The 57671-nt window shown below is 36.1% G+C and carries 57 protein-coding genes (2 of these 57 running past the window's edge); 18 read left to right on the top strand and 39 right to left on the bottom strand.

Going from position 1 to position 57671, the window contains the following annotated elements:
* Positions 1–244 carry the 3' portion of a HopJ type III effector protein gene (locus ACORJQ_RS07350; RefSeq protein ID WP_321323291.1) on the top strand. The gene continues 107 nt to the left of window position 1, outside the view, so the window shows 244 of its 351 coding nt (coding positions 108–351); its start codon lies beyond the left edge, outside the window; its stop codon occupies positions 242–244.
* A gap of 154 nt (positions 245–398) precedes the next feature.
* On the opposite strand, the gene ACORJQ_RS07345 is transcribed toward ACORJQ_RS07350, so the two are convergent.
* Positions 399–1163 (bottom strand): HAD family hydrolase, encoded by a 765-nt coding sequence (locus tag ACORJQ_RS07345; protein ID WP_321323289.1) that lies wholly within the window; start codon positions 1161–1163, stop codon positions 399–401.
* Between the two features lie 385 nt (positions 1164–1548).
* Here ACORJQ_RS07345 and dksA point away from each other — a divergent pair, with 385 nt between their 5' ends.
* The 4 genes from dksA to ACORJQ_RS07325 all read left to right on the top strand — a co-directional run bounded on the left by dksA (position 1549) and on the right by ACORJQ_RS07325 (position 4841).
* Positions 1549–1974, top strand: a complete 426-nt coding sequence (gene dksA, locus ACORJQ_RS07340; protein WP_321323287.1) for an RNA polymerase-binding protein DksA — start codon at positions 1549–1551, stop codon at positions 1972–1974.
* A gap of 162 nt (positions 1975–2136) precedes the next feature.
* Positions 2137–3750, top strand: a complete 1614-nt coding sequence (locus ACORJQ_RS07335; protein WP_321323285.1) for a bifunctional aminoglycoside phosphotransferase/ATP-binding protein — start codon at positions 2137–2139, stop codon at positions 3748–3750.
* Between the two features lie 82 nt (positions 3751–3832).
* A complete protein-coding gene (locus ACORJQ_RS07330) occupies positions 3833–4486 on the top strand; it encodes a hypothetical protein (RefSeq protein WP_321323283.1) in 654 nt (217 codons plus the stop codon).
* A gap of 40 nt (positions 4487–4526) precedes the next feature.
* Positions 4527–4841, top strand: a complete 315-nt coding sequence (locus tag ACORJQ_RS07325; protein ID WP_321323282.1) for a hypothetical protein — start codon at positions 4527–4529, stop codon at positions 4839–4841.
* Positions 4842–4900: 59 nt separating this feature from the next.
* Here the strand turns inward: ACORJQ_RS07325 and ACORJQ_RS07320 are convergent, their stop codons facing one another.
* A complete protein-coding gene (locus ACORJQ_RS07320; protein ID WP_321323280.1) occupies positions 4901–5536 on the bottom strand; it encodes a YqiA/YcfP family alpha/beta fold hydrolase in 636 nt (211 codons plus the stop codon).
* A 17-nt stretch (positions 5537–5553) separates the two neighbouring features.
* On the opposite strand from ACORJQ_RS07320, the gene ACORJQ_RS07315 reads away from it, so the two are divergent.
* Positions 5554–7308: a single-stranded-DNA-specific exonuclease RecJ gene (locus ACORJQ_RS07315; RefSeq protein ID WP_321323278.1), complete on the top strand. Its 1755-nt coding sequence runs from the start codon at positions 5554–5556 to the stop codon at positions 7306–7308.
* Between the two features lie 127 nt (positions 7309–7435).
* Here the strand turns inward: ACORJQ_RS07315 and thrC are convergent, their stop codons facing one another.
* From thrC to alaC, 4 genes are all read right to left on the bottom strand, one after another.
* Positions 7436–8911, bottom strand: coding sequence for a threonine synthase (gene thrC / locus ACORJQ_RS07310; RefSeq protein WP_321323276.1), 1476 nt, complete (start codon positions 8909–8911; stop codon positions 7436–7438).
* Between the two features lie 218 nt (positions 8912–9129).
* Complete coding sequence (locus ACORJQ_RS07305) at positions 9130–10173, bottom strand: hypothetical protein (protein WP_321323274.1); 1044 nt, start codon at positions 10171–10173, stop codon at positions 9130–9132.
* Positions 10174–10265: 92 nt separating this feature from the next.
* Positions 10266–11576: a homoserine dehydrogenase gene (locus ACORJQ_RS07300; RefSeq protein ID WP_321323272.1), complete on the bottom strand. Its 1311-nt coding sequence runs from the start codon at positions 11574–11576 to the stop codon at positions 10266–10268.
* A gap of 96 nt (positions 11577–11672) precedes the next feature.
* Positions 11673–12869, bottom strand: a complete 1197-nt coding sequence (alaC, locus tag ACORJQ_RS07295; RefSeq protein WP_321323270.1) for an alanine transaminase — start codon at positions 12867–12869, stop codon at positions 11673–11675.
* Positions 12870–13239: 370 nt separating this feature from the next.
* On the opposite strand from alaC, the gene ACORJQ_RS07290 reads away from it, so the two are divergent.
* The gene (locus tag ACORJQ_RS07290; protein ID WP_321323268.1) at positions 13240–13611 is read left to right on the top strand and encodes an Mth938-like domain-containing protein; all 372 of its coding nucleotides are present in this window, start codon (positions 13240–13242) and stop codon (positions 13609–13611) included.
* Positions 13612–13645: 34 nt separating this feature from the next.
* On the opposite strand, the gene ACORJQ_RS07285 is transcribed toward ACORJQ_RS07290, so the two are convergent.
* The 4 genes from ACORJQ_RS07285 to surE all read right to left on the bottom strand — a co-directional run bounded on the left by ACORJQ_RS07285 (position 13646) and on the right by surE (position 16736).
* On the bottom strand, positions 13646–14569 hold the full coding sequence (locus tag ACORJQ_RS07285; protein ID WP_321323266.1) for a peptidoglycan DD-metalloendopeptidase family protein: 924 nt from the start codon (positions 14567–14569) through the stop codon (positions 13646–13648).
* 74 nt (positions 14570–14643) lie between these two features.
* Complete coding sequence (locus ACORJQ_RS07280; RefSeq protein ID WP_321323264.1) at positions 14644–15231, bottom strand: YqaA family protein; 588 nt, start codon at positions 15229–15231, stop codon at positions 14644–14646.
* Positions 15228–15863 carry a protein-L-isoaspartate(D-aspartate) O-methyltransferase gene (locus tag ACORJQ_RS07275; protein ID WP_321323261.1) on the bottom strand — a complete coding sequence of 212 codons (636 nt, stop codon included), beginning with the start codon at positions 15861–15863 and terminating at the stop codon, positions 15228–15230. The genes ACORJQ_RS07280 and ACORJQ_RS07275 overlap by 4 nt, the downstream gene beginning before the upstream one ends.
* 93 nt (positions 15864–15956) lie before the next feature.
* Positions 15957–16736 carry a 5'/3'-nucleotidase SurE gene (gene surE / locus ACORJQ_RS07270; protein WP_321323259.1) on the bottom strand — a complete coding sequence of 260 codons (780 nt, stop codon included), beginning with the start codon at positions 16734–16736 and terminating at the stop codon, positions 15957–15959.
* Positions 16737–16839: 103 nt separating this feature from the next.
* On the opposite strand from surE, the gene ACORJQ_RS07265 reads away from it, so the two are divergent.
* A complete protein-coding gene (locus tag ACORJQ_RS07265; RefSeq protein ID WP_321323257.1) occupies positions 16840–17406 on the top strand; it encodes a Smr/MutS family protein in 567 nt (188 codons plus the stop codon).
* Positions 17407–17466: 60 nt separating this feature from the next.
* Here ACORJQ_RS07265 and ACORJQ_RS07260 read toward each other — a convergent pair whose 3' ends face one another.
* The 6 genes from ACORJQ_RS07260 to ACORJQ_RS07235 all read right to left on the bottom strand — a co-directional run bounded on the left by ACORJQ_RS07260 (position 17467) and on the right by ACORJQ_RS07235 (position 24266).
* A complete protein-coding gene (locus tag ACORJQ_RS07260; RefSeq protein WP_321323255.1) occupies positions 17467–17820 on the bottom strand; it encodes an FtsB family cell division protein in 354 nt (117 codons plus the stop codon).
* 24 nt (positions 17821–17844) lie between these two features.
* Complete coding sequence (gene eno, locus ACORJQ_RS07255) at positions 17845–19125, bottom strand: phosphopyruvate hydratase (protein ID WP_321323254.1); 1281 nt, start codon at positions 19123–19125, stop codon at positions 17845–17847.
* A gap of 87 nt (positions 19126–19212) precedes the next feature.
* Complete coding sequence (kdsA, locus tag ACORJQ_RS07250; RefSeq protein WP_321323252.1) at positions 19213–20055, bottom strand: 3-deoxy-8-phosphooctulonate synthase; 843 nt, start codon at positions 20053–20055, stop codon at positions 19213–19215.
* A gap of 5 nt (positions 20056–20060) precedes the next feature.
* The gene (locus tag ACORJQ_RS07245) at positions 20061–21689 is read right to left on the bottom strand and encodes a CTP synthase (protein WP_321323250.1); all 1629 of its coding nucleotides are present in this window, start codon (positions 21687–21689) and stop codon (positions 20061–20063) included.
* Positions 21690–21856: 167 nt separating this feature from the next.
* Positions 21857–23254 (bottom strand): tRNA lysidine(34) synthetase TilS, encoded by a 1398-nt coding sequence (gene tilS / locus ACORJQ_RS07240; protein ID WP_321323248.1) that lies wholly within the window; start codon positions 23252–23254, stop codon positions 21857–21859.
* Between the two features lie 55 nt (positions 23255–23309).
* Positions 23310–24266, bottom strand: coding sequence for an acetyl-CoA carboxylase carboxyltransferase subunit alpha (locus ACORJQ_RS07235; RefSeq protein WP_321323246.1), 957 nt, complete (start codon positions 24264–24266; stop codon positions 23310–23312).
* A 261-nt stretch (positions 24267–24527) separates the two neighbouring features.
* Here ACORJQ_RS07235 and ACORJQ_RS07230 point away from each other — a divergent pair, with 261 nt between their 5' ends.
* Positions 24528–25262 (top strand): DUF481 domain-containing protein, encoded by a 735-nt coding sequence (locus ACORJQ_RS07230; RefSeq protein WP_321323244.1) that lies wholly within the window; start codon positions 24528–24530, stop codon positions 25260–25262.
* 157 nt (positions 25263–25419) lie between these two features.
* On the opposite strand, the gene ycaO is transcribed toward ACORJQ_RS07230, so the two are convergent.
* Entirely contained in the window at positions 25420–27138 is a 1719-nt protein-coding gene (ycaO, locus tag ACORJQ_RS07225; protein WP_321323243.1) for a 30S ribosomal protein S12 methylthiotransferase accessory factor YcaO, read from the bottom strand.
* Between the two features lie 198 nt (positions 27139–27336).
* On the opposite strand from ycaO, the gene ACORJQ_RS07220 reads away from it, so the two are divergent.
* On the top strand, positions 27337–27645 hold the full coding sequence (locus ACORJQ_RS07220; RefSeq protein WP_321323241.1) for a hypothetical protein: 309 nt from the start codon (positions 27337–27339) through the stop codon (positions 27643–27645).
* A gap of 75 nt (positions 27646–27720) precedes the next feature.
* Here the strand turns inward: ACORJQ_RS07220 and ACORJQ_RS07215 are convergent, their stop codons facing one another.
* The 4 genes from ACORJQ_RS07215 to ACORJQ_RS07200 form a co-directional block, all read right to left on the bottom strand.
* Positions 27721–28566: a hypothetical protein gene (locus ACORJQ_RS07215; protein WP_321323239.1), complete on the bottom strand. Its 846-nt coding sequence runs from the start codon at positions 28564–28566 to the stop codon at positions 27721–27723.
* Positions 28567–28618: 52 nt separating this feature from the next.
* Complete coding sequence (locus ACORJQ_RS07210; RefSeq protein WP_321323237.1) at positions 28619–29065, bottom strand: universal stress protein; 447 nt, start codon at positions 29063–29065, stop codon at positions 28619–28621.
* 195 nt (positions 29066–29260) lie between these two features.
* Positions 29261–29977, bottom strand: a complete 717-nt coding sequence (gene tsaB / locus ACORJQ_RS07205) for a tRNA (adenosine(37)-N6)-threonylcarbamoyltransferase complex dimerization subunit type 1 TsaB (protein ID WP_321323235.1) — start codon at positions 29975–29977, stop codon at positions 29261–29263.
* 65 nt (positions 29978–30042) lie between these two features.
* Complete coding sequence (locus tag ACORJQ_RS07200) at positions 30043–31986, bottom strand: DNA repair helicase YoaA (RefSeq protein ID WP_321323233.1); 1944 nt, start codon at positions 31984–31986, stop codon at positions 30043–30045.
* A 286-nt stretch (positions 31987–32272) separates the two neighbouring features.
* Here ACORJQ_RS07200 and ykgO point away from each other — a divergent pair, with 286 nt between their 5' ends.
* Positions 32273–32398 carry a type B 50S ribosomal protein L36 gene (ykgO, locus tag ACORJQ_RS07195; protein ID WP_029407609.1) on the top strand — a complete coding sequence of 42 codons (126 nt, stop codon included), beginning with the start codon at positions 32273–32275 and terminating at the stop codon, positions 32396–32398.
* A 141-nt stretch (positions 32399–32539) separates the two neighbouring features.
* On the opposite strand, the gene ACORJQ_RS07190 is transcribed toward ykgO, so the two are convergent.
* The 15 genes from ACORJQ_RS07190 to rpsB all read right to left on the bottom strand — a co-directional run bounded on the left by ACORJQ_RS07190 (position 32540) and on the right by rpsB (position 47026).
* On the bottom strand, positions 32540–33523 hold the full coding sequence (locus tag ACORJQ_RS07190; RefSeq protein ID WP_321323230.1) for a chemotaxis protein CheV: 984 nt from the start codon (positions 33521–33523) through the stop codon (positions 32540–32542).
* 120 nt (positions 33524–33643) lie between these two features.
* A complete protein-coding gene (gene rnhB, locus ACORJQ_RS07185; protein ID WP_420719553.1) occupies positions 33644–34279 on the bottom strand; it encodes a ribonuclease HII in 636 nt (211 codons plus the stop codon).
* A 22-nt stretch (positions 34280–34301) separates the two neighbouring features.
* Entirely contained in the window at positions 34302–35471 is a 1170-nt protein-coding gene (gene lpxB, locus ACORJQ_RS07180) for a lipid-A-disaccharide synthase (protein WP_321323228.1), read from the bottom strand.
* Positions 35455–36222 carry an acyl-ACP--UDP-N-acetylglucosamine O-acyltransferase gene (gene lpxA / locus ACORJQ_RS07175; protein ID WP_321323226.1) on the bottom strand — a complete coding sequence of 256 codons (768 nt, stop codon included), beginning with the start codon at positions 36220–36222 and terminating at the stop codon, positions 35455–35457. Before lpxA ends, lpxB begins: the two co-directional genes overlap by 17 nt.
* Before the next feature lie 2 nt (positions 36223–36224).
* A complete protein-coding gene (gene fabZ, locus ACORJQ_RS07170; RefSeq protein WP_321323224.1) occupies positions 36225–36659 on the bottom strand; it encodes a 3-hydroxyacyl-ACP dehydratase FabZ in 435 nt (144 codons plus the stop codon).
* 33 nt (positions 36660–36692) lie between these two features.
* Positions 36693–37724, bottom strand: a complete 1032-nt coding sequence (lpxD, locus tag ACORJQ_RS07165; protein WP_321323223.1) for a UDP-3-O-(3-hydroxymyristoyl)glucosamine N-acyltransferase — start codon at positions 37722–37724, stop codon at positions 36693–36695.
* Between the two features lie 14 nt (positions 37725–37738).
* A complete protein-coding gene (locus ACORJQ_RS07160; RefSeq protein ID WP_321323221.1) occupies positions 37739–38275 on the bottom strand; it encodes an OmpH/Skp family outer membrane protein in 537 nt (178 codons plus the stop codon).
* A 113-nt stretch (positions 38276–38388) separates the two neighbouring features.
* Entirely contained in the window at positions 38389–40692 is a 2304-nt protein-coding gene (gene bamA / locus ACORJQ_RS07155; RefSeq protein WP_321323219.1) for an outer membrane protein assembly factor BamA, read from the bottom strand.
* Positions 40685–42079 (bottom strand): RIP metalloprotease RseP, encoded by a 1395-nt coding sequence (gene rseP, locus ACORJQ_RS07150; protein WP_321323217.1) that lies wholly within the window; start codon positions 42077–42079, stop codon positions 40685–40687. Before rseP ends, bamA begins: the two co-directional genes overlap by 8 nt.
* Before the next feature lie 51 nt (positions 42080–42130).
* Complete coding sequence (locus ACORJQ_RS07145; protein WP_321323215.1) at positions 42131–42943, bottom strand: phosphatidate cytidylyltransferase; 813 nt, start codon at positions 42941–42943, stop codon at positions 42131–42133.
* On the bottom strand, positions 42937–43620 hold the full coding sequence (gene uppS, locus ACORJQ_RS07140; RefSeq protein WP_321326856.1) for a polyprenyl diphosphate synthase: 684 nt from the start codon (positions 43618–43620) through the stop codon (positions 42937–42939). Before uppS ends, ACORJQ_RS07145 begins: the two co-directional genes overlap by 7 nt.
* A 211-nt stretch (positions 43621–43831) precedes the next feature.
* Entirely contained in the window at positions 43832–44389 is a 558-nt protein-coding gene (frr, locus tag ACORJQ_RS07135; protein ID WP_321323213.1) for a ribosome recycling factor, read from the bottom strand.
* A 3-nt stretch (positions 44390–44392) separates the two neighbouring features.
* Positions 44393–45112, bottom strand: a complete 720-nt coding sequence (gene pyrH / locus ACORJQ_RS07130) for a UMP kinase (protein WP_321323212.1) — start codon at positions 45110–45112, stop codon at positions 44393–44395.
* Between the two features lie 210 nt (positions 45113–45322).
* Complete coding sequence (tsf, locus tag ACORJQ_RS07125; protein ID WP_321323210.1) at positions 45323–46207, bottom strand: translation elongation factor Ts; 885 nt, start codon at positions 46205–46207, stop codon at positions 45323–45325.
* 75 nt (positions 46208–46282) lie between these two features.
* On the bottom strand, positions 46283–47026 hold the full coding sequence (rpsB, locus tag ACORJQ_RS07120) for a 30S ribosomal protein S2 (RefSeq protein ID WP_321323208.1): 744 nt from the start codon (positions 47024–47026) through the stop codon (positions 46283–46285).
* 271 nt (positions 47027–47297) lie between these two features.
* Between rpsB and map the strand changes: the two genes are divergently transcribed.
* Both map and glnD read left to right on the top strand, forming a co-directional pair.
* Positions 47298–48080, top strand: a complete 783-nt coding sequence (gene map / locus ACORJQ_RS07115) for a type I methionyl aminopeptidase (protein ID WP_321323207.1) — start codon at positions 47298–47300, stop codon at positions 48078–48080.
* Positions 48081–48238: 158 nt separating this feature from the next.
* Positions 48239–50878: a [protein-PII] uridylyltransferase gene (gene glnD / locus ACORJQ_RS07110; RefSeq protein WP_321323205.1), complete on the top strand. Its 2640-nt coding sequence runs from the start codon at positions 48239–48241 to the stop codon at positions 50876–50878.
* Positions 50879–50945: 67 nt separating this feature from the next.
* On the opposite strand, the gene ACORJQ_RS07105 is transcribed toward glnD, so the two are convergent.
* Together ACORJQ_RS07105 and ACORJQ_RS07100 are read right to left on the bottom strand one after the other, a co-directional pair.
* On the bottom strand, positions 50946–51317 hold the full coding sequence (locus ACORJQ_RS07105) for a VOC family protein (RefSeq protein WP_321323203.1): 372 nt from the start codon (positions 51315–51317) through the stop codon (positions 50946–50948).
* A gap of 246 nt (positions 51318–51563) precedes the next feature.
* On the bottom strand, positions 51564–52463 hold the full coding sequence (locus tag ACORJQ_RS07100; RefSeq protein ID WP_321323201.1) for a DapH/DapD/GlmU-related protein: 900 nt from the start codon (positions 52461–52463) through the stop codon (positions 51564–51566).
* A 379-nt stretch (positions 52464–52842) separates the two neighbouring features.
* Here ACORJQ_RS07100 and ACORJQ_RS07095 point away from each other — a divergent pair, with 379 nt between their 5' ends.
* The 4 genes from ACORJQ_RS07095 (at position 52843) to ACORJQ_RS07080 (ending at position 55362) form a co-directional block, all read left to right on the top strand.
* Complete coding sequence (locus ACORJQ_RS07095) at positions 52843–53184, top strand: arsenate reductase (RefSeq protein ID WP_321323199.1); 342 nt, start codon at positions 52843–52845, stop codon at positions 53182–53184.
* A gap of 68 nt (positions 53185–53252) precedes the next feature.
* Positions 53253–54383, top strand: coding sequence for a succinyl-diaminopimelate desuccinylase (gene dapE / locus ACORJQ_RS07090; protein ID WP_321323197.1), 1131 nt, complete (start codon positions 53253–53255; stop codon positions 54381–54383).
* Positions 54384–54461: 78 nt separating this feature from the next.
* Positions 54462–54701 (top strand): hypothetical protein, encoded by a 240-nt coding sequence (locus ACORJQ_RS07085; protein WP_321323195.1) that lies wholly within the window; start codon positions 54462–54464, stop codon positions 54699–54701.
* Positions 54702–54882: 181 nt separating this feature from the next.
* Positions 54883–55362: a Crp/Fnr family transcriptional regulator gene (locus ACORJQ_RS07080; protein WP_321323193.1), complete on the top strand. Its 480-nt coding sequence runs from the start codon at positions 54883–54885 to the stop codon at positions 55360–55362.
* 69 nt (positions 55363–55431) lie between these two features.
* Here ACORJQ_RS07080 and ACORJQ_RS07075 read toward each other — a convergent pair whose 3' ends face one another.
* Positions 55432–56865 carry a sodium-dependent transporter gene (locus tag ACORJQ_RS07075; RefSeq protein WP_321323191.1) on the bottom strand — a complete coding sequence of 478 codons (1434 nt, stop codon included), beginning with the start codon at positions 56863–56865 and terminating at the stop codon, positions 55432–55434.
* A 53-nt stretch (positions 56866–56918) separates the two neighbouring features.
* Here ACORJQ_RS07075 and murB point away from each other — a divergent pair, with 53 nt between their 5' ends.
* Positions 56919–57671, top strand: partial view of a UDP-N-acetylmuramate dehydrogenase gene (gene murB, locus ACORJQ_RS07070; protein ID WP_321323189.1) — the 5' portion only. It continues 270 nt past the right edge of the window; 753 of the gene's 1023 nt are visible here — the first part of the coding sequence; the start codon lies at positions 56919–56921; its stop codon lies beyond the right edge, outside the window.

Genomic DNA, 57671 nt, shown 5'->3' with positions numbered 1-57671 from the left:
TCAGTTTACAAACGGTAACTTATTAAATGAGGCTAATAGCAATAATGGCTCATGCAAAGTGTTCTCTTTTGCAATTGAACACAGCCTATCAAAACAAGCAACGTTAAATGCTTTTGGTGATTACTATATGATTGATGTTTTGCAACATCCTGAAAACGACGACCATCAAAATATTAGAAACTTTATTGAGTTTGGTTGGGAAAAAATTAAATTTGAAGGGCGTGCTTTAACTTTAAAAAAATAAAATTAAATTAAATCAAACACTTTTTAAATAGTTTTACCAGGCCTGGTAAAATAAAAAAACCGTATTTTAAATTACATAAAATACGGTTTTTTTATTAAAAATTTTAATTGAATAATGCTAAACAGCTCTAAATATGGACTATTTATCTAGACCATTAATTTGCAGCATGGATTTTTTTAACCAATTCTAAGTCTAAATAGTCTTTACCATGAGCATCACCACTTAGAACGGTAAAAGGATTCGTATTATCTCCCATTTGGTCTAAGACTAATACCGCATCACTAAAATCATCTTCTTTGGTGTAATCATTAATCGTTACGATAGTTTTTAAATCTGCAGCAACAGATGACAAAATACCATTGCGAGAATCTTCAAATGCAATTGCTTGGTCTGGCGTTAAGCTCATCTGCTCTAAAGCCCAAATATAGATATCTGGAGCAGGCTTTTTAGCTGGCACGATATCTCCTGCGGCAATTACTTCAAACCAACTTTCAGAACCTTTGCCCAAAGTATTATCTAAAAGAGCAGTAACGTTTTCTGGTGTTGTTGTTGTAACAACAGCCATACGCATACCCGACTCTTTAGCTTCATTAATAAGAGCTTCAACGCCTGGGCGCAAAGGAATCTTACCTTCCGCCATTAATTGCGTATAAAACTTAGTTTTAGCTGCATGTAGCCCTTTAACAAAGTCATCAAAATTATCTGGCTTAACAAAATCCGTATTGAATTTTTCTAAGTAAAAACGAATACGCTCTTTACCACCAGTTACCGCTAAAAGCTTTCCATATAGATCAACATCCCAATTCCAATCCAAGCCAGCTTCTTCAAAAGCCATGTTAAATGCAGGACGATGCCCGTCTTTTTCTGTATCAGCAAGTGTACCGTCAACATCAAATAAAAGTGCTTGTAATTCAGCCATGGAAAACTCTCTTTTAATAATTTACAAATTGATTTATCTCTAAGGGTACTAAGTTTCTTTGCTAATTATTCTTTTGATTTCACTTTTATAAAAAAGATACAAAAACAAAAATTTAATTAAAAATCTTGTACAACTTATTCAATAATTTAATAACTGAAAAAGATTTTGCTTGAATCACGTGATAATATCAAGTGAAAAGGTTTTTAAACTGTTTATGATTAACCTAACTAACTTTTATACATGCTTAAGCATCATTTCCTATCAATTCATTAACAAAATTTGCTTGTTGAAAGGAAACAAAACTGATATAAAACACGGTTAAATGAAACCGTATCTTGCTACAAAGCTCAAACAACATAAAAAATACGGTGTTTTGGAGAGAAAAATGGAAAATATCGACTTTATTGAAAACTACCCAATGTATAAGCCAAAAAAAGGCGAAGAATACATGAGCCCTGAAATGCTTCAGCACTTTAAAGGCAAGCTATTAGCATGGAAAATGCAACTTATTGAAGAAGCTAATAGTACCGTTTCTCATCTAAAAAAAGATTCTGATACACCAGCAGATCCAAATGATCGTGCCTCTCAAGAAGAAGAGTTTGCTCTTGAACTGCGTACTCGTGATCGTGAAAGAAAGTTAATTTCCAAAATTGATAAATCATTACGTGATATTGAATCTGGCGAATACGGTTATTGCAAAATGAGTGGTGAAGAGATTGGACTAGCAAGAATGGAAGCTCGCCCTACTGCTGATTTAACGGTTGAAATGAAACGCAAGCAAGAAATTCGTGAAAAACAAGGTGTTGCCTAGTTTTCTTAAGATTGATTTAGTTTGTTAAATTCTTAAAAATTTAACTACAAAATCAACAAGACGCTTGAAATAAAGCCAATACAAATACAGTTTATGTTGTTTTATTGGCTTTTTTACATTGTATTCCCCTGCTTTTCTCCAACCGAAACAGAGTTCATTATATTGAATACTGCTGAACTAATAGACGCACTTCTCACCCCGGATACCTATCCTCACCCAGTTGAAGTCATCACGACGATAGAAACCCATATCTCAATCGTGTTTTTAACGGGACAATTCGCGTATAAACTCAAAAAACCTGTAGATTTTGGTTTTTTGGATTTCTCTACTCTGCAAAAAAGAAAGCAATATTGCTTTTTAGAAGTTGAATTAAACCAGAGAACGGCTCCTGATTTATATATTGGCGTAAATCAAATCAGTTTAAAAAACCATAAACTGCAAATATGTGATGCTGGACAAGATACAACGATATCTACAAAAACAGATAATGATGTTATTGATTACTTAGTCAAAATGCGTCAGTTTGATCCCAATATGGTTCTAGGACGATTACTTAAACAAGGTGTTTTAAATGCCAAAATGATAGAAGACCTAACAAACCAAATTGTTGAGTTTCATTGCAATGCAAAAAGTGTCAATCAGACCGAACCATACGGCAACCCTAAGATTCAATTGCAACCCATGTTGGATAATTTTCCGACATTACAAAAGCATTTTACAGATTCGCAAACTCAAACTGATTTAACAGATTTGTTAGATTGGACTCATCATAAATACAATCAAGTCAAAGAACAGCTTAGCCAGAGAAAAGCAGATGGATTTGTTAAGGCCTGCCATGGTGATTTGCATCTGGATAACATCACTTTAATAGATGACCATCCTGTACTTTTTGATGGCATTGAATTTAATGAGGCATTTCGTTGGATTGATACAATAAGTGATTTAGCATTCCTGCTAATTGACTTAGAATTTAAACAACAAAAGACAGCAAGCTACACTATTTTATCTTTATATTTAAGTAAAACTTTAGACTACAATGGGTTGAATTTATTAAACTTTTACCGAGTTTACCGCACTCTGGTTAGAGCTAAAATCACAACCTTAAGAGCACAGCAGCTACCCAGTAAAAGTATTCAACAAAACCAGGTAGAACTCACTGCAAAAAACTATATTCAGCAAGCATTAAATTACTCACAAACACCTAATCAGCCAAAATGCATTTTAATTAATGGAGTATCAGGTTCTGGCAAGAGCCATTTTGCTTATCAACTTCAGCAAGAGTTAAATGACTTTAATGCGATTGTGATTAATTCAGACCGCATACGTAAAACGTTATTTGGTTTAGCCGCTCATGATCGCCCTAATGAATTGCAAAAACAAAGTTTATATTCAACAGAAATGAATAAAAAAACCTATCAAGCGATGGCTGAAAATACAGCAATCTGTTTAAAAAATGGTTTTAATGTTATTTTAGATGCTACGTTCTTAAAACAAGAACACCGCCAAAGATTTTATGATTTAGCTCTAGACAATAATGCACAGAGCTATTTATTCTCAATCACAACCGAACTACAAACCTCTATAAATGCAATTCAATCTCGTCAACAATTAAACGATAACCCTTCTGATGCTGACATTGCCGTTATGCAAAAGCAAAGAGAAAACTATCAGCCAATTCATGCCAGTGAAAATGCCCTAATTCTCAAAAATGAAGACTTAAGAAAAGTTTTTCCTCTTCAAACTATTCAGAAATTCCTTAATCTGCCGATAACTTAGTTATAAATTATTATTCGTTTAAACTCAGCTTTCTTCATTAATTAAGTTGTTTTTACTAGCGATTTATTTGGATTTGCAGATAATGAAAAACCATTACACCCTAATTTTAAAAAAACAATTTTTGTTAAATCAAATTATCTTGTTTTTAAGTTTATGTTTTGTTTTGAGTGCTTCTCTACTCTTCTCCGTAAAAAGCTATGCCGAAACCGAACCTAATGGTTTAAATATAGAAAAGACTAAACCTCTTAAAGATACAAAGTTTTTAGGATTAAAACTCATTGATGCTGATCTTAATAAAGTAAGGGAGCAACTATGGGATATAGGTGGATTTTTACAGGCCCAAACGACTGTAAGACAGCGTAACATTGATAAATTCTATCCTTGGACGATTTTACGAGACAGTTACTATATTACTTTTAGATATAACCATGCAGGGAAAGTCACTTCAGTAAAAAGACTCTATCGCCCTTATTCTTTAGAAGTGAATAACAAGACAAGTGCCATTCAAACTCAGGATATCGCAATGAGTTTGATAACAGAATTAGGTAAGCCAACTTATATCAAACGCAAAAACTCTGGCGGTGGGCTCTCATATTTAAGTTATACCTGGCAAGATGAGGATATGAGCATTGTCATTGATCGCGAAGGCAGTGAAAGATTGGGGAATATTTTTATAAAATACACCATAAAAACCAATGATCCTTATGAAGTAAATAAAGATAATAAGTCAGTTTAATATTGTCGTATCAGGTTAATAATTTTTAGGAATGTTAGAAATGCAAATTTCCCCATTAAATACATCGCTAATTGCTAGCAATGCCCTGACACAAGGGGCAAACAAAATTAATACTATTAGCCAATCAATAAACCATTCACTTGTTGAACAAAATCAAACAATTAAAAGCACAACCAGTTACCCAGAACCCAATTACAGTGCCTTAAACAACAGTCATTTAAACAATAATTCTCTTGAAACGAATTTAATTGGATTAACGGGAACTAAAAATCAAATGCTGGCCTTAATGAAAGTACTTGAAGTGCAAAATAACGTTGATCAATCACTAGGTAAAGTTTTTGATAGCTGGAGTTAGAGGATTAAATCTGAATCATTTAACCATCACAACATAACAACCACAATATAACTACCGCATTAAGGTAAACTCTTCACAAATTCTTTTATCTTTAACCAAGCATCATCCATATGAATAAAGCGATGATCTCCGCCAGAATATACGACAATCTTAGATAAACTTCCTTGATTTTGTTCTATTTTTTTATAGCGTTGAATTGCAAAATCTACATCAATTACTTCGTCATCAATATCAATTAATAACAGGCCTGGTAAATTTGGATTTAATGATTCAATATCATATTTTTGTATATCCTGAATATAAGCGTTATCAATACAAACATGCTCACCTGTTGAAGGATTAATATGCTCACCTTGGTTTTGTATAAACAACGGTACAGGATTAAGAGCAGGGTTAATCATGACATAAGGCAGCTGATATTTATCAGCAAAATATTGGGCGTAATAACCTCCCATAGATGAACCCAGGAGTATGATTTTGGCTAGCTTATCTTTATGCTGAATAATGATTTTCTCAATGGCATTAATGCTTTCTGCTACCGATTTTATTGGGTAAGTCACGGTAATGAATTTTGAAAAAACAACTTCTGAGCTTTGTTGTTGCTCTAAACGTACTTGATTCACTAACCATTGCCCTTTTTCACTCTTTCCGCTACTTAAAAAACCGTGTAGATAGACACCAATACAATTGTGCATTCTGTTAAAATCCTTTTATGATTAAACACCCAAAAATTGTCCAACGAACCCCTTCTGATCCAGTCTTCTCTGTTGCTAAATCTTTAGGGTTATCTGACTTTCAAGCCAAATTGGTCGCAAATAGAACTGACCAAACTGAACAGTTAGATGAAATTATTTTTCCAAAATTAAAACACATACAACACCCTTCTGCTCTAAAAAATATTGATCTTGCAGCTGAGATTATTGTTAAAGCGATTCAATCCGATGGCTTAATTGTATTAGCAACAGATTACGACACTGATGGAGTAACTTCTGCTTGGGTTGCCACTACCGCGCTCTGTGACTACTTTGGATTACCAAAATCACGCATAAAGCATGTAATTGGTGATCGTAAAACAGGCTACGGCATAACTGAAGATGTGGTTAAACGAATCTTAGCAATTAAAGAACCTGTTGCCTTGGTCATCTCCGCTGACCAAGGATCAAGTGACGAAGCCAGAATTGCCACACTTAAATCACATGGTATTGAAGTTTGTGTAACAGATCATCATCAAATTCCACAAGACGGTGTGCCTAAAAGTGCCATCTGCACGGTAAATCCTCAACAAGAAGGCTGTAATTACGATAAAACGGTTGCTGGCTGTTTTGTAATTTTTTTAGTGATGACTCAGGTCAGACAGGCACTTATTCAAAAAAATCTAATTGATAAAAACAGCCCGTCTTTAAAGTACCTGGCTTTAAATATTGCATTAGGTACTGTAGCCGATAGCGTAAGCCTTAAAAGCCCTAATAATCGTGCTATTGTGCATGCGGGACTGCAGCTTATTAACCTTTTCCAATCACCTGCCTGGCAGGCTCTAAAAGAATTAAATGACAATCAAGGCTTACCATTTGATGCAGAATTTTTAGGTTTTCAGGTTGCTACCAGAATTAATGCCGCTAGCCGAGTGAGCGATGTTACAACGGCATTTAACTTTTTAACGGCTCCAAATGTTGAACTAGCTAGCCATTTTTTACAGCAATTGGATACAGACAATCAAAACCGACGAGCCCAGCAAGAAGTTATGCTGCAACAAGCTCAGCAACAAGCCAAAAATAAGTACCGTGATGATACCTACTCTATGACACTTAAATTGTCTGGAAATGCCGGAATACAAGGCATTATTGCCTCTCGTATCGGTGAACTTTATGGTGTACCAACCGTGGCAATGACAGATCTTGAAGATGGAACTTTAGCAGGCAGTGCACGTGGCGTTGTTCCCGATATTGATTTACGTAAAGCATTTCAATGGATGGCTGATCAAAAAGAGGGATTATTTCTCTCAATGGGTGGGCATAAAGGTGCCGCTGGCTGCATGATTGAAATAGATAGCTACCCAGAATTTAGTGAGTTATTTGAACAAGCGGTAAAAATTCAATTGGGTGATAATGCACCTGTACCCATTATTGAAACCGATGGTGAACTAGAAGATTGGCAACTTACTCCAACACTTATTGAAGAAATAAATGCACTTGAACCATTTGGAAGAGAATGGCCTAAGCCTATGTTTTTTGGAGAATTTACGATTGTACAAGTGCGTGAGGTTGGGCAAACCAAAACCCATTTATCTTGTAAGTTAAAAACGAAAACAGGAGCTATGTTTCAGGCTATTTATTTTAATGCTAAACAGTCTTCAGAAGAACCTACTCCATTTATTGTCGGCGATAAAGTGCAGTGCAGTTATCAACCAAGCTTAAATAATTTTGCAGGCAGAACATCTCTTCAATTACGCATTCAATCAATGCAGTAATAATTAGTTATCAATAACTTCAATTACAAATAATATATTAATTTCAAGATGTTAATATCAATTTACCAGGCCTGGTAAATTGATATTTAAAGAGACAAGACAGTTTAGACAGAGGTTACTAACGAGATTAACTCAAAAAACTTAAAATCTCAGACTCAATAGCGGTTTTATCAATAACCGTAGGTTGAGCGATCGGTTTATCAAAAAGCTCAGCAATCTGTGCTGGCATTTTAACATTGGCTTTTTCAGCAATCATTTTTAGAGCATCGATGTCTTTATCAAACTTTTCACCTGTTAATGCAAAGGCAATAATCGGAGAAAACTTAGTCCACTCAGCCGTTGCATAGGCAATCGTTTTAATACTCTTATCTTTACGGCAAGTATCATAAGCTTTAAAACAGGTTGCGGTATGAGGACACATTAAATAACCAACAGAAAACGCTTGTTTAATGTAATCAAGCCCTTCTTCATCGGTACAAAAATCTGCCGCAAAAATCTCCTGCACCTTAGCTAATTCATCTGCATTAATCTTGTAGAACTTATCGCTATCTAATTGAAGCATAAGCTCTTTAGTACGTTCTGCACCTAATAAATCAAATAAAATGCGTTCAATATTTGAAGACTTAAGAATATCCATAGCCGGTGATGTAGTCGGAATCACAGACACATCACGTAGGTCATATTCACCGGTTGTAATAAACTTAGTTAAAACATTATTATTGTTTGAAGCAATATGAATTTGCTCAACAGGCAAACCCATTTTATAAGCGTAATAGCCACCTAATGCATTACCAAAGTTTCCGCTTGGAACGTTTAGGTAAACCTTATCACCCAGGTTAATAGCACCTTGACGAACAAGCTCTAAGTAACTATAAACGTGATAAATGGTTTGAAAAATAATGCGCCCAAAGTTTACTGAGTTTGCCGCTGATAAAGAGATATTGTGCTCTTTTAATGAAGCTGCAAAGGCATCAGAAGTTAACAACATTTTTAATGCCGATTGAGCATCATCAAAATCACCATGAATACCTATAACCTTAAGGTTAGATGCATCTTCAGTTACCATTTGCAAACGCTGAACGTCTGAGGTTCCACCATCGGGATACATACAGGCAACTTGAACATTGTTACGGTTTTTAAATGTCTCTAATGCTGCAGGCCCAGTATCGCCACTGGTTGCAGCTAAAATTAAATATTTTTCATTACGCTGTTCTGCCACGGCAGACAATACTGAACCAAAAGGTTGAAGTGCCATATCTTTAAAAGCACGTGTTGGTCCGTGAAATAGCTCGCTGACATATAAATCGTCATACACTTTTTCAACCGGCACAGGATTGCTTGGATCGTCAAATTTATCATATAAACTCAAAGCTTCATCAATCACCGCTTCATCAATATCGACTTCAAACATCGCTAAAATATCTTTAGCCAATTTTTTGTAACCAGAATCAATATGTGACTGTATAAAATCTAAATCAAATGATGGCAAGCTTTCTGGTGAATAGATGCCGCCAAATGAAGACATTGGGCTTAAGATTGCCTGGGCAAACGTAATTGAAGTCGGTCTTTGGCCATCATTGCCACGGGTTTCAATAAATTTCATAACAAACCTATTTATATGGATTCTAAATAATTTAATTAGCCGGAATTATACTCGAAATTTACTCTGTTTTTCCCACTCTATTTTGTAAAAGAGTATGAGAGCTTTGCACGAGATCATAAACGAGCAAAAATGGCTAAAAAATCATTTCATTCAAATTAATTCACTGACTTTGGGGAAACTCTATTTGGATCAGTGGTGCCAGTGGTTCCAGTGGTTCCTTAGGATAGTTTTTTCTTAAAACGCCAAAAACGTTTTAAATGGCTTGGTTTTAGGTGTACTCGGCTTTCTTGACCAAGATCCAACAATAATGAATCAATACTTCCCTCTTTTAATGCTTGCACTAAAGGAGCAAACCATTGTGTTTCCAATTGCTCAAGCAATTCAATCCACTCAGACATCTGCAAATATTCTAAATTTTCTGCAACCTGATCTAAATGAACTAAATGTTTTGTGATTGATTGAGCTTTATCTTCTAGAGGTTCAAGCTGATTTAGCCAGGCCTGGTAATTTGGAACAAAACCCATAGCTTGAGCTTGAGTTAATTTAGCCATACCTTGTAAGTAAGGTTCGTCTGACCAAATTGCCGCATCTTGCCTTATATTTAATTTAGAAAAATCAATTTTACCTTCACCCCAAACCCAAACACTGTTGATTTCAGGTAAACCCTGCTCTCTTCTGGCCTCATTAACAGGGTGAGTATAAAACAACATTTGTGTTTCATTTAATAGCTGTCGCCAATACTGTGCCGCATTACCAGTTGGGTAATATGGATTAACCGATTGATAAGATACCTTTTCTAACTCAGTGGTATGCAAATCAACCGCTTGAACAATCGATAAATACCAGTGATGTGTATTTGCCCAAACAAGTTGCACACCATCTTCGGCAAAATGCTCATTAAAAGCAGTTAAAAGCTGTTTGGACTCATCTTCAGTTATTTGCAAGCTCTTACCAGGTATTAATACCAAGGTATCTCTATCAGGAATCATCTGCACAGGATCAACACTAATCCAAAAATGAGAAGCATCAAAACTGTTTAATTCTATTGATGCCTGAGTAGCCGCTATAGGCAAACACTCAGTTTGATGAAATAGATAACTTGCTTGCTGGTGAAAGCTTTGGGGTTTAGATTGAAAAAAATCACCTTTCGCCAATAAAGTTTGCAGGCCTGGTAACGATATTTTTTCAAGTGCCTCTTGTGCTTCTTTTACTCTCAAACTATTCAGTAAATTCGGAGCCCATAGGGTTAGAGCTTGTGCCAATGGTTTTCTCCTTTATTGTGCAATAAAAAAGCCGGGCAAGCCCGACTTTTAAAACATAGATTCATACAAACAAATATCTATTAACCAGTTGATTAATCTAAGGTTTCTACTCTTATTCTCTGAATTTCACCAGCAATATCATCTGATGCCGCTAAAGCAGATAAGGCTTTATTCATTATGGCTTCTTTAACCGTATTAGTGATAATAACTAAGGTTGCATCTTCAGGTTTTTCAGCCGATGGTTCTTGTAACATCTGTTCAATACTTATATCAAACTCTGCAAAAATAGAACTAACTCGAGCTAAAACACCTGAATGATCTTTAGCAAAACAACGAATGTAATATGAGGTCGTTATTTCATCAATAGAAACCACAGGAGCAGATTCAAGCTGTTCAGAAATAAACCCTAAAGCAGGTACTTGATCTTGTTGTGGCTGATCTTGCCAACGAATAATATCAATAATATCAGCAACCACTGAGCTAGCTGTTGGGCCAGCTCCCGCACCTGGACCATAATACATAGTAGGTCCAACATGATTACCTTTTGCCATTACCGCATTCATTACGCCATTTACATTAGCAATCAATACTTCTTTTGGAACTAAAGTTGGGTGAACACGTAAAGAAAAACCATTATCAGCTCTACTTGCCACACCTAAATGTTTAATTTCATAACCTAACTGTTGAGCAAAACGAATATCATCAGCAGAAATCTTGCTAATCCCTTCTGTATAGACTTTATTAAACTGTAACTCTATACCAAATGCGATAGACGCTAAGATAGTTAACTTATGAGCGGCATCAATACCTTCAACATCAAAAGTAGGATCTGCTTCTGCATAACCAAGTTCTTGAGCCACTTTTAATACCTTGGCAAAATCCGCTCCTGGTTTTTTCATCTCAGTGAGAATGTAATTACCAGTACCATTAATAATACCAGCGACCCACTCAATTTTATTAGCTGCCAAACCTTCACGAACAGCTTTAATAACAGGGATTCCACCTGCAACAGCCGCTTCATAGCTCACAATCACATTGTGCTCTTTTGCTAATGCAAAAATAGCATTGCCGTGTTCGGCAATCAGTGCTTTGTTTGCTGTCACAATGTGTTTACCATTTTTAATGGCTGTTTCAAGTAAGGTTTTTGCCAGGCCTGTTCCACCCATTAATTCAACTACAATATCCACATCAGGATGATTAACAACGTCTTCTGTGTTGTCAGTCATAATAATGCCGGTTGTATCAACAGGACGAGAGCGATTTAAATCACGTACGGCAATAATCGTTACTTCAATTTTTTGACCAAGGCGTCTTTCAATCTCAGGCATAGTGTTGGTTAAAATATCAACCGTTCCACCACCAACAGTACCTAATCCGAGCAACCCTACTTTAACAGTCTTCATTCTTTTTCTTTCCTAACGATTATTCTTTATGTGTAATCTTTTCATTAATTAATTGAGTTAAATAATTTAACCCATTAAATTGACCAACGACATTAACTAATCTTGATTGATTAAGCCATCATTTCTAAACATATCGCGAATACCACGAATGGCTTGACGAGTTCTGTGTTCGTTTTCAATTAAACCAAAACGTACGTGATCATCACCATAATCACCAAATCCGATACCTGGTGAAACCGCAACTTTAGCTTCTTGAAGAAGCTTTTTAGAAAATTCAATTGAACCCATTGCTTTGTATTCATCAGGAATTGGAGCCCAAACAAACATAGTGGCTTTTGGTGGTTCTACTTTCCAACCGATTGAATTTAAACCTTGGCACAAAACATCACGGCGAGATTTGTACATATCTGAAATTTCTTGTACACACTCTTGCGGCCCTTCTAAAGCAGCAATGGCAGCAACCTGAATTGGCGTAAAGGTTCCATAATCTAAATACGATTTCATACGTTTTAAAGCATTAACCAACGTTTTGTTACCCACCATAAAACCTACACGCCAGCCTGGCATATTGTAGCTTTTTGATAAAGTATAAAACTCAACCGCAATATCCTTAGCTCCTTCAACCTGCATAATGGAAGGTGCTTTATATCCATCAAAGGCAATATCTGCGTATGCTAAATCATGAATAACCCAGATATTATGCTCTTTAGCAATGGCAACCACTTTTTCAAAGAAATCTAGCTCAACCGTTTGTGTAGTTGGATTACCTGGAAAGTTAAGCACTAACATTTTCGGCTTTGGCCATGACTCTTTAATGGCTTTTTCTAGCTCATCAAAAAAGCAGGTATCTGGTGTCATTTTAACGTGACGAATATCCGCACCCGCAATCACAAAACCATATGGATGAATTGGGTAAGCTGGATTAGGAACAAGAACCGTATCACCTTTATCTACCGTTGCAAGAGCTAAATGTGCTAAACCTTCTTTTGAACCAATGGTAACAACCGCTTCGGTTTCATAGTCTAAATCAACATCAAACTTTGTTTTATACCAATTACAAATAGCTTTACGTAAACGAGGGATACCTTGCGATACAGAATAACGATGCGTGCCTTCTCTTTGCACTACTTCAATTAATTTATCAACGATATGTTTAGGCGTGTCTTGGTCTGGATTTCCCATACCAAAATCAATAATATCCTCTCCTCTGCGACGTGCTTCAGCCTTGAGCTCGCCAACAATGTTAAAAACATAAGGAGGTAGTCTGTTTATTCTTTGAAAATCGTCTGCCACGAATGTATGCCTTCTATCAAGGTCTCAACGTCATCTAACTATAAAATTAAGTGCCAAAAGACAATATTAATTCACCCAAGAACTCTTTCTAGCTCTGTATTTAAGGTGTTAGATTTCTGATTTTTGAGAGGAAAATAAGTAAAGCAATAATGATACAGCATCCATTTTTTTCGTCAATTGAAAATCGTCTATAAATCACCAATTTTAGGGATATAGCTTAATGTTAATTGATAAAAAATGAATATAAAATTGCACCCCACGTCACTCACATTTTTATAATTTAGTACTCAGAGAGTATCATTCCAACTTAGCTGCAAACAATTCGCTATAATTAGTTTCATTATTGAGCAACATTAAATGGACAAAATAGATGAAATTTACTGAACACAGAGACTCAAATGTTTATGCTGTAAAACGCTACGAACCAGGCCTGGTAAAAGTAAATAACTTAGAATTAACCCAAAGTTGCTATTTAACCCAAACTAAAGTTGAAGATAACTGGCCTTGCAAGGCAATTGAAGAACTCTCAACAGAACTATTAGATATGCTTTTTGAAGAAAAGCCAGAGGTCATTGTTTTAGGAACCGGAGATAAACAAACATTTCCTGAACCTAATTTTTTTGCTTATTGTGTATCAAAAGGTGTGGGATTAGAAGTTATGGCTAACGATGCAGCTTGTAGAACTTATAATGTATTGACCACTGAAGATAGAGATATTGTATTAGCCTTAATCATGCAATAAAGCTAAACAGACATTCTCTTAAAATAAAAAACAACTAAGGTTTTAAAATCTTTTTAATATCAATTTTTCTACCTTGGTATCTTGCCTCAAGGTAAAGCTTTGGTACTTTTGTATTACCTGTTGCTCCCATAGTTGCAACAGTTTCACCCGCTTTTACCGTTTCCCCCTCTTTTACAAGTAAAGCACTATTGTGAGCATAAATCGACATATAGTCATTATCGTGTTTTATAACCAGCATCCAACCATAATTAATAATGCCATTGCCGGCATAAACTACTTTTCCAGGTGCAACGGCTTTAACCTTTTGACCTGGAACGCCATAGATTTCTAAAACGGACAAACCAGCATGGTCTCTTAAATATTTATAAGAAAGACCTTTATGCATCGGCCATTGCCAAGCTCTGGATTTGGTGCTTGTTTTTTTCTTGTCTGAGCGATCTATCGCTTTGGCGGTAACCTGACGAGATGTTTTTGAGGTATTAACTACTTTTTTGGACGCTGTAGTAGAAGCTCTATTAGTTGACGTGTTCGCTACTGCTTTATTCGCCGTGTTTTTTTGCTCGATATTTCTAACTGAAGTGTTTGTAGCCGTTTTTTGTGTTGTTACTTTGTTTTGAGAAGATCGAGCTTCACTTTTTTTGTAATCTTCATTTTGCTTAATTGGCAAAATTAACTCTTGTTTTACATAGATAATATATGGTGGCAACAAGTCATTTAACTTTGCTATCGCTTGCATATTAACGCCGCACTCTCTTGAAATACCACTTAAGGTATCTCCTGAGCTAACAACATAAGGAGAACGACAACTGCCTGTATTTGGGCTAATAGATTGATTATTAGCTGAAGAACTATACTCTCTTGGCTCATATTTAAGTGGCGAAGAACAGGCACTCAATAAAACACTAAAAGAACCTAAAAGAATAATTTTTTGTGCTGTTTGTGAATAAATAAAAGGCATATTTAAATTCTATTTTTTTACACTACTTTAAAAAGATTAAAATTAATGGAAACTTAAATAAAACGCTTTTATATTTAATCTGAAGCAAACGTTTTGAAACCAATATAAACTATAATCAATAGTACTAAGGTCCAACCAATCCAGTCAACCCATTTTCGAATACTTGTTTCAAATTTTTGGCCACCCCACTTCATTAAAGTAGCTACTAAAAAGAAACGTGCACCACGACCAAAAAATGAGGCTATAACAAAAGGAATAAAAGCCATTGAACTGGCTCCAGCACTGAGTGTAAAAAGCTTATAAGGTATAGGACTAAAACCTGCTGCAAAAACAATCCACACACCATACTCTGCAAACCATTTATTTACTTCTTCAACTTTAGCAGCATACCCTAATGACTCAATTGTCGGCATCAACAAATCCATAGCTAAATAACCAACTAAATAACCAACCACGCCACCTAATAAAGAGAACAACGTGGTTAACCAGGCAAAATAAATCGCTTTTTGCGGTTTAGCCAAACTCATTGGCATAAGCATGACATCAGGCGGAATTGGGAAAAAAGAAGATTCAGCAAAACTCAATCCACATAAATATTTTGGAGCATGCTCATGTTTCGACCATTTAATGGCTAAATCATAAAGGGGTGTAAAAATCTTCAATTCTCAACCCCTTGCTTCATGGGAACAAACATAACTTCTCCTAGGCAGGTTTTGGTCACGCCCTCTGGTGTTTTAACAAAACCATAAAGTAGCTGCTTAGACTCACCAATTGGCATTACTAAACGACCACCCATTTTTAATTGATTTATAAGTTCTAAAGGTAATTCTGCAGGTGAAGCCGCTGAAATAATAGCATCAAATGGAGCTTTTTCAGCCCATCCCCAATGCCCATCACTTAATGCGAACTCAACGTTATCTAACTCAAGTTTATTGAGCGTTAATTGAGCCCTTTCCGAAAGAGGTTGTATACGTTCAACGCTATAAACTTTTTCAACCAACATAGAGAGTATAGCGGTTTGATATCCTGAACCCGTTCCAATTTCTAAAACTTTTTTGATTGGTTGATGTGTTTCTAATAGCCACTGTGTCATTTTGGCAACAACCCAAGGTTGAGAAATGGTTTGACCATAACCTATCGGTAAAGCAGTGTCTTCATAAGATCTAGAGGCCATTGCTTCATCAATAAACAAGTGGCGTGGAACGGCTCTCATAGCGTCAAGAACAGGGCCATCACTCACACCCTTTTCAACCAAACGCTCAACCAAACGATTGCGCGTTCGCTGCGAAGTCATGCCAACTCCTTGATAGGCCTCAAAGGCTGAATTTTTATATTTCATGTCGAACAAGCTAAAAACAACAAATCATTTAATAAAGCATTAAAAAGACTAAACAATACTCAACCCTTTTTCCCATGCGTGCATCCTCTCCATCATTTCATAGTGAGTTAAATCAATTTTAAGAGGAGTAATAGAGGCATAACCTTGTTCAACGGCGTAAAAATCGGTTCCTTCACCTGCATCAGCAGCTGAACCTGCAGGCCCTATCCAAAATATTGGCAAACCTCTAGGGTCCGTTTCTTTCACTACAGGTTCAGAGATATGCCTTTTACCTAATCGAGTTACTTTAATACCTTTTAACTGCTCTAATGGAATATCTGGCACATTGATATTAATAATCGTATCAGGCGTTAAAGATAATTTTGGCAACTCATTGATTATATTAAGTAATACGCTTGCAGCAGTATCAAAATATTGATCACCACAAAGAGAGATTGCAATAGATGGCTTACCTAAAAAACGGCCTTCAGTAGCCGCGGCGACAGTACCTGAATAAAGGACATCATCACCCATATTAGCTCCAGCATTAATTCCTGATAAAACAATGTCTGGTTGATAACCTAAACCACCATTCATGCCTAAATGCACACAATCGGTAGGTGTTCCATTGACGCTATAAACATGACTTTTTGGATCATCACTTAAGCTAGAATGAAGACTCATTCGTAGGGGCTCAAGAAGAGTTAATGAATTACTAGCCGCACTTCTGTTGCGTTCTGGAGCTACAATATCTAATCGAGTATATTGAAGATTTTCTTTAACCATTTTAAAAACAGTTTGTATGCCTGGGGCAAAATATCCATCATCATTAGAGAGTAGGATTTTCATAATGTACAATACCTTTAAATAAATGGAAAAATCATAATCAATTCACAACAAAAGCTATCTGGTTACTTGTTACCCAAATAGCTTGCCCAATTATATAGCCATAATGATGCAAGAAAAAGATAAAAACCTGTTTCTAGAAGCCATGTTAGATGTTGTGCCTCTAGCTGAAAGTAAGAGGACACAAAAAACTGATTATGGAGCTAAAAAAACATCAGAGTCAGAAATCATTCAACGTGTACGAAACAAACACAAGCACCAACCAAAAAACTCACCACAATCAATAATGCCTAATTTATTTAAGGGTAAACAGGTTGCGAAAGTCACAGCATTTGAGAGTCTAATTTACCACCAAAAAGGCGTTAGAATACAAGAGCTTAACAAGCTAAAAAAAGGTGAATTATCTATACAACATTGTCTAGACTTGCATGGCTTAACTATTGAAGAAGCAGAAATTGAAATCATAGATTTTTTAAACCAAGCCTATTCTGATAAAAGTCGTAATATTAGAATTATTCATGGCAAAGGTTACAACTCACACGAAGAGTTTCCAGCTCTAAAGAACCTGGTAAATCTTATCTTACGTAAAACTAAAAATGTCATTGCTTTTGCAAGTACGCCTGAAAAGCAAGGTGGCACTGGTGCAGTTAACATTTTGCTAAAAGCCCAGTAATAGATAGTCAAATTGATAGATTAAAAAAATTAACTATAAAACCGCAATAATTATTCATACTCATTCTTGAGATGAATTCGTTTTATCTAATTCAATCTTTTCTTTTTCAGAGGCAGGCTGACTTTCTAAAACTTTATCTGGTTTTAGCTCTATCACCTTTATAAATACCTCATCTTTTTTAACCATCCCCAAGTTTTGTCTTGCTAATGTTTCAATAGATTTAGGACTGGACTGTAAAGACTTCACCTCTTCAGCTAACTTAGCATTAATAAGACGCTGTTCTTCTAATGAATTTTCAAGCGTTTTTAGCTGCTCCTGTAACGAAAAAAGTTCGCCAAGCCCCCCATGGGAGGACAAGAGACGAACTTGTAATATTACAATCAGGATAGCAAATGCAAGATAAAGTTTTTTCACATTGCCAGGCCTGGTAAATTGTAATTACTTAAGATTGTAGAATGCATCTTTACCAGGGTAAACTGCTTCTGCACCTAAGGCTTCTTCAATACGAATCAATTGATTGTATTTAGCGATACGGTCAGTACGTGATAAAGAACCAGTTTTGATTTGACCACAACCTGTTGCAACGGCAATATCAGCAATTACAGTATCTTCAGTTTCACCAGAACGGTGAGATACAACTGCTGTATAACCCGCTTTTTTAGCCATAGCGATAGCTTCAAAAGTTTCTGTTAGAGTACCAATCTGGTTGATTTTAATTAAGATTGAGTTAGCGATTCCCTTTTCAATCCCTTCAGCAAGGATTTTTGGGTTAGTAACAAACAAATCATCACCAACAATCTGTAAACGGTGTCCGTCTTTTTCAGTTTGGTATTTAAAACCATCCCAGTCAGATTCATCTAAACCATCTTCAATTGAAATAATTGGGTATTTATCAACCCAGCTAGATAATAGATCAACCATCTCTTCTGAGGTTAATGTTTTATTTTCTGAACCTAAAGTATACATACCATCTTTATATAATTCAGATGAAGCTGCATCCATAGCAATCATAATATCTTCACCAGCTTTATATCCAGCGATTTCAATTGCTTCTAGAATTACCGTTAATGCTTCTTCATTAGATTTAAGGTCAGGAGCAAATCCACCCTCATCACCAACTGCTGTGTTATAACCTTTATCATGCAATACTTTTTTAAGTGCATGGAAAACTTCAGCACCGTAGCGAATCGCTTCTGACATAGTTGGGGCACCAACTGGCATAATCATGAATTCTTGGAAATCAACAGAGTTATCTGCGTGTTCACCACCATTGATAATATTCATCATTGGTACAGGCATTTTATAAGTATCTGTTTTTAGGTAAGCGTATAAAGGCAAACCTTTTGATTTAGCTGCTGCTTGTGCTGTAGCAATAGAAACGGCAAGAATGGCATTTGCACCTAGACGTGCTTTATTGTGAGTACCATCTAATTCAATCATGATTCCATCAATAGCAGCTTGATTGGTTGCATCTTTACCAACTAAAGCGTCTTTAATTTCAGTATTGATATTATTAACGGCAGTTAGAACGCCTTTACCACCAAATTTAGACTTATCTCCATCACGTAACTCAATCGCTTCACGAGAGCCTGTAGATGCACCAGAAGGTGAAATACCACGCCCCATAGATCCATCTTCTAAAATAACATCTGCTTCTACGGTTGGGTTACCACGCGAATCAATAACTTGACGTGCTTTAATATCTTTAATTAATGACATTCTAACTTCCTACTTCTTTTTAAATTTCTATGTAATCTTGTTTATTATAAAATTCTTATGTGACGACTAAATGACAATCTTATTTGTCTAATAACCTAACAAACTGTTTTCAATAAAACCTTGTTTCTTCACAGTATCATCTAACATTTTTAGCGTTTCTAGTAGCGGCTTAAGGTTGCCAATTGGCCACATATTTGGTCCATCACTCAAGGCATTTGCTGGGTCTGGGTGAGTTTCCATAAATACACCTGAAACACCTGCTGCAATTGCAGCTCTAGCTAAAACAGGCACCATCTCTCTTTGTCCGCCAGAAGTTGTACCTTGCCCACCAGGTTGCTGTACTGAATGAGTCGCATCAAAAACAACAGGACAACCCGTTGATCTCATAGAAGCCAATCCACGCATATCAGATACTAAAGTATTATATCCAAATGAAGTACCACGATCACAAACCATGATGTTTTCATTACCCACCTCATGTGCTTTAGCGACCACTTGGTCCATATCCCAAGGTGCTTGAAATTGACCTTTTTTGATATTTACAGGAATACCTTGGCGGCAAACATTTTGAATAAAGTTAGTTTGTCGAACCAAAAATGCAGGAGTCTGCATTACATCCACAACAGAAGCTACCTCGTCTAAAGGCGTATCTTCATGTACATCGGTTAAAACAGGCACGCCAATTTCATCTTTGACTTTTTGTAAAATTCGTAAACCTTCCTCTACCCCTAAACCTCTAAAACTTTTAGTTGAAGAACGGTTTGCTTTGTCATATGAAGATTTATAGATAAAAGGAATCCCTAATGATTCAGTCATCTCTTTTAGTTGACCCGCAGTATCAATTGCCAACTGTTCAGACTCTATAACACAAGGACCTGCAATCAAAAAAAACGGCTGGTCAATACCAACGTTGTAACCACATAAATTCATTTATATTAACCTTTTGCTTTATAAGCATTAGCTGCTTGAACAAACGCTGTGAATAGTGGATGTCCATTTCTTGGTGTTGAGGTAAATTCTGGATGGAATTGACATGCAATAAACCATGGATGATCAGCTACTTCAATTGTTTCAACTAAGTTACCATCCTCAGAACGTCCAGAAATGATTAGACCTGCCTCTTCCAACTTTGGAACGTAACCATCATTTACCTCATAGCGATGTCTATGTCTTTCGCGGATTACCTCAGAACCATAAACCTCACGCAGCTTTGAATCTAGCGTTAAAACACAGTTTTGACCGCCTAGACGCATGGTACCACCTAAATCAGCATCTTCAGTTCTTTCAACTTTAACACCGTTTTCATCAGTCCATTCTGTAATAAGTGCTACAACTGGGTGTGGAGTATTGGCGTTAAGTTCACTACTATGAGCATCCTTTAAACCAGCAACGTTTCGGGCAAACTCAACCACGGCCATCTGCATACCTAGGCAAATACCTAGATAAGGGATTTTATTCTCACGAGCATATTGAATAGCTAAAATTTTACCTTCAACACCACGTTCGCCAAATCCACCTGGAACCAATATAGCATCTTTATTTTTAAGTACATCTATTCCATCGGTTTCTAAAGATTCAGAATCAATATAATCAATATTGACTCGAGTATTAGTATGAATTCCAGCATGGATCAATGATTCAATTAATGATTTGTACGCTTCTGTTAAATCGACATATTTACCGACCATTGCAATTTCAACAGTTTTATCTGGATTTAACTGAGCATTAACAACTTCATCCCAATCAGATAGATTAACAGGCTTAGCCTCGATTCCAAGTCTTTTAACAACTAACTCATCAAGACCTTGCTCATGTAACATTCTCGGAACGGCATAGATAGTATCCGCGTCTAAAGAGCTTATAACCGCCCTCTCCTCAACGTTGGTGAATAAAGCAATTTTACGCTTTTCACTCTCTTCTAAAGCCATTTCAGAACGACAAATTAATACATCTGGCTGAATACCAATAGAACGTAGCTCTTTTACAGAATGTTGAGTTGGCTTAGTTTTAACTTCTCCAGCCACGGCAATATAAGGTAGCAATGTTAAATGCATAAACATTGCTCTATCGCGCCCTACTTCAATACTTAACTGACGAATGGCTTCTAAGAAAGGCAGTGACTCAATATCACCAACAGTACCACCTACTTCAACCAAGACAACATCAAACCCTGAGGCTGCTTTTTGAATACGTTTTTTAATTTCATCAGTAATATGGGGAATAACTTGAACGGTTCCACCCAGATAATCACCACGACGTTCATTACGAATAACCGTCTCATACACCTGGCCTGTAGAAAAACTATTTCTACGAGTAAAGTTACGTTGAACAAAACGCTCATAATGGCCCAAGTCCAAATCGGTTTCGGCACCATCGTCAGTAACAAATACTTCACCGTGCTGTAAAGGGCTCATGGTTCCTGGATCAACGTTAATATACGGATCCATTTTTAGCATGCTAACCTTTAGGCCTCGAGCCTCTAACAATGCTCCCAAAGAAGCCGCTGCAATGCCTTTTCCTAAAGAAGAAACCACACCACCTGTTACGAAAATAAATTTAGTCATCAATAAACACTTTTTGAAGTTTTGAAATTACGATTGAAGGTATCAGAATGGAAGGGAATTATAGCTTAATACACCCATTTCAGCAATGAATTAATTATACTTTCACTCGCTCGCCAATGAGCTAACTAATACTTATGAAAAATATAAAACAACTCAAGAATAGTACATTAAATTATGCCCATCCATTGCATACACTGCTCTTCAGAAATATTGATTGTAGTCTGCTTGTTTATACCTGACGCTGCATCTTCATTTTTGGCAATACAGTTTGGACATCCAAGCACAGCAACCAACTCACCATTAACCTCTAAAACAGGCCATACCAATCTTTCCCAAATTGGAATATTATTTTTCTGAAAAAATAATTTTAATTTTTTTCTTTTTAAATTATCTGCCTTCTCAATATTTCTAACACTAATATTTAGAGGTGAATACAACTTATTGAAAGTGAAGGAATAAAAAAAATCATCATTACTTTTAACAGTATTTATTATCTGAGCAAAACTATCAAAATAATAGCAATATTTTTGTGGGTTTTTTTCAAGAAAATACAGTTTATTTTTATAAATCCTTAAAGATCCACCTGGCAGCTCATACCTAAAACCATGGTTTTGACTTTCATCAAATTGCTTAATGGCATCTTCAATCCACTGATAATGAGAGTGGCTTAAAATAATTTGTGGTGAATATGACTTTAACCAAAAACGAATAATATTTTTTTGCTTTATCCAAGACTCTTCAATAAAAGGCTTAATTGTTAAATAGTGAGTGTTATGAGAGTAACTCTTTAATTCTTGTTCAGCATAAAGATCTAATAGAACGGCGGCTTCTTGCATATTTTGAGCTGCTCTAATAAGAGTTGTCTCGGCATGAGGCCAAACTTTTTCAAGCTCAGGTAAAACCTTATGCCTAACTATGTTTCGCTTATAAATGGTTTCAAAATTCGTTTTATCTGTCACATAACGTAGGTTATTAGTGGCAGCATATTGCTCTATATCAGAATAAGGCACATCCAGAATAGGCCTTGAGTGAATGACTTCAATCGCGTTGTTCGTCATTAACTTACGGCTTATAGGCATTGAAGAAAGCCCATTTACACCGGCACCTCTAAATAGGTTTAATAAAAACGTTTCAGCCTGGTCTTTACGATGATGGCCCGTTAATAAATAAACACAATGCTTGGATTCAACAGAATAGCTATCTATATAGTCTAAAATCGCCTGATAACGTAGTGCTCTAGCAACTGCTTCAACTCCTTTACGAGCGGTTGAATCAACTTTAATTTGCAACCCTACAAAGTCAATAGAAAACTCTTTACAAAATTGCTCACAATCCTTTGCCCATATTTTAGAATCTGACTGAAGACCATGATCAACATAAATAGCTACCAACTTGGTAGATAAAGATAATTTGATTAAATTTTCATTAATAGCATGCAAAAGAACTGTTGAATCCAAGCCACCGCTAAAAGAAACAAAGACAATATCACCATCATTAACACTAGAAAGAAAATTAATGACCGAGGAGTTAATAGAGTAATCAGAACCGTAATCTGATGGTAGCATTTTCACCCCTATTTAAAAATAAAGGTGAAAGAAAGGAGTGAATTTATGGCGACAGTTAAGCCGATTCAAAGTTACCATAATCCATGTAACGTTGATAACGTGCCGCAACTAATTCTTCGATAGGCTTTACTTTTAAAACATTTAGCTGAGAAACTAAGGCATTTTTTACATTTTGAGCTGAAGCTTTATAATCGCGATGCGCCCCGCCTAGTGGTTCTGGGATGATTTCATCAACCAATCCTAGTGATTTTAATCGTTTTGCCGTAATACCTAAAGCTTCAGCAGCATCTGCAGCATTGGCTGCATTTTTCCATAAAATTGAAGCACAACCTTCAGGAGAAATGACAGAATAGGTACTGTATTGCAACATCATAGTGACATCCCCAACCCCAATTGCCAATGCTCCACCTGAACCACCTTCACCAATTACAGTACAAATAATAGGTACTTTAAGTTCAGACATTTCAATTAAGTTACGAGCAATTGCTTCACTTTGACCACGTTCTTCAGCATTAATACCCGGGTATGCACCTGGAGTATCTATAAATGTAATAACAGGCAAACCAAAACGCTCTGCCATTTTCATTAGACGTAATGCTTTTCTGTAACCTTCAGGACGCGGCATCCCGAAATTTCTACGAATTTTTTCTTTTGTATCACGTCCTTTTTCTTGAGTGATAACCATAACTGACTGACCGTTTAAACGCCCAATACCAGCAACAATAGCTTCATCATCCGCAAATGCTCTATCACCGTGCAACTCCTTAAAATCTGTAAACACTTCATTTATATAATCAAGAGCGTATGGTCTTTGTGGATGACGAGACACTTTAGCAATTTCGACATCAGTTAACTTTTTAAAGATAGATTCCGTTAGATTTTTGCTCTTATCTTCAAGAGAAGAAATTTCATGCAAAAGATTATTATCATCACGATCCATGTGACGCAATTCATCAATTTTGGCTTCAAGCTCAGCAATAGGTTGTTCAAAATCTAAAAAATCAAGTTTCATATATTTTTATTCCAACTAAATCAATACATTCAAGTATTAAAGGGTGATCAAATTACCTGCATTTTACCAAAATTGTATGTTTAATTGGGTGAATTGCTTATAAATTTTATGTTTTAAAAGCTAGAGAATTACCCTAGTTAACTTATTTTAAATGCTCAAAAAGTTGCGTTTCTTAATTTTCTCTTTAAAATCCACTACTTCTTTTAAATCAGGCCACTATAAAACCTGAAAATCAAGCGGCTAAACTTCCTAGGAGTTATTATGAAAAACGCAACAATTAAATCATTATTTGCACTGGCAATTACTGCTCTAGCTATAAACGTTCAAGCCAATACAGATACTCCTAACGGAATTTCTGGTTCTGGTGAATTAGGATTTAGCGACAGCACGGGTAATACAGTGAACACCTCTTTTTATGGTGCATTAAAACTAAAATATACCCAACAAAACTATACTTTAAAATCTTTGATTGAAGGTAATTACAAATCTGAAGATGGCACTCAAACTGAAGAACGTTATATTGTAGATTTACAAGGAAACCGTTATTACAACGCTGAAAAAAGCTATTACAGCTTTGTAGGAGCGCGTTTTGAGAAAAATAAATTTGCCGATATTGATTTAGACAGCACCTTCTCAATCGGTTTAGGTAAGTCTTTATATAAAACTAAAGACACTCTCTTAAATGGTGAAATTGGTTTAGGTTATCAAAATACAGATTATAGTACTGCAGGAACTAAAAGTGATTCACAGACTGTTGGTATAGCAAAATTGGACTTTAGCCATAAAATCAATGAACAAGTAAAATTCACTCAAGATCTATCGGTAACTTCAGGTGAAAATAGTACAAAGCTTGAAAGTAATACTGGCTTCAAAGTAAAAGTAGCTGAGAAGATGAACTTAAAAGCAACTTATAAGTATCGTCATAACGACAACCCAGCAGAAAGGACTAAAAAGACAGATACTCAAACCATGTTAACTTTAATCTATGATTTTTAGTTTTACGTTATAAGCTGAATAGAACGAATAAATACTATTCTGCTCTATAAATATAATAAAAAAGCACATATTTCTATGTGCTTTTTTATATCCAACTATATGCTTTTTAAATAACTTTCATTTAAAAAGGTAAATTAACCCAATTAAATTAACCCAATTAATTTAGCCCTTTCAATTTAACTTCATTTGCAAGTTTGTATATTTCTATTAAGGACTGATGCCTTATTGATTGACTAAATATAGACACGCCCAATTCTTGATTATCAAATATTGCTTTACCTTCTACAAAAGACCAGGCCTGGTAACTTAACTCTTCACCAAACAATAATTGAGTCACGGTTTTATCTACAGTGTTTTCCAACATCATCTCTAAACAGAATTTTAGAGCCTGATATTTAACCATCCAAGAACTTTTAGGATTAACATAATAGATTACATCTTGAACCACTTCAAAAGCGGCCTCTAACTCCTGAGCTGCTAACAAGGCCCACAACTTAAGCTCTATTACTTTAACCTCAGACCAGAAAGAACCAGGGTCTGGCATTAAACCAATTAAAGAGGCTACGCCTTGATGATCACTTAATCCTAAATCATCAATTAGTTCAGCTAGTTCTATATAAGATTGATTTTCTGGCAGGTCAAACAATGCTTCACGTAATAATCTACCAACGTTTTGGTTACTATCAATCAACTCTTCAGTAGGATAGACTTCAGACATACCTGGTACAACTATACGACATGCCTGAAACCCGCAATGAGAATAATTTGCTACAAACACCTCTGTACCCTGCTGTCGAACAAGTTCACACAATACCTGCCATTGAGAAGATGTTTCACCAGAAAAATCCCAGTTTACAAACTCATAATCGTAATTTTGGGAGATAAAGTTAGCGTGGATAAGACCACTTGAATCAATAAAGTGGTTTTCGATATTTTCATCTTCTGCAACAGCAAACTCGTCAAAGACTGGAAGTTGAAAACCATCAAGATTATCAAGGTGACGCCCTTGAAGTGATTCGGTTAAGGTTCTTTCTAAGGCAACCTCAAAAATGGGGTGAGCACCAAAAGAGGCAAAGCAACGTCCTGTTTTCTGCTCAAATAACGTGACATTTATTACAGGGAAATGGCCGCCTAGAGAAGCATCTCTCATCGAAACTTTAATCCCCAGTTTTTTTAATGCCTCAACTGCTTCAACCACTGTAGGAAACCCTTGAATGATGTCATCGGGTATTTCAGGAAGACATAGGTTTTCTCTTAAAATTTTATTTTTTACCCAGCGTTCAAAAATCTCTGACAAACCTTGGACTTGAGCTTCTAATGCTGTGTTTCCAGCTGACAAACCATTACTTGCATATAAATTACTCAATAAATTCATCGGAAAATAAACCGCTTCTGAAGTATGAGCATTGATTAAAGGAATTGCTCTAACTAACTCATTTGAGTCATTAAAACTGAGTAATTCATTAAAACCTAATTCATTAGTTGAATCGTAAAACTTCCATAAATCAGGTGTTAAACATTGATTGATTGATTCTTCATTAAAGGTTTTTTCATCAGGATAATATAACCAGGCCTGGTTATTTTTTTGAACAGCTTGTTCGAGCCAATAATCAGAAAAGAAATAATTGGTTGATAGTCGTTCTAAAAACTCGCCTAAGGCACTGGCTAATGTTGCTTTGCGACTTGTTCCTTTACCGTTGGTAAATAAGCCAGGACAACGCTCATCATGAATATGCAAAGAATATACATTATCAACCGGGTTAAGCCATGACGCTTCTTTAATTTGAAAGCCCATTTCCTTCAATACATTATGCATATTGGCAATAGAATTCTCTAAACAGGCATCTTTACCCTTAATGTAAGTTACTTCACTCATATATTCTCTTTATTGTGATTCTTTGTTAAAAGTTAAAGTGGGTATTTTATGCTTAAACCATTCCAGCAACTATTTTTCATTATTAATATCTTTTTGATATCTATCCATAATATTGATAGCTAATAAGCTAAATTTCATTAGAATGAGAATTGTAGAAAATAAAAAACAATTAGATTTACTTTAACCAGGGCTAGAAAAATGAATATGAATACTAAATCGAAAACTTTGACTTCAGTTAAATCATTATCTGCAGTGGCACTTGGATATATTCTGTTTTCAAACAATGCATCAGCTTCAGAAATGCCAGGTAAAGCACTTCATGATTCCGCTAACTGTATGAAGTGTCATGCTGCTAAACCTTATAATCCGCAAAAAACAGACACCTATGAAAAGCTTGTAAAGACTGTCGCTTTTTGTAACTCAAACTTACATATAGGTTTATTTGATGATGAGGTAAATGAGGTAGCAGATTACTTAAATGCAACTTATTATCATCATCCTAAATAAAAGATAACCAACAAAAGAAAACTAACAGAATAGAGAATAAGTTACACAAATCATTCTAAAACAATAAGTTAAAAATTATTTTCTAGACAACTCTTTAATAAATTTATTTAGCTGTTCTAAATCTTTTGGAGCAGCATCCTCTACCCCGTCTTCATAAACCAAGTTCTTAGCATCTTCTACAATTTTATCGATAGCTTGAATCAAAAAATAACGCTTGGTATTTTTAGATATCTTTTTCCAATCTCTGTTTTTTGCAAACCAATCTTTTTTTAAACTGGGATCTTTATTGAATTGCTGCTGAATTGCTTTTAAGGCTTTTACCATTGGTGCAACAGATTCAAAGGGCATTAAAGGTCTTCCAAAATCACCATAAAAACTTTTACGTTGTAATTTTGCAAGTTCAAACGCAGGAACCATTTCAGCCAATCCGTTTTCTTGAGCCTGTTTTTCAGCTTCACTCATTCTTTCTGCACTTAACATAGGTGCATCTGATTTCCAGCGACCAAAAACAATATATAAATTATTTCTTTCAATAAAATAAGTCTTTCCTCTACCTAGTTTTAAGACATCTTTCTTAGCAACAATATAATCTAATTTCTCTTTATCTAGCTTTGTAGTATCTGTCCATAAATCCCAAATATTATCGGTATCAGAAGGAATAGATTTACCGGTATCATTTTTACCCATAGGTACACAAGAGACGCCATAATCATGGCCTTCAACATAATCAATCACAGATACCTTTAAATCGCCATTAGGCATTATTCTATTAACCTTACCGACAATAAAGGCATCATCCTTAATATTAGCCGCAGGATAAGCTACAAAAACGGTTTCTCCAACATTAAACTCATTAGCGTGACTTAACGTCGTCACCATAAGAAATAAAGCCGCTAAAAATACCTTTAATTTAATACTCATTTGAAGTTTTGCCTTTATTTGCCTTTAAATTAAGCCGAATGTTTTTAGGGAACTAAAGACGAACCGCTAATACATCACATTTTGCATGATTAATTACTGAATTAGTTGTTGAGCCAATTAAATGCTGTAAACCTTTTAATCCATGAGCCCCCATCACAATTAAATCGCATTGTTTTCTATCGGCGTAATCGACTATATCGACACTTGCAATACCATTTAAGGTCTCATAATCGTTAATATCAAAAGATTTAGCTAATTCACTTAGCCTTTTGTTTGATGATTCTATCAAGCCTTGGCTTACCGACTCATCCCACAAACCTGGCATCCCCATTACAGCAACATCTTCTAACACCGGATAAACAGGTATTTCAACAAAGTGAATGAGTTGTAATTCTGCATGACATTTTTGTGACATCTCTTTAGCCTTGCTAACTGCTTTAGCACTGTTTTCTGAGAAATCTACAGCCACTAAGATACGTTTATAACTAGCTTGCTTCACTGGATCACCTCGTTTTGTTGAGTACAATCTAAAAAGGTTATTCACATTAACTGTGGATAAACATGTGTGTAATAAAATATTAACTTAAAAAATACCAATAAAGTCTTATACTTTAGCATTACTGCTTAATTTTTAAGCAGAGAAAGACAAATTCATCCAGCACGATAAAACTCAAGTCTTTAACGCTACTATTTATTATTTTACTTTATTTTTACGCTCTTCTATGGTGTCAGCAATGTGGTTACGTAAATACAATGGGTTAGGTATTTCCTGCTTTAAGTTAGTCGCATCTTGGTCATTATTTTGAGCTATTCTAGCGATTGAAACCGCTTCAGGTAGAGCTTCATACCAATGTTCAAAATAATCAACCAATTCAGGGTATATCTCTTTAATATCACCAACACCAATACAGCTTTTATTTTTAGGAAGAAACGATTTTAGTTGTTCCGGAGATATCATCAACGGCTGATCAGCAATAAGCTCTTTTGTTTGTAGAATATATTTACCACGTAAAATATAAACTTCTTTCATTCTAGCATCAAGAATAGCACACCACTCCGTATCCTCTAGAGGCTCTTGTTGAGAAAACACTTTTTCAGCCATGGCCAGTAAAGATGAAACCGCTAAAACAGGCTTATCCCATCCTAGTGCTAAACCTTGTATCACTCCAGATGCAATACGAATTCCTGTAAAGGCTCCTGGACCTTCTCCAAAAGCCAATAAATCAATTTCATTAGGCTTAATACCGGCTTCTTCAATTACCTGATTTACCATCTCTAGAACTCTATGAGCATGTTTTTGCGGTAATATTTCATGTTGAATATATTCTTGGCCTTGATGCAATAATGCGACTGAACAAGCAGAAGTTGATGTTTCTACCGCTAAAACAGAAGAAGATTTTGCATTTAACATAATTTGGTTTGCCTTAAATTTGCTTTATATTTGATTACGTTCAGAATTAAACAAAACATATTTGCTTATTCAGATAATTTTTTAATCGCTGATTCAGCTTCATAAACCCAGGGGAAATTAGGTAAGCTATTTTTAATAGTATTGCCATAGTTTTTAGAAGATAAACGAGGATCACATAACATCAACACGCCATTATCTTCAATGTCTCTAATTAATCGACCAGCCCCCTGCTTCATAGCAATAACAGCTTCTGGGAGCTGAAAATGCATAAAGACATTTAAGCCCTTCTCTTTTAAAAAGGCTTCTCTTGCCTGAACAAGAGGGTCATCAGGCGGTGCAAAAGGAATTCGATCAATGATCACCAGCTTTAAAGCATCGCCTTTTACATCCACACCTTCCCAAAAGCTACTTGTGCCTAACAATATAGCTTTTTCTGACTCTTTAAAACGTTGCAATAGTGTGAGCTTAGGTAAATCCCCTTGTACCAAAAGCTTACCATCCCAGTGTCTGTCCAAAATTGCTTTTGCCTCTTGCATTGCTTTATGACTTGTAAACAACATAAAGGCACAACCATTACTGGCCTTTAAAAGTGGCCATGCCGCTCTCAGCATTACTTTGGTATAGTCTTCACTTCTTGGTTCTGGTAATCCAATTGGATGATAAACTAAGCCTTGAGTTTGATAATCAAACGGACTTGTCCAATTACTGGTTTTTGCCTGACTCAAACCTAATCTTTTTGCAAAATAGTCAAAATTATTACCAACACTTAGGGTTGCTGAGGTAAACAACCAAGCACCACCAATACTTTCTCTTTGACGAATAAATGGAGCCGCTACACTAAGAGGTGTCATATTGAACTTAAAGCGAGCTTGTGAAGATTCAATCCATCGAATTTTATTTTCCGACTGACTGGTTAACCAGTCTTTAGTTTGAGCTATTAAATCTTGGCTTCGTTTATGCACCGCTGCTAGTTGTTTACCACGTTCAACAACCAGCTTGAGCTCTTCAATAGTAATTTGTAAAGTGTCTATAAAACGCTTAATGGCAACCTGAAAAACCTTAAGCTCATTTAGCTGATTCCAGGTCCAACGTTTATCCCATTTCCCTAAGGCATCATTAACAAGCTTAACTTGATCATCTAGTAAAGAGGCATAATCAGAAATTTTATTGTTTTCTGGTGCCTCTATTTTTTGAGCTTGTTTAATGTCTCTAATAAGCTCTTCAAGCTGACTTCTTGAAATTGAAAAACCTAAAAACTGAGCCGCAATATCAGGTAGTTGGTGGGCTTCATCAAAAATATAGACTTCTGCGTCAGGTAATAACTCTCCAAACCCTTGTTCTCTTAAGGCTAAATCAGCACAAAAAAGATGGTGATTGACAACCAATACCTGAGCTTCAGCAGCTTTTTGTTTAACGACCGGATAAAAACAACCTGAATCTTTATGGCATTCTGCCGCTTGGCAAAACTCCATACGAGCAGAAACTTTTCGCCAAATGGGGTCTGCTTCAGAGACAGACTCAAGCTCTGATTTATCACCCGTATAAGTTTGATTATCAACCCAATTTCTTATTTCTGAGAGTTTTTTCCAGTCTTGCTTACTATGTTGCTCTACAGTTTCAGTTAGTTCTAATCTCTGCGGACATACATAATTATCTCTGCCTTTAAGTAATCTGGCTTTTCCAGCGATATTGCATGCTTTAAATAAAATAGGTAAATCTTTATGGACAAGTTGCTCTTGCAAGGTTTTGGTCGCCGTAGAGACAATGATTTTTTTTCCAGACAATAACGCCGGAACTAGATAAGCGAAGGTTTTACCCGTTCCTGTGCCGGCTTCCGCTAAAAGAGTTCCATCTTCATCAATCAACTCTTTGATTTGTAGAGCCATATCGATCTGTGCTTGTCGAGCCGAATAACCGTCTACTAATTCAGAAAGTTTGCCACCATCTTCCATGACTTCTTCAATAGTCAATTTTGGGGACTTTTTGCTATTACTTTTGGACTTGCTCATAAACTAAAATTTAACCGTTTCTTTTATTGTTCCATTCTAGTATTTGCATGTCTTAATCAAAAATTAGCTTGGAATTTAACTGTCGCAAATTATACGCTAATGAGCACTACATACAGTAGTTAGCAAGGCGTTTTAGAGCAAATTTATACTAAATAGACCAAATTGATTGATTTTTACTTAGATAAGCTAGACATTTATTAAGTAAGCCTTTATAATCCGCGACTTCAAATTTGAACTTAAGTCGAATTGGTTATTAATATTCGGCAACTAAATATGGATATATCTGATGAAAATTTTATCTTCTTTGAAATCAGCTAAGACACGTCATAAAGACTGTCAAGTTGTTAAGCGTCGTGGAAAAGTTTACGTTATTTGTAAAACAAACCCAAAATTTAAAGCTCGTCAGCGTTAATTTTTAGGTTACCACAACGAAAAAGGTGCACTGATCATGCACCTTTTTTTATATCTAAATTTTGTCAAACATTTAAATCAGACTCATTAGCAATACTAAATATAAAAATAAATATATAGTTTTTTACTAATAAGCCATCTTCTATCGTTTTAACCAATCTTTAAAATCATGCTCAACTTTTGAGATAGTTTCTACAATCAAATCCGTATCGACTTTACCAATAAAATAATTAGCTCCCATCGCTAAAACCTCACGGCTATTGTTATCACTCGTCATAGAGGTATGAACAATTAAAGGCATTGATTTGGTGCGTGGATTTTGGCGTAATTCTCTAATTACTGTATGGCCGGATGCTACAGGCATTTCTAAATCAGTAAAGACCATGGAAATATCATCTAAAGTTTCTTTTTTATCAATATAATCCAACAGTAATCGACCATTATCAAACCCTTTGTATTTAAGACCTAGTTGGTCAAACACCATTGCCATATATTTTTGAATAGATTTACTATCCTCTGCAAACAAAACAGTTTTTTCATACACTTCATTAATAAAGTTATGGTCAACTTTATTAACATCTTTAGCTGAAGCAAAAATCTTTTCCGCCATTGATGGCATTGCTTCAATTAATAACTTCTCAATATCCAATATAAAGCAAAGTGTGTCACTATTTTGCAAATAAGTATGGTTAACAATTTGATTGGTATTTACATCCACATTGTAATTTCCAGCAGGATGTATATCTGACCAATTTTTTTCTTCTACACCATGAATATAAGAGACTCTTAACCCAACAAAGTTATGACTAAAATCGGAAACAATAATAATAGATTTCTCTCGTTCCTCTTCGGTCATTTCAAACCCCATCCATTTGGGCAAGTTTATAACAGGTAAGTAAACACCTCGTAATTCAATCATTCCTTCAATTAAACTATTTGCGTCTGGCATTTCAGAAACTTCATAAGCTCTAGCTTCAAGAACTTCACGCACTTTAAAAACGTTCATGCCGTAGTAGGATGGCTGATAATTTTCTTTAGGAAATTGAACTTGAAAAATCATCAAGCTCATTTGATTGTTTTTACTTAATTGTGCAGTCTTTTCAACCTGCTCTAAAGTCGTTGACATATCATTACGCCTTTTAGGTCTTATAAAATATATACAACCTAATTTTGATTATATATTTATTTTGAGATAGTGAAGCAAACCAATTTTACAGGCCTGGTAACTTAAACAGTTAAGCTTAAATTACAGGTTGTTTTGCTCTAATAACAGTTTTATTGGCTTAAACGTTTTTCTATAACCAGGAATCATGCCAAACTGCTGCAAAGCAGCTAAATGTTTTGCTGTTGGATAACCTTTATGTTCATTAAAGCCATATTGAGGATGTTTTTTATGTAATTCATGCATCTGCTGGTCACGATAAACCTTTGCAAGGATAGATGCTGCACTAATTTCCATAACCTTATCATCACCCTTTACTACTGATTGGCAAGTAAATTGCAACTTAGGGCAACGATTGCCATCTACATATACTAAGTCAATTTTATGCCCTTTGTCAGCAATCTGCTGAACAGCTCGCTGCATTGCAAGCATGGTGGCGTTAAGAATATTTAATTCATCTATTTCTTCAGGTGTAGCAAATCCAATCGCGTATGCAATTGCCTGATCTTTTATTTTTTTTGCTAAAGTATTGCGGGTAGATTCATTTAGTTTTTTGGAGTCTCTTAAGGGTAACTGACAATGCTTTGGTAAAATAACCGCACTTGCGACAACATCACCTATTAAAGGTCCGCGACCTACTTCATCAACGCCAACAGTCGTTCCTGTCAATGAATAAAACTCAGGTGCATCTGAATCCATAAAAAGGCTTGCTTGAGTCATTTGAATAGCTCGATCATTAGATTTATTTCATCCAGCTATCAATTGCATCTGCCGCAAGCTCTGATGCATTTTGTTTAAGCTCCTGATACTGAAGCTCAAATGCCGATATCTGTTCATTTCTAAGTTTACTATCCATGATTATACGCCCTAGACTTATGGCAATTTTTTCAGAGGTTGCATTCTCTTGAATAAGTTCGGTTACTAGAGTTTTGTTCGCTAGAATATTAGGTAAACCTATCCACTGGGTAGTAGCAAGACGCTTCATTATCCAATAAGAAATTGGATGAACGGCCATAGCCAAAACTAGAGGTTTACGCATTAAGGCACACTCCAGTGTAGCTGTTCCAGACGTTACAAGGGCTTGATCACAGGCTTCTAACACTTCACGTGACTGACCATCTAATAATTTAACCATTAACCCTTTACCGTATAAATCAACTGCTTGCTGTATTCGTTGCTTAGCCTTTTGATGCACACACGGTATTGCAAAGTGCATATCAGGATAAATTTCTGTTAATTTACGTGCAGCCTGTATATAAGTATCAACCATTCTATTGATTTCACTCATACGTGAACCAGGAAGTATTGCCGTTAATTTATCACTAGATTGAAAACCTAATTTTAATTTAGCTTGCTCACTATTCGGTTTTGCAGGAAATTGATTGGCTAATGGGTGCCCCACAAATTTTACAGGGATTTCATATCGATGATAATAAGCAGGTTCAAATGGAAACAACACCAACACACCATCAACAGACTGCTTTATTTTGACAAGCCGTTTTTCTCTCCATGCCCATACAGATGGGCCAACATAATGTATTGCTTTAATTGCATTTTGCTTAAGAGTCGCTTCTACTTTAAAGTTAAAGTCAGGGGCATCTATACCAATAAATACATCAGGCTTTAACTCTAGCAGGCGTGAAATTAGGCTTTTTCTAATCTTAAGTAACGAAGGTAAGTGTTTGATAACCTCAAAGAAACCCATAACTGAGAGTTCTTCCATTGCAAACCATGATTCAAAGCCTTGAGCCAGCATTTTAGGCCCGCCAATACCAACGAACTTTGCATCAGGATGTCTTTTTTTTAGGCTAGAGATTAAGTCCGCACCAAGAGTATCGCCAGAAGCCTCACCAGCTACCATAGCAAATACTTTAGGGGATTGATGCTGAAGGTTTTTATCGAACGATGCCACGATCTGAGTTTTTTAAGAAATGTATTAGTGAATCTAGAGTATTTTTTTCATCATTTAATAGTTCAAGCTCATGTAGTGCTTGTTCTAGTCTATTACCTGTTCTATATAAAATACGGTAAGCTTTTTTAACTAAAGTAAGTTGAGTTTTATCAAAACCACGACGTTTTAAACCTTCTAGGTTTATACCTCTTGGACCTGCTAAATTACCTGAAACAACCACAAAGTTTGGAACATCTTGGTTTATGACACTTCCCATACCACAAAAGCTATGTTCACCAATTTGGCAAAATTGATGCACAAGAGTATAACCACCCAAAATAGCCCAGTCATGTACTATAACATGGCCCGCTAATGCGGCAGCATTGGCAAAGATACAATGATTACCAATAATGCAATCATGTGCGATATGAACTCCCGCCATTACCCAGTTATTATCGCCAACAACTGTTTTCCCAATATCTTGTACTGTGCCGCGATTAATTGTAACGTTTTCTCTAAAGGTATTATTGTTGCCGATTATGACCGTTGTTGCTTCACCAGCATATTTTTTATCTTGAGGAGCGGCAATGGAGACAAATGAAAAGAAACGGTTATTTTCACCTATAGTGACATTTCCTTCTATTACGACGTGGGAATCCAAAACTGACCCAGCACCAATTGAAACGTTTCCTTCAATGACACAAAAAGCACCTATTTTGACGCCAGGTGCTATTGTTGCATTAGGATCAATAATTGCAGTAGAGTGAATCAAAACTAAACCTTTCTTTCAGCACACATTAAATCAGCTGATGCAATAAGTTTGCCATCTACTTTTGTTGTACATTCAAACTTCCAAATCCCACGCTTATTACCCAAAGCCTTAACTTCGAAGTCTAAGCGATCACCTGGAATTGCAGGCTGTCTAAAACGGCAATTATCTACAGCTGCTAGGTAGTACATAGATGTTCCATCTGGCTTTTCATCTTGTGATCTAAATGCCAAAATACCAGTACATTGAGCCATTGCTTCAATAATCATAACGCCAGGCATAATTGGATTATTTGGAAAATGGCCAGTAAACTGAGGTTCATTAAAAGTAACATTTTTAAACGCCGTCAGTCTTTTTCCTGATTCAAAATCAGTCACTCTATCCACCAATAAAAACGGATATCTATGTGGTAGGTATTCAAATATTTCTTTAACTTCCATTGTTTTTATAATCCAATAACATTTAATAAAAATTTATTTTGAGAGCAATTCTACTTGTTTTTCTAGCTGTTTAATCTGTTTGACTATTTTATCTAAATTGCGAGTTCTAACGCTGTTTCTTTGCCAGTCAGTGGCTTTAATCGCAGGAAAACCTGCATAAGCACCAGGTTCATTAATATCGTGAGTTACGCCTGATTTTGCCAAAAAATGACAATTATCAACTGTTTTTAAATGACCGGCAAAACCGACTTGACCAGCAACGGTACAGTTTTTTCCAAGGATGGTGCTACCAGCAAAACCAGCTTGACCAGCAATAGCCGAACCTGAACCTATTTCCACATTATGTCCAAGATGAACTTGATTATCAATAATACAATTGTCTTCAATGATTGTATTTTGAATAGCTCCTCTATCAATGGTGACATTGTTCCCAATTGAAACATTATTACCAATAATAACCTGGCCTATCTGTGGAATTTTAATCCACTTTCCCTTATTGTTTGCCCATCCAAACCCATCACCGCCTATAACAGCACCTGCTTCAATAATAACGTTGTCGCCAATAACACAGTTATGACATATTGTTACGTTCGCCCCAATTTTACAATCATTGCCAATGATTACAGATTCTTCTATAACTGTACCAGCAGAAATGATTGAATTAGAACCAATTGTAACCTCTTTTTCTATAACAACATTGGCCGCTATAGAGGTACTTAAGCCAACTTTAACAGAGCTATCAATAACTGCCGAGGTATGCACATGGCCATTAGAAATTTTAAATGGGTTTAATAACTGTGCAACAAGTGCATAAGCATAATACGGATTTTCAACAACCACTTGAGTAAAAGAATAATCACCAACATTCTGTTTTGTCAGCAGTACCGCCGATGCTAAAGAAGATCGTAAATGTGGAAGGTATTTTTTATCGGTTAGAAAAGAAATCTCATTTTTTTTTGCAATATCTAGACCAGATACTTGAGAAATCTCGATAGAATCATCACCAATTAGCTCTACATTTAAACCATGTTCACTAAGGTGATGAATAACTTTTTTTAATTGCACAGATTTCCCCTGAATTATTTATTAAATTCAGAACGCTGCTTTTTACTAACGGCTTTTAAATGGGTAAGTACGTCATTTGTAATATCAATACGTTTGTTGGTATAAGCAATACCTTCATATAGAATCAAGTCAAAACCCTGCTTTTGACCAATTTCTTTAATAGCATCATTTACTATTTTTTGTAATTTTGCCAACTCTTCATTTCTTCTTAAATTCAACAACTCTTGAACATCATTACGACGTCTTTGAATCTCACGAGTTAACATCGAAATTTCACGCTCTTTGCTTACCTTTTGAGCATCACTCATGACCGTCTTATTTTTTTGATAATCCGCTTGTTTTTTTTCTAAATTTCCCGCTAAACTTTTTAACTCGGACTGCTGAGGAGAAAACTCTTTTTCAAGTGAGGCTGTGGCAAGTTTAGCTTGCGGAGCTTGCTCAAGTAATAAAGCAACATTTACAACACCTAACTTTACTCCAGTTTCTGAAAATGAGGCTGTTGAAAAAACCATAAAGCCGATAGCAAAGGCAGTTTTTAAAAGTTTTTGCATTGAAAATCCGTCCGTTTTATCTGTTTTTATATGCGTTAAGCAATTTTACCTTAAAAATTTTATCGATGTAATAAACACCGAAATAAATTCGTGTCTTAAAGTACGTCTACTCTTTAGAATCCTGTTCCAAGAGTAAACTGGAATGTCTGTAGTTTATCGTCTTTAGTGTATGAAATAGGTTGAGCAATACTGAATGTTAAAGGCCCTACTGGTGTGATCCAAGAAACACCAATACCTGCAGATGTTCTAAGCTCATTTGCTTCAACTGTATCAAATGAATTGAAAACATTACCAAAATCGAAGAATAAACTCACACGAGCATTACTTGAATCTTCAATAAAGGGAACAGGGAATACAACTCCAGCCGTACCTGTAATTTTAACACTACCACCAGTTGGAGTATTACTTCCATCCGTTGCTAAATCGTATCTAGGCCCTAAAGAGTTTGGCTCAAAACCTCTTACCGTACCGATGCCTCCAGCATAGAACTTTTTATAAAATGGCAATGAATTAATATCCCCATAACCATCTCCAAAAGCTAATCCAGTTTTAAGCTGCATCGTAAAGTTATCTGTTAGTGGCTGATACCAGTTTTCATCCGCGTAGACCTTATAATAAGGTGTTTTAGAGGTTGAAGGCACAACTGCTTCTAAAGATAAACTGGTTTTTTGACCTTTGGTTGGAAAGTAAAAGCCATTCGTAGAGTTATGATACCAACCAACTGTAGCAATAACAGAATTAGAAGACTTTCCGAACTCACTAATATAGTCTTTACAATAAGTAAAGGCATCAGCACACACTAGCTCTTGAGAGTCAAACTTTAATCCGTAGTTTAACGAGTTATTTTCACTTAAAGGATAACCAAGTGTCAGTCTTAAACCAAGGTTATTAGTAGTATATTCAGCAATATCAAGCTGTGTAGCATCAATTTCACTGTAATATATGCTTCCACCTAAGCTGACACCATCCTGGGTAAAATATGGGTTAGTTACCCCAATATCGGCTGATTTTCTAGCCGCACTGGTAGCAACATTAAAATTAAGTTTATTACCACTACCTATAAAGTTACGTTCCGAAACGCCTAAATTAAAACTCACACCATCAAGCTGAGAATATCCAACACCTGCAGAAAACGATCCTGTTGGCTGCTCTTCTACTTTAACAATTAAGTCAACTTGGTCAGCAGAAACTCTTCTTGTTTCGATGTCAGAACTTTTAAAGAAACCTAATCTTTGAAGTCGTTGCTTAGATTGGCGAACCATTTTTAAAGAATAAGGTGCACTTTCAAGCTGTCTCATTTCACGACGAACAACATGGTCACGAGTACGGGTATTACCTTCAACTTCAATACGTCTGATATAAACACGCTTTTTAGGTTCAATTTTAAAGTTAATAGCAATTGTGCGCTTTTTTCTATCAAAACTAGTTTCAGGAACCACTTCAGCAAATGCATATCCCTCTTCACTTAAACGATCACGAATAGCGTTAACAGCTTCAATAACCGCCGCACGTGAAAAATTATCCCCTTTTTTAAAAGGAGTTAAAGATTCAAGTTCTTTTTTACCAACAATTAACTCACCAACATAACCAATTTTTGAGATAGTGTATAAAGCACCTTCAGTCATATTAATCGTAGTAAATACTTTAGTTTTATCTGCCGAAATACTCACTTGAGAAGAGTCTATTTTAAATTCCGCATACCCTCTGTCCAAGTAGTAAGATTTGATAGTCTCAATATCTGCTTGCATTTTTGGCTTAGAGTATTTGTCGCCACTGCCAAACGCTGCGTGCTCGGTCATTTGCATAAGCGACTTTAAGCGAGCATCAGAAAAAACCTTATTACCAACTAGGCTAATACGGCCAATTTTTGCTGGCTCACCCTCTTTAATATCAATGGTAAGCTCTACACGGTTACGCGGTAACGTTTTTGAAACAATATCTATTACCGCAGCATAGTAACCTTGGTTTTGATAACGACGTTTTAAATCAACAACAACATGATCCATCTGAATCTGGTTGTAAATACGACCTTTCTTAATCCCTAAACCATCCAATGCTTTATTTAGCACATCGGTTTCAATTAAAGAGTTACCTTTGATTTTAATATCTGCAATAGATGGTCTTTCAACGACTTTAACCACCAAAGTTCCATTATCGTTTTTGTAGAGCGATACATCCTGGAAAAAACCAGTTTTATATAAACGCTGAATACTTTCTTGAACAGATTGGCTATCGAGTTCATCGCCTGGTTTTACCGATAAATAACTATTGATTGTTTCAAAACCAATTTTATTTGAGCCTTCAACCTTAATGTCTTTAACAGTAAAAGCAAAAGCGATACTTGGAGTGAATAACAAGGAAGCAATTGCTGCCGATAAAATGCTATTTGAAGATTTTTTTTGAAACATATTAACCATGGGATATTCTTATTACATCATTAAATAAAGCCAAAAACGTTAAACCAACAAGCAAAACCAAGCCTATTGTTTGTCCGACTGCCATAACCTGTTCACTAACAGGGGAACCTTTTATCATCTCGATGAGGTAATACACTAAATGTCCCCCATCTAAAACAGGTATTGGTAATAAATTCAAAATACCAATACTTAAACTTAACAAACCTAATAAGCTTAAAAAAGCGACCAAACCGGACTGAACGGCTTGCCCTGAAAATTGTGCAATACTTAACGGACCAGAAAGATTACTGGTACTCACCTCACCAATCACCATCCGTTTAAGCATTACAAGACTCATCACAAATAAATCAACACTGCGTTGATAAGCATGAGTAAAGGCATCAATAAAACCATATTGAATCTTTACGGTATAAGGAGCTAGAGTCTGTTCATCTACTTTTACGCCAACACCCATCTTGCCCAATTGGCTTCCATCATCCAGAGTTGTAGAACCAAGCACTAATTTTTTATTAAAAGAGGCTTCATTCCTTTCAAATCCTATTTCAATCTGCTGGTTTGGCTGAGACTGCACTACTTTAACAAAATCTTGCCAACTGTGAATGGGCTTTTTATTAATTGAGAGAATTTTATCCCCCTCTTTTAATCCCGCTTTATCCGCTGGGCCTCCTTCAACAACTTGACCAATCACGGCTGGAATTATTGGCTTGGTCGGCTTAAAACCTAACAAAGCCAACCAGTTTTGTTTAGGCTGATTGATATCGATAGCAGATAAATTAACATTATGGGCTAGCAACACCTGAGAGCCATCAATAGACTCTAAATTAAAACTTATTGATTTATCGCCTTTTGCTAAAGATTGCAAAATTTGTTGATTAACCATTTGCCAACTATAGACACCTTGGTTATTTACTTGAGTTACCGACCAGGCCTGGAAATTTTCTAATGGCAGTCTTGCATCTTTTAAAGAAAGTTCAATAGGAGAGCCCTCAGTAAAACCAGAAACAATTGGCTTCATACCCGTAGTGCCAACCATATACATGGCAGTAAATACAAGCCATGCAAATAAAAGGTTGATTAACGGACCTGCTGCAACTACAGCAAAACGTTTATAGACAGACTGTCTGTTAAAAGCTCGTGGTAAATCTTCTGGTGCAACTTCGGCCTCTCTTTCGTCGGCAAATTTAACATAGCCACCAAGAGGAATTTGCGCAATAACAAACTCTGTCTCACGACCTCTTTTAGAATAAATAGGTTTACCAAAGCCAATAGAAAATTTGAGCACTTTAATATTAAACCAACGTGCTACTTGGTAATGCCCCCATTCATGAATGGTAACAATTACCCCCATTACTAAAACAAAACCAATAACTGACCAAATGAAACCCATTAATGACAACCTATTTTATTTTTTTGATTTGACTAGGCATTGTTATACAACCTACATCAAAGCACTGTAGTGCCATGCAAGATACAACATGGGGATTGCAATTAAAACACTATCTATTCGGTCTAATATACCACCGTGTCCTGGTAGAATTTTACCGCTATCTTTTAGATTTACCTGTCTTTTCAAGACACTTTCAAAAAGGTCACCAAAAACCGAAAATAAAGCAATTGCAGTTAAAACGAAAGCCAATATAAAGAATGATAGCTGAATAGGTTGCTGTAGATAATAAAGTACAAAAAGAGCAATAAAGAAAGTTAGTAAGCCTCCACCAAGAACACCTTCCCAAGTTTTTCCAGGACTTACATAAACAGCTAATTTATTTTTTCCAAAACGTCTACCACTAAAATAAGCACCTGTATCAATTGACCAAACAAGCAACATGCTTAATAACAAGGTTAAAGGCCCAAATTCAGTCCTAAACTGGTACATAGATACAGCAAATAAAAGCACCGCTAAAATGCCGGTGAGCAGAACAAAACCAACTGATTTAGTACCAACTTTACCTTCTGTTCTCTGATAGCGAGTAACGACAGTTATTAAAATTACCGCCTCCAATAAAGTAAGCAATGCAATATTTTGCATGGTAAATACATCCATAGCGTAATTTGCGCCAACAAGCACACCTAAGGCATAAGTTACTCTTAATGAAGGGGTTTTGATTTGAGCAAAAGCGGTCCACTCCCAAGCGGCAATAAAAGCAATAAATAGTAAAACACCTTTCCAAACCAAATCAGAAGAGAAAAACAGAGCCCAAATAGACAGAGCAACCAAGACCAACGCAGTAATAATTCGTTGTTTTAGCATTCAGCCACCTGCTCACTCGTTTTACCAAAGCGTCGTTCACGTTTTGAAAAAGATAAAATAGCAGCATCAATCTCTTTTTCACCAAAATCTGGCCAAAGTGAATCGGTAAAATACAATTCAGCATAAGCCATTTGCCAGATTAAAAAATTACTAATGCGTTGTTCACCACCGGTTCTAATAAGCAAGTCAGGTTCAGAAATATCAGACAATGCAATAAACTCAGAGATAGAATCTTCAGTAAGTTCTGAAACTGTCTTTTCTGGATTAGCCAATTGCCATTTCTGAACAGCATCAACAATGTCAGCACGGCCACCATAATTAGCCGCTATAGTTAATACTAAGCCAGTGTTATTTTTTGTGGACTCTTCTGCCACTATAATATGCTGTTGAATCTGATCACTAAAGGCTGACCGGTCCCCAATAATTCTTAACTGCACATTATTTTCAGACAGTTTTTGAACCTCTTTTTGTAAAGCCTTTAAAAACAGCCCCATCAATTTATTCACTTCGTCTTTAGGGCGTTTCCAGTTTTCAGTACTAAAAGCAAATAACGTTAACGCCTCTATCCCAAGCTCTGAGCAATGAGAAACCACTCGCTTTACCGCATTCAAACCTTTCTGATGGCCCACAAATCTTGGTAATAGACGTTTTTTAGCCCAACGACCGTTGCCATCCATAATAATACCGATGTGCTTAGGGGGGTGACTAGGCTTATGCAACTCACTACTAACTTCTGACAAAACAACTCCAAAAACAAACAAAAACGGCCTTAGAGCAATTAACTTCTCTAAGGCCGTTTTATGCATGCAATTATGAATAAATTAACCGATACAATAAAACCAGTCAATTATGCCGTAATTGCGTACAAATATCGACTTTAATTTAAAATTAAACCTCCATTAAAGCCGCTTCTTTTTCAGCTAATAGTGCGTCAATTTTTTTGACTGCATCATCTGTTAGCTTTTGAATTTGATCTTCTGATCTACGTGCATCATCTTCAGTAATTTCTTTATCTTTTAAAAGATCTTTAACATCTCCATTAGCATCACGACGTACATTACGTACTGCAACACGAGAATTTTCAGCCTCTTGACGAGCTACTTTTGTTAGGTCACGACGACGCTCTTCTGTTAACGGAGGCATAGGGATACGCATAGTATTTCCGTTTGTAACAGGATTAACACCTAGGTCAGACATCATAATCGCCTTTTCAACCACAGCAACCATTGGTTGCTCCCATGGTTGCACAGTTAAAGTTCGAGCATCTTCAACATTAATATTTGCAACCTGACTAATCGGCACTTGTGAACCATAATAATCAACAGTAACCGCATCTAAAATACTAGGATGTGCACGACCTGTTCTTATTTTTGCAAAATTAACTTCAAGATTCTCAATCGATTTTGCCATACGCAACTTAGCGTCATTTTGAATTTCATTTAACATTTTTTATTCTCCTGCACCAACCAAAGTGCCTTCGTCTTCACCTTGAACAATTCTAATTACCGCATTATCTTTAAACATATCAAAAACACGGATAGGCATTTTATGGTCACGACACAATACAAAAGCAGTCATATCCATCACCTGTAAATTTTTTTGAATCACGTCATCATAACTTAGTTTTTGATAGCGAGTCGCACTAGGATCTTTTACTGGATCAGCCGTATAAATACCATCAACTTTAGTTGCTTTCAATACAATATCCGCATCAATTTCTATACCACGCAATGCTGCTGCTGTATCAGTGGTAAAGAAAGGGCTTCCTGTACCAGCTGCAAAAACCAACACTTCACCATCAGCAATTTGTTTTTTAACCGTATTGGCATTAAAACCAGTAGAAACACCTTCAATTGCCATTGCTGAAAGTATTTGAGATTTCATACCTTGGCTTTCAATAACATCTCGTAAAGCTAAAGCATTAATGACTGTAGCCATCATCCCCATATGATCACCAGTGGTGCGTTGAATTCCCGACCCCTGAATCTGAGCGCCACGAAAAATATTACCACCGCCAACAACAATACCTACTTCAACACCTAAATCACGTAAAGCTTTAACCTGGCTAACCACATTTTTTAGCGTTACCGAATCTAAGCCAAAATCGCCATCACCCATTAAAGCTTCGCCACTAAACTTTAATAATATACGTTTATATTTAAGTGCCATATCCATCCCTCAGCAGTCATAATCTAAAGTGTTTTATAAGTATTTAATTATAAAAATCAATTAAAATACATATACTTATAAAAAACTTTAAACAACAAATATTTATTCGTTATCCATTGTAAATTTTATTAACTAAATTTTACATACAAAAAAGCCATAGCGGCCTTGCAAAACGCAAGGCCTAGCTATGGCCCATTCAGTCAATTGAAATTAACCTGTTACTGCTTTAGCAGCCAACGCAACTTCATCAGCGAAGTTAGTTTCTTCAATAACAATACCTTCACCCACTTCTAAACGAATGAATGAAGAAACTGAAGCACCATTAGATTTTAATAGTTTTTCTACAGTTTGATCTGGATCTTTAACAAAAGACTGACCTAGTAACGTAATTTCACCAACAAACTTACGCATACGCCCTTCAATCATTTTTTCAATGATTTCCATTGGCTTACCTGAAGTTTTTGCTTGTTCAATTTGGAAAGCACGTTCTTTTTCGACAACTTCTGCATCAAGCTCATCAGAAGAAACCGCAGATGGCTTAGCTGCCGCAACATGCATAGCAATATCACGAGCAAGAGCGTCATCACCACCTTCTAGAGAAACCACAACACCGATTTTCTCACCATGCTGATACTGACCAATCTGACCAGTTGTTTCGATAAGTTCAAGACGACGAACCGCCATGTTCTCACCAATCTTAGCAATCATTTCACGACGAGTTTGGTCAACTGTTTTACCAGAAGCCATCTCAGCGTTCATTACTGCTTCAATATCTGTTGTTTTGTTTGCTAAAGCAATCGCTGCAATTTCATTTGCAAAGTTTTTAAACTCATCACCTTTAGCAACAAAGTCTGTTTCACAGTTAACTTCTGCAATAACACCTGATTTTTTATCATCAGAAACTGCAATCGCAATAACACCTTCAGCTGCTACACGACCTGCTTTCTTATCAGCACCAGCCATACCCTTCTTACGAAGAAATTCAATTGCTGCTTCCATATCGCCATCTGTTTCAGATAACGCTTTTTTACAATCCATCATCCCTGCGCCAGTTGTTTGACGAAGTTCTTTAACCATTCCTGCTGTAATAGCCATTTTGAAATCCTTTTTTATCAATGAATAATCAAATTTGGCCTGGCGTAATTTACCAGGCCTGGATAGTGAATAAACTTATTTTTCAGCTGTTTTTTCTTCAGCTTCTACAAAGTCATCACCCTCAACCGCAGTCGTGATGGTAGCTTTACCTTCATTGATTGCGTCTGCAGCAGCAGATAAATATAGAGAGATTGCACGGATTGCATCATCGTTACCAGGGATAACATAATCAACACCACGTGGGTCATTGTTAGTATCTACAACACCGATAACAGGAATATTTAGATTTTGTGCTTCTTGGATAGCAATTTTTTCGTTACCAGTATCAATAATGAAAATTGCATCAGGCATTGCACGCATATCTTTAATACCACCTAAAGAAAGCTCTAACTTAGTCTTTTGACGAGTCATCATTAATGCTTCTTTTTTAGTGATCTTTTCAAAAGTACCATCTTTTTCCATTGCTTCTAATTCTTTTAGACGCTTAATAGACTGTTTGATAGTTTTGAAGTTAGTTAACATACCACCTAACCAACGGTAATCAACATAAGGCATACCACAACGTTGTGCTTCTTGAGCAACTAACTCACGTGCAGCCTTTTTAGTACCAACAAATAATACTTTACCTTTGTTAGCAGCGATTCCACCCATCATGTTTAACGCGTCGTTAAACATTGGTAGTGTTTTTTCTAAGTTAACGATATGAATGTTATTACGTGCACCAAAGATGTACTCAGACATCTTAGGGTTCCAATAACGAGTCTGGTGACCGAAATGAACACCAGCTTCTAGCATTTGACGCATGGTTACTTTTGCCATGATATTTTCTCCAATAGTGGGGTTAAGCCTCCGTTCACCCCATAAAACGAACTAATTTCCTTTATATCAAAACGTTGTTTTGAGTAAAGTTTTTAGCACCCCGTTTTATGTGTCGGTAAACGTGCGGATTTTCTGTTAAAATTCCTCTCATTCGAAAGGCGCGGCATTTATACCATATCCCAGCCAATTTAACAATTTAAATTCATTAATTCCTGTTTATTTCATCAAGATTGGACAGCGTATTTAATAAAAATCAAAAGATCCGTTTATTATGACCATAAAAATCAAAACAGCCGATGAAATTCAAAAAATGCGTATTGCAGGTAAATTAGCTGCAGACGTATTAGAAATGATTACACCTTATGTAGTGCCTGGTGCATCAACAGGTGAACTCAACTCAATCATGCATAAATATATGACTGAAGAGCAAGGAACTATTCCTGCCACACTTAACTACCATGGTTTTCCAGCTTCAAGCTGTATATCTATTAACCAAGTAGTTTGTCATGGTATACCAGAAGACACCAAAACACTTAAAAAAGGTGATATCGTTAATATTGATGTTACTGTCATTAAAGATGGTTATCATGGCGATACCAGCATGATGTTTGAGGTAGGCGAAGTTAAACCCTTTGCAAGTCGCCTTTGTAAAGTGGCACATGAATGTTTATGGTTAGGAATTGAGCAAGTAAAACCTAATGCAACACTCTATGATGTTGCTTACGCTATTCAAAAACACGCTGAAAAAAATAATTACTCTGTTGTTCGTGAATACTGCGGCCATGGCATTGGAGCTGATTTTCATGAGGAACCGCAAGTTTTACACTATGCAGCACCGGAACTTAAAGAAATTATTCTAAAAGAAGGTATGGTATTTACTATTGAACCTATGGTTAACCAAGGAAAAGCACCGGTTAAACTCTTAGCTGATAATTGGACAGTAGTTACCAAAGATAGAAAGCTTTCTGCACAGTGGGAACATACCTTAATTGTGACTAAAACAGGTTACGAAATCTTTACCTTAAGAACTGACGAAAAGCCGGTTCTTCCTTAATTTTTTTTACAAAAATTAAACCATAAGAACTTCAATGAAGCTAAATGGATTAATTTAAACAACTCTTAATAGCCCAACTGATAATAGCCAAGAAATTGTAGCTTGGCTATTACAGATATTTAAACTTTAATCGAACCTAAATAATACTGAGTCTAGTTATGAATGAACGCCCTTCTATTCCAAATTTTATTCATTCACTTGATAACCCCGATGTACCTCTTTCTGAATTAATTAAAATCGGACGTTCCGTTCTATCTGACTTTACCAACTACCAGTTTAAGCAGTTTGAAAACGGAGCAGCCGTTGCCGAACTTATTAAAGAACGAGCCATTTTTATTGACCAATTCCTGAAACGCATTTGGAAAGACTACATCCCTGAAAAAATAGCCACTCTTATTGCTGTTGGCGGTTATGGTCGTGGCGAGCTTCATCCATACTCTGATATAGATTTATTAATCCTGTGTGACGACATTGAAGCAAATCAAGATAAACTATCCAGATTTATTACCTTTTTATGGGATTTAGGTTTTGAGGTTGGTCATGCGGTCAGAACAGTTGAAGACTGCCAAAACGCTGGACTAGAAGATGTTGCTACCGCAACGAATTTATTAGAAGCACGCTGGCTAACTGGAGACTATTCACGTTTTGAACAACTTCAACAACTTTGGAACAGACATTCTCAGTTCTGGGATAGAAAAGACTTTTTTATAGCGAAGTATGATGAGCAAACTGCTCGCCATAAACGATTCAATGACACCGTTTATCAACTAGAACCTAATATTAAAGAAAGCCCTGGTGGATTGCGGGATATTCAAACCATTTACTGGGTAGCTAAAAGACACTTTAATGCAAATTCAATCAACGAACTGGTACAGCGTAACTTTTTAACTACTGAAGAATTTTTAGATATTGAGGCTGCTTACAAATATCTAAACCGTATCCGTTTTGCTTTACAACACCAAAAGAAGCGTCGAGAAGACCGTCTACAGTTTGATTTACAACAATCAATTGCTGAGAGTTTTGGATATAGTGATAACGACGATAAAATTGCCGTTGAACAATTTATGAGTAGTTACTACCGTAATGTGCAAAACGTAGTAAAGCTTAATGAAATTTTACTCCAACATTTTCGTGAATTACTTTTTGACAACGAAAATACCGAAGAAAAACCCATTAATAATCACTTTAAAACTGTTGGCGAATACTTAGATATAACTCATCCAAGAGTATTTTTCAAAAACCCAACCGCTTTGCTTGAATCTTTTATTATTTTAGAAACCTTGCCTGAAGTAAAAGGGTTGCGTTCTAATGCAATTCGCTCGATACGAGATCATTTATATCTAATTAATGATAGCTTTCGCAATGACCCAATCAACAAAGCTCTTTTTATGGAAATATTTAGACAGCCTAAAGGGGTTAATGCTGCGGTCAAACGTATGCATAGTTACGGTGTTTTAAGTGAATACCTACCTGTTTTTAAAAAAATCACAGGTCTGATGCAGTTTAATATTTTTCATGCCTACACGGTTGATGATCACACTATTTTAGTCATTAGGAACTTACGCCGCTTTTTTGTAGATGACTTTACCTATGAATTTCCAACAGCACACCAAATTGCTAAAAAACTCTGCAAACCAGAAATACTTTTTTTAGCGGGACTGTTTCATGATATTGCCAAAGGCCGTAATGGTTCTCATGAGATTTTAGGTGCGGTAGATGCTATGGAGTTTGCCTGCAACCACAATTTATCCTCTAAAGATGCAAAGATGATTAGCTGGCTCGTCAGACATCATTTAGATTTTTCTAGCGTTGCTCAAAAGAAAGATTTAAGTGATCCTGAAGTGATTCAAAAATTTGCAAATATCGTTGGAGATCAAGAACATTTAGATTATTTGTATCTACTTACTGTAGCTGATGTTTGCTCGACTTCTCCCGATGTTTGGAATGACTGGAAAAACTCACTGTTTTTAGAGCTCTACAATGAAACATCCAAGGTGCTTAATATTGGAGCAAGTACACCTAGAGACCGTGAAATCAAAGCGTTACAAACCCAAGAAAAAGCTCGTGAACTACTCTCTAAAAGAGGCATTGCCTCTTCAGAATTTAATAGTTTTTGGAAAAGCCTTAGCAATAGTGACTTCTTTAGTAAACAAACACCTAATGACGTGGCAAGAATCACCAAACTTCTTTATCAGCGTGATAAAACCCAAAATCATGTATTTTTAAAAGAACAGACTCCACGCGGTGCTTCGGAATTAATTATTTATATGCCAGATAGAGACTATCTGTTTGCACATATTGCCTATACGTTAGACATTCTTTCAACTGATGTTATGGAAGCACAAATTTTTAGTTGTACAGACAAAATGACCCTAGTGATGATGTATTTCTTAAATAGAGAAACTCAAGATTACTTAGACGAAAGTCGTCATTTTGAAGTAATTGATAAAATTCAATATCAATTAACCCAGACTGATGTCCAACCTCTTGATATGACTTATAACATAAGAAACCGCAGAACCAGACACTTTGATACACCAACCAATGTCAGCTTTAAACAAATTAATGAAAGCTTAACTGAACTTTCGATTAGTACAAAAGATGCTCCAGGTTTACTGGCAAGAATTGGTTGTGCTTTGAAAGAGAATAATATTCGCTTGCATGATGCAAAAATCCACACTGAAGGTGAAAAGGCTGAAGACGTATTTTTAATTAGCAACACCAATAACGAAGGCATTAAAAATAAAGAACAACTTACAAAGATATCTGAAGCTATTAAAGAGATGATTGAGAATTAACCATGAATCTAAAATTAAATTTACCAGGCCTGGTAAATTTAAATCTATATTGAAATAAATAGACAGATTATGGCTCAAATAATTCTAATGAATTATTGTCTAAGTCTTTAGTAAACAAAGCTTTTCTACCAGAACGACTTAAAGTATAAGGCTTTTGCATTCTATCGAGCTTTTCTACAAATTCATCAATAGAATCTACCCTTAAAGCAAAATGGTAATCTCTACCACCATGTTCAGGGCGTTGAACCCCTTCAACCGGGTTTTCCAACTCCATAATATGTAAACTTTGCCCGGCATGTAAATCTACCCAATAACCTGGAAAACCCAAATTAGGCCTATCTAACAGTTCTATATTTAATAACTCTTGATAAAAAGCCAGAGAAGCCTCGGCATCTTTTACGATGATACTGACATGGTCAAAACCAATCACTTTTGCCACTATAGGCACCCCTTAAATAAATAAAGCGAAGTTAAAAAAATAGATCGAAAAATAAAAATATTAGTTTGAATTATACCAAAATGAAAATAGATTAATGCTGGCCGAAAAGACAAATAGAATTCAATTACTCAGCCAGAACAGCTAAGTAATCAATATGGTTAACTCAAAAAACTCAGTTTTTATAAAGTTAACCATATCAAAATTAACAAGACATTAAAGACTAGTCGTTGTTACTAGTCGTTGTTACTAGTCGTTGTTATGTAAAGCACTGTTTAAACCGCCCCATAAAGTGCCGTCAGTAACAATGGCTTCTACCGCACCCGTCTGGCTATGACGTCTAAATAATAGTTTTGATTGGCCTGATAAGTCACGAGCTGAAACAATAGACCCATCAGGCATTTTAACTTTAGTACCCGCAGTTAAATATAAACCAGATTCAACGATACAGTCATCACCCAAAGAGATACCTAAACCAGCGTTTGCACCCAATAAGTTTCTTTGACCCATTGAAATAACCTGCTTACCACCACCAGAAAGTGTTCCCATAATAGAAGCACCACCACCGATATCAGTGTTTTCTCCAATCACAACACTAGCACTAATACGCCCTTCAACCATTGAGTTACCTAAAGTACCGGCATTAAAGTTTACAAAACCTTCATGCATAATCGTTGTACCTGGTGCTAAGTGAGCACCCAAACGAACACGGTCTGCATTACCAATACGAACACCTTCAGGAATAACATAGTCGGTCATACGTGGGAACTTATCTACACAAGTCACATTAAACTGGTGAACTTCATCCGCAATCGCTTCACGCAAGTTTTCCACTTCTGATGGTAAAACTGGCCCAGCAGTTGTCCAAGCAACGTTATTTAATAAACCAAACACGCCATCTAAGTTGATCTCATTTGGCTTAACGGCACACTCAGATAATAAGTGCAGGCGAAGGTATGCTTCTTCAGCAGAAGTTGGTGCATCATCAATTGAAGCAATTTCAACAGTTACAAAATCACCTTTAATCAGCCCAGCTTTAGAAGCCAAACAGTTACGAGCAATTTCTTTATTTGAGCGTGGAAACCACACATCTAAGGTTACGCCTGTTTTAGTATCGCTATAACGGTGACCGATTCTTTTGATTGTCATAATGCAGCTCTCTCAAGTAAATTAGAAAATTAAATAGCCGATAATTATACCTTTTCAAACGCCAAACAGCCAAAAAATCACAACTGAAATTCAAGAGACCTTTGCATGAGTGGATGTAAGGCTAAAAATGGTTAAAATTTTCCTGGTTTTAGTTAAAAAACTTGTGAATTGCCAGATATTTACTGTTTTTATCGCCTCAATCAGATAAATTTTTTCCCATTTTTTTTCTCGCACCCTACTCATGCAAAGGTCTTCAATTAAATAAATAACCACTAACACCCTAAAAAGAACATTCTTTAACAATTTACTCGCTGAATTGTTGATTCATAGCGTGCTCACTCTATAATGAAATCACATTATCAAAAAAGGCAGACAAACCATGATTCTATACGGCATACCAAACTGTGATACAGTCCGTAAAGCACGTAAATTTTTAGACGAAAACCAGGTAACTTATACATTTCATGACTTTAAAAAACAGGGTTTAACTCTAGAAACCATTGAAAAATGGCTACAAACACAACCTATTGAGGTCATCTTAAATAAACGCAGTACCAGTTGGAAGCAATTAACCGATGAACAAAAACAGGCTCTGACTTCTGGGCAAGACCTAAGTGTGTTAACTGAGATGCCAACACTGGTGAAACGCCCTGTTTTAGAAACACAATCAACCTTATTATTTGGTTTTAAAGAAGCCGAATATCAAAGCTTTATTAAATAATGATTAGTTTGATTACGTTATAATACAGCTCATTAATCACAACACCTTAAACATAAAGATTCAAACACATGACAGACACCATTAAGCTTGCACAAAAACTAATCCAGATTGATTCTGTAACCCCTAACGATAAGGGTTGTCAGCAAATTATTGCCGACTATTTACAACCTTTAGGGTTTACAACTGAAAATATGAAATTTGGTGAAGTGGATAATATTTGGTCAAGAAAAGGTACTGAATCACCTTGTTTGGTATTTGCAGGTCATACAGATGTGGTTCCTACAGGCCCAGAAGACGCCTGGACTCACCCACCTTTTTCTGCACATATTGATGGCGACATGATGTTTGGTCGTGGCACGGCAGATATGAAAAGTTCAATTGCTTGTTTTATGGTCGCAACCAATCGTTTTGTAAATGATCACCCAAATCACAAAGGGTCTATTGCTTACCTCATTACCAGTGATGAAGAAGGCCCGGCGACAGAAGGTACCGTTAAAGTAGTTGAAGCCTTAGAAGCTCGTAATGAAAAATTTGAATACTGTTTAGTTGGCGAACCATCTAGTAGCCATAAACTTGCCGATTCTATTAAAAATGGTCGCCGAGGTTCTTTAAGTGGTAACTTAACAATTAAAGGTACTCAAGGTCATATCGCCTATCCAGAGCTCGCCGATAACCCTATTCATAATATGGCTCCCGCTTTAGAACAATTGGTTCAGGTTCAATGGGATCATGGTAACGAGTATTTCCCTCCAACCTCATTTCAAATCTCTAATATTAATGGCGGTACAGGGGCTACCAATGTAATTCCTGGCGATGTTGTGATTCAATTTAACTTTCGCTTTTCAACCGAACACACCCCTGAATCCCTTAAAGAGAGCGTGCATGCTATCTTAGACCACCATAAACTTGAATACAGTTTAGATTGGACTTTATCAGGCCTGCCATTTATTACCCCCGCTGAAGGCAAGCTGATAAAAGCAGTTCAAGATGCATCACAAAAAATAGTTGGGTATAAACCGCAACTATCAACAGCAGGCGGTACATCTGATGGTCGTTTTATAGCCCCAACGGGTGCTCAAGTTATTGAGCTTGGCCCTATCAACGCTACAATTCATAAAATTGATGAACAAGTGAGTGTCAGTGATTTAAACCAGTTAACTGATATTTATTACCAAACTTTAGTCAACCTATTAACTTAAGCTTTACAAAGACTACCTGTGTTAACGCATAGAAGCACAAATTGATCAAAACCTGGCTTTACAAAAAATGAGAACAATATGACAGAATCCGAGCTTCCTTCTTGGTTGCAACACCTTTTTATCGCATTACAAATTATTGCACTGGTTGTTTTTATTTATCTAGTTTGGCCTCTCATCAAAAGCGAAAACTGGAAAGCGAAATTCATTGATAATAAAACTGCCCGATCAATCATTATTGTTTTTATATTGATTCTTACTTTTGTTTGGGGATTAAGTGCATTTTTTGGCCACTTTTTTCCTATTCAAGAACTTAAATAAGCAGTTTGACCAGACCTGGTCAAAATCAAATTGCATTCAATCGAGTGCAATTTAAACTATTCATACTCCTCATTTTTAAAACCTACCCTCATACATAGAATTTTTAAGTATTTATACTGTTATGTTCTTTCTCATAAGGTTAGAATAAAATTACTTGTTAAATACTATTGAGAGCCTATCTATGAATGTTGCAAAAACCTTATCTGAAACCATTATTGGTCAAGACGTCTCTATTGAAGAGTGTGAAATATTATCTACTGCAGTTACCCATAAGACACTTAGCAAGGGTGAGATTTTATTTGATGAAGGCACAAAAGACGAAACCTTATACCTGCTGATTAGCGGCAAACTAGAAGTTTTAAAGGTGCTGAGCAATAATGCAACTATTCATATTGATACCTTAAAAGAAGGCAGTATGACTGGAGAATTAAGTTTTATCGATGGTAATACTCATACCATGCGTTTAGTGGCAAAACGAGATTCTGAAGTCATCTTATTACATAAAGATGCCTTTGAAAGCCTTGTAGAACAACACCCTATGCTGACTTATCATGTTATGCGTTCTATTCTTCGATACTCTCACATTATGCAACGCAAAATCAATGCTAAATATTTAGAGATGCACCGTATGGTACAAAACCAATATACTGCACAATATTAAAAGTTAATTACGCATACAAAAAAGGAGGCTTAATTAGCCTCCTTTTTTATACCCGGTTTAGTCATTTCTTTACTGAGAGCGTTTTATATTCCAGACATAAATCATATACACAACCAATATAGCCGATAACATTGGGATAATGTCATCGCCTGATACTAGATTTGAAGCAAAAATCACCATAATTGCAACAGGAGCAATCCACTTTAAATCCAATATAAATTTACCCATCACCCAATTACTCATGTCCAACTGTTTGTCGCGTTCCTCATCCTTTAAAACCCAAGCAACAAAAATAGAGATTAACAGCCCACCCAATGGCAGCATAATATTGGCGGTAATAAAATCAACAGATTCAAAAAAGTTTCTTTCACCAATAAGGTGAATATCGGACCATTCATTAAAGGACAAGACACTACCAATACCCACAAACCAAATAATTGTGCCTAAAATCCAAGCCGCTTTGGCACGTTTAATTCCCCAGTTTTGATCAAACCAACTCACCGCTGGTTCAATTAAAGAAATTGATGAACTTAATGCGGCCATTACTACCAAAGCAAAAAATAGAGTTCCAAAAAACCAACCGCCTGTCATATCTCCAAAAGCAATGGGTAAGGTTTGAAATAACAAGCCAGGGCCTGAACTTGGTTCAAGACCATTTGCAAAAACAATAGAAAAAATGACCAGGCCTGCTAAAAGTGCAACCAAAGTATCGGCAAGAGCAATCCACAAACCTGCTTTAACAATAGAATACTTTTTAGAGATATAAGATCCGTAAACCATCATGGTTCCCAAACCAATACTCAGTGTAAAAAAGGCGTGCCCCATTGCCGTAAGCACCGACTGCCAGGTTAATTTCGAAAAATCAGGTGAAAATAAAAAAGAAAAACTATGACCAAATGAACCTGTAGTAGTTGCGTAGCCAAGTAACACAAGCAATATAAATAATAATCCAGGCATCATAAAAGAGATGGCCTTTTCAATACCACTTTTTATACCTTTAGCCACCACAATAACAGTAAAGATACTAACAAGAGTATGCCAAAAAAGAAGCTCAACAGGGTTAGCCAATAGACTGCTAAAATTCTCACCAACCTCTTCGGCTCCCATACCAACAAACCCACCTTGTATACTCTCTACAAAATAAGCTAAACCCCAACCAGCAATCACGGTATAAAACGATAAAATCAAAGCACCCGCTAACACTCCATTAAAACCGAGTAAACTCCACCAACGTCCGCCGCCATTTTCATGAGCTAAATTAGCCATTGCTTGCACAGGGTTTGCTTGGCCTGCCCGCCCTAAAGCTAATTCAGAAAGCAAAACAGGAATACCAATTAGTAAAATACAAGCCAAATAAACCAATACAAAAGCACCACCACCGTTTTCACCTGTAATGTACGGAAACTTCCACAGATTACCTAAGCCAACAGCAGAACCAATTGCCGCCATAATAAAAACTGATTGCGACGACCAAGAATCTTTAGAAAGTCTCAACTGACTCATTCATCTTCCTTTATAATAATCTCAATTTGTTACTCATTATACACAAGACTAAAATGCACATTCAGGCCAACCAATCACTTCTGCCTTACAATACTTTTAACATTGATGTTAAGAGCGAATATTTTATTGAAATCAATAAACAGAGCGATATCTTAATCTTACGCTCTGATCTTAAGCTGGCATCTTTACCCTGGCGAATTATTGGTGATGGCAGTAATTTACTCTTTACTCATGATATTGAAGGTGTGGTGGTTCGTTGCACTTACGATAAATTAAAAATCGTTAAAGAAGACGAAGAGAATATTTGGCTTTCGGTCGGTGCAGGAATGAAATGGCATGACTTAGTTAAATACACTGTAGAGAATAACTGGTGGGGCCTAGAAAACCTTGCATTAATACCTGGCACAGTTGGAGCCGCACCAGTACAAAATATTGGAGCTTACGGTGCGGAAGCTCGTGACACGATTACTCGTGTACAAACCCTAAATATATATGATGGCCAACGTATTGAGTACCGTAATGCAGAGTGTAATTTTGGGTATAGAACCAGTATTTTCAAACAAGAATTTGTAAATCGCCTGTTGGTTCACCGAGTAACATTTAGGCTTAGAAAACTTAAATATGGCAACCCAAACTTGGCGTATGATCCGCTCAAAGAAGCTTTAGCAGACATACCAAAAGAGAAACTGACCCCTGCAATCATTTTTGAAGCCATTGTTGATATTAGACAAAACAGATTACCTAACCCAGAACGTCAAGGCAATGCTGGAAGCTTTTTTAAAAACCCAATAGTTGAACCCGATTAC

Origin of the sequence: Thiomicrorhabdus sp. (genome assembly GCF_963662555.1) — a bacterium.
Taxonomy (GTDB): domain Bacteria; phylum Pseudomonadota; class Gammaproteobacteria; order Thiomicrospirales; family Thiomicrospiraceae; genus Thiomicrorhabdus.
The sequence above is the reverse complement of the archived record's forward strand: the minus strand, read 5'-3'. Positions and strand labels throughout refer to the sequence as shown.

Bases quoted from the DNA above. Each gene is read 5' to 3' on its own strand.
- ACORJQ_RS07345 (WP_321323289.1), bottom strand. From the start codon at position 1,163: ATGGCTGAATTACAAGCACTTTTATTTGATGTTGACGGTACACTTGCT.
- dksA (WP_321323287.1), top strand. From the start codon at position 1,549: ATGGAAAATATCGACTTTATTGAAAACTACCCAATGTATAAGCCAAAA.
- ACORJQ_RS07330 (WP_321323283.1), top strand. From the start codon at position 3,833: ATGAAAAACCATTACACCCTAATTTTAAAAAAACAATTTTTGTTAAAT.
- ACORJQ_RS07325 (WP_321323282.1), top strand. From the start codon at position 4,527: ATGCAAATTTCCCCATTAAATACATCGCTAATTGCTAGCAATGCCCTG.
- ACORJQ_RS07320 (WP_321323280.1), bottom strand. From the start codon at position 5,536: ATGCACAATTGTATTGGTGTCTATCTACACGGTTTTTTAAGTAGCGGA.
- ACORJQ_RS07315 (WP_321323278.1), top strand. From the start codon at position 5,554: ATGATTAAACACCCAAAAATTGTCCAACGAACCCCTTCTGATCCAGTC.
- thrC (WP_321323276.1), bottom strand. From the start codon at position 8,911: ATGAAATTTATTGAAACCCGTGGCAATGATGGCCAAAGACCGACTTCA.
- ACORJQ_RS07300 (WP_321323272.1), bottom strand. From the start codon at position 11,576: ATGAAGACTGTTAAAGTAGGGTTGCTCGGATTAGGTACTGTTGGTGGT.
- ACORJQ_RS07290 (WP_321323268.1), top strand. From the start codon at position 13,240: ATGAAATTTACTGAACACAGAGACTCAAATGTTTATGCTGTAAAACGC.
- ACORJQ_RS07285 (WP_321323266.1), bottom strand. From the start codon at position 14,569: ATGCCTTTTATTTATTCACAAACAGCACAAAAAATTATTCTTTTAGGT.
- ACORJQ_RS07275 (WP_321323261.1), bottom strand. From the start codon at position 15,863: ATGACTTCGCAGCGAACGCGCAATCGTTTGGTTGAGCGTTTGGTTGAA.
- surE (WP_321323259.1), bottom strand. From the start codon at position 16,736: ATGAAAATCCTACTCTCTAATGATGATGGATATTTTGCCCCAGGCATA.
- ACORJQ_RS07265 (WP_321323257.1), top strand. From the start codon at position 16,840: ATGATGCAAGAAAAAGATAAAAACCTGTTTCTAGAAGCCATGTTAGAT.
- eno (WP_321323254.1), bottom strand. From the start codon at position 19,125: ATGTCATTAATTAAAGATATTAAAGCACGTCAAGTTATTGATTCGCGT.
- kdsA (WP_321323252.1), bottom strand. From the start codon at position 20,055: ATGAATTTATGTGGTTACAACGTTGGTATTGACCAGCCGTTTTTTTTG.
- ACORJQ_RS07245 (WP_321323250.1), bottom strand. From the start codon at position 21,689: ATGACTAAATTTATTTTCGTAACAGGTGGTGTGGTTTCTTCTTTAGGA.
- tilS (WP_321323248.1), bottom strand. From the start codon at position 23,254: ATGCTACCATCAGATTACGGTTCTGATTACTCTATTAACTCCTCGGTC.
- ACORJQ_RS07235 (WP_321323246.1), bottom strand. From the start codon at position 24,266: ATGAAACTTGATTTTTTAGATTTTGAACAACCTATTGCTGAGCTTGAA.
- ACORJQ_RS07230 (WP_321323244.1), top strand. From the start codon at position 24,528: ATGAAAAACGCAACAATTAAATCATTATTTGCACTGGCAATTACTGCT.
- ycaO (WP_321323243.1), bottom strand. From the start codon at position 27,138: ATGAGTGAAGTAACTTACATTAAGGGTAAAGATGCCTGTTTAGAGAAT.
- ACORJQ_RS07220 (WP_321323241.1), top strand. From the start codon at position 27,337: ATGAATATGAATACTAAATCGAAAACTTTGACTTCAGTTAAATCATTA.
- ACORJQ_RS07215 (WP_321323239.1), bottom strand. From the start codon at position 28,566: ATGAGTATTAAATTAAAGGTATTTTTAGCGGCTTTATTTCTTATGGTG.
- tsaB (WP_321323235.1), bottom strand. From the start codon at position 29,977: ATGTTAAATGCAAAATCTTCTTCTGTTTTAGCGGTAGAAACATCAACT.
- ACORJQ_RS07200 (WP_321323233.1), bottom strand. From the start codon at position 31,986: ATGAGCAAGTCCAAAAGTAATAGCAAAAAGTCCCCAAAATTGACTATT.
- ykgO (WP_029407609.1), top strand. From the start codon at position 32,273: ATGAAAATTTTATCTTCTTTGAAATCAGCTAAGACACGTCATAAAGAC.
- ACORJQ_RS07190 (WP_321323230.1), bottom strand. From the start codon at position 33,523: ATGTCAACGACTTTAGAGCAGGTTGAAAAGACTGCACAATTAAGTAAA.
- rnhB (WP_420719553.1), bottom strand. From the start codon at position 34,279: ATGACTCAAGCAAGCCTTTTTATGGATTCAGATGCACCTGAGTTTTAT.
- fabZ (WP_321323224.1), bottom strand. From the start codon at position 36,659: ATGGAAGTTAAAGAAATATTTGAATACCTACCACATAGATATCCGTTT.
- ACORJQ_RS07160 (WP_321323221.1), bottom strand. From the start codon at position 38,275: ATGCAAAAACTTTTAAAAACTGCCTTTGCTATCGGCTTTATGGTTTTT.
- bamA (WP_321323219.1), bottom strand. From the start codon at position 40,692: ATGGTTAATATGTTTCAAAAAAAATCTTCAAATAGCATTTTATCGGCA.
- rseP (WP_321323217.1), bottom strand. From the start codon at position 42,079: ATGGGTTTCATTTGGTCAGTTATTGGTTTTGTTTTAGTAATGGGGGTA.
- ACORJQ_RS07145 (WP_321323215.1), bottom strand. From the start codon at position 42,943: ATGCTAAAACAACGAATTATTACTGCGTTGGTCTTGGTTGCTCTGTCT.
- uppS (WP_321326856.1), bottom strand. From the start codon at position 43,620: ATGGATGGCAACGGTCGTTGGGCTAAAAAACGTCTATTACCAAGATTT.
- frr (WP_321323213.1), bottom strand. From the start codon at position 44,389: ATGTTAAATGAAATTCAAAATGACGCTAAGTTGCGTATGGCAAAATCG.
- pyrH (WP_321323212.1), bottom strand. From the start codon at position 45,112: ATGGCACTTAAATATAAACGTATATTATTAAAGTTTAGTGGCGAAGCT.
- tsf (WP_321323210.1), bottom strand. From the start codon at position 46,207: ATGGCTATTACAGCAGGAATGGTTAAAGAACTTCGTCAAACAACTGGC.
- rpsB (WP_321323208.1), bottom strand. From the start codon at position 47,026: ATGGCAAAAGTAACCATGCGTCAAATGCTAGAAGCTGGTGTTCATTTC.
- map (WP_321323207.1), top strand. From the start codon at position 47,298: ATGACCATAAAAATCAAAACAGCCGATGAAATTCAAAAAATGCGTATT.
- glnD (WP_321323205.1), top strand. From the start codon at position 48,239: ATGAATGAACGCCCTTCTATTCCAAATTTTATTCATTCACTTGATAAC.
- ACORJQ_RS07100 (WP_321323201.1), bottom strand. From the start codon at position 52,463: ATGACAATCAAAAGAATCGGTCACCGTTATAGCGATACTAAAACAGGC.
- ACORJQ_RS07095 (WP_321323199.1), top strand. From the start codon at position 52,843: ATGATTCTATACGGCATACCAAACTGTGATACAGTCCGTAAAGCACGT.
- dapE (WP_321323197.1), top strand. From the start codon at position 53,253: ATGACAGACACCATTAAGCTTGCACAAAAACTAATCCAGATTGATTCT.
- ACORJQ_RS07085 (WP_321323195.1), top strand. From the start codon at position 54,462: ATGACAGAATCCGAGCTTCCTTCTTGGTTGCAACACCTTTTTATCGCA.
- ACORJQ_RS07080 (WP_321323193.1), top strand. From the start codon at position 54,883: ATGAATGTTGCAAAAACCTTATCTGAAACCATTATTGGTCAAGACGTC.
- ACORJQ_RS07075 (WP_321323191.1), bottom strand. From the start codon at position 56,865: ATGAGTCAGTTGAGACTTTCTAAAGATTCTTGGTCGTCGCAATCAGTT.